The 57,671-nt window shown below is 57.2% G+C and carries 48 protein-coding genes and 1 pseudogene (1 of these 49 running past the window's edge); 11 read left to right on the top strand and 38 right to left on the bottom strand.

Translation table 11 applies throughout. From position 1 onward, the window contains the following. Both B3M52_RS08575 and sohB read right to left on the bottom strand, forming a co-directional pair. Window positions 1-937: the 5' portion of a YhdH/YhfP family quinone oxidoreductase gene (locus B3M52_RS08575; RefSeq protein WP_075195229.1), read on the bottom strand. The gene continues 62 nt to the left of window position 1, outside the view; only the first 937 of its 999 coding nucleotides appear in the window; the start codon lies at window positions 935-937; its stop codon lies off the left edge, out of view. Between the two features lie 24 nt (window positions 938-961). Continuing rightward, a complete protein-coding gene (gene sohB, locus B3M52_RS08570; RefSeq protein ID WP_036207487.1) occupies window positions 962-2,026 on the bottom strand; it encodes a protease SohB in 1,065 nt (354 codons plus the stop codon). A gap of 231 nt (window positions 2,027-2,257) precedes the next feature. Here sohB and B3M52_RS08565 point away from each other — a divergent pair, with 231 nt between their 5' ends. Further along, on the top strand, window positions 2,258-2,572 hold the full coding sequence (locus B3M52_RS08565) for an SCP2 sterol-binding domain-containing protein (RefSeq protein ID WP_007154761.1): 315 nt from the start codon (window positions 2,258-2,260) through the stop codon (window positions 2,570-2,572). Window positions 2,573-2,657: 85 nt separating this feature from the next. On the opposite strand, the gene B3M52_RS08560 is transcribed toward B3M52_RS08565, so the two are convergent. The 4 genes from B3M52_RS08560 to B3M52_RS08545 form a co-directional block, all read right to left on the bottom strand. Continuing rightward, window positions 2,658-4,364 carry a hypothetical protein gene (locus B3M52_RS08560; RefSeq protein WP_036207491.1) on the bottom strand — a complete coding sequence of 569 codons (1,707 nt, stop codon included), beginning with the start codon at window positions 4,362-4,364 and terminating at the stop codon, window positions 2,658-2,660. A gap of 251 nt (window positions 4,365-4,615) precedes the next feature. Next, window positions 4,616-5,326 carry a DNA polymerase III subunit epsilon gene (gene dnaQ, locus B3M52_RS08555; protein WP_041333319.1) on the bottom strand — a complete coding sequence of 237 codons (711 nt, stop codon included), beginning with the start codon at window positions 5,324-5,326 and terminating at the stop codon, window positions 4,616-4,618. 36 nt (window positions 5,327-5,362) lie between these two features. Then, window positions 5,363-5,809 carry a ribonuclease HI gene (gene rnhA, locus B3M52_RS08550; RefSeq protein WP_036207497.1) on the bottom strand — a complete coding sequence of 149 codons (447 nt, stop codon included), beginning with the start codon at window positions 5,807-5,809 and terminating at the stop codon, window positions 5,363-5,365. Beyond that, window positions 5,809-6,630 (bottom strand): class I SAM-dependent methyltransferase, encoded by an 822-nt coding sequence (locus B3M52_RS08545; protein WP_085680564.1) that lies wholly within the window; start codon window positions 6,628-6,630, stop codon window positions 5,809-5,811. The genes rnhA and B3M52_RS08545 overlap by 1 nt, the downstream gene beginning before the upstream one ends. 93 nt (window positions 6,631-6,723) lie before the next feature. On the opposite strand from B3M52_RS08545, the gene gloB reads away from it, so the two are divergent. From gloB to B3M52_RS08510, 7 genes are all read left to right on the top strand, one after another. Beyond that, on the top strand, window positions 6,724-7,518 hold the full coding sequence (gene gloB / locus B3M52_RS08540) for a hydroxyacylglutathione hydrolase (protein WP_041333315.1): 795 nt from the start codon (window positions 6,724-6,726) through the stop codon (window positions 7,516-7,518). Between the two features lie 187 nt (window positions 7,519-7,705). Continuing rightward, entirely contained in the window at window positions 7,706-9,430 is a 1,725-nt protein-coding gene (locus tag B3M52_RS08535) for a lytic transglycosylase (protein ID WP_278366505.1), read from the top strand. 25 nt (window positions 9,431-9,455) lie between these two features. Continuing rightward, window positions 9,456-11,279: an extracellular solute-binding protein gene (locus tag B3M52_RS08530; RefSeq protein WP_286749399.1), complete on the top strand. Its 1,824-nt coding sequence runs from the start codon at window positions 9,456-9,458 to the stop codon at window positions 11,277-11,279. Window positions 11,280-11,317: 38 nt separating this feature from the next. Continuing rightward, window positions 11,318-12,403: a microcin C ABC transporter permease YejB gene (locus tag B3M52_RS08525; protein WP_151982279.1), complete on the top strand. Its 1,086-nt coding sequence runs from the start codon at window positions 11,318-11,320 to the stop codon at window positions 12,401-12,403. A gap of 5 nt (window positions 12,404-12,408) precedes the next feature. Next, on the top strand, window positions 12,409-13,428 hold the full coding sequence (locus B3M52_RS08520; protein WP_227517939.1) for an ABC transporter permease: 1,020 nt from the start codon (window positions 12,409-12,411) through the stop codon (window positions 13,426-13,428). Window position 13,429: 1 nt separating this feature from the next. Further along, a complete protein-coding gene (locus B3M52_RS08515) occupies window positions 13,430-15,019 on the top strand; it encodes an ABC transporter ATP-binding protein (RefSeq protein ID WP_091643887.1) in 1,590 nt (529 codons plus the stop codon). 104 nt (window positions 15,020-15,123) lie between these two features. After that, window positions 15,124-15,909, top strand: coding sequence for an enoyl-ACP reductase FabI (locus B3M52_RS08510; RefSeq protein ID WP_036205512.1), 786 nt, complete (start codon window positions 15,124-15,126; stop codon window positions 15,907-15,909). Window positions 15,910-15,955: 46 nt separating this feature from the next. On the opposite strand, the gene B3M52_RS08505 is transcribed toward B3M52_RS08510, so the two are convergent. Further along, on the bottom strand, window positions 15,956-16,366 hold the full coding sequence (locus B3M52_RS08505; protein WP_036205924.1) for a PilZ domain-containing protein: 411 nt from the start codon (window positions 16,364-16,366) through the stop codon (window positions 15,956-15,958). A gap of 29 nt (window positions 16,367-16,395) precedes the next feature. Further along, window positions 16,396-18,219 (bottom strand): DUF1631 family protein, encoded by a 1,824-nt coding sequence (locus B3M52_RS08500; protein WP_091643884.1) that lies wholly within the window; start codon window positions 18,217-18,219, stop codon window positions 16,396-16,398. Window positions 18,220-18,343: 124 nt separating this feature from the next. Here B3M52_RS08500 and B3M52_RS08495 point away from each other — a divergent pair, with 124 nt between their 5' ends. Further along, on the top strand, window positions 18,344-19,417 hold the full coding sequence (locus B3M52_RS08495) for a 3-deoxy-7-phosphoheptulonate synthase (RefSeq protein ID WP_036205509.1): 1,074 nt from the start codon (window positions 18,344-18,346) through the stop codon (window positions 19,415-19,417). A 2-nt stretch (window positions 19,418-19,419) separates the two neighbouring features. Here B3M52_RS08495 and cobA read toward each other — a convergent pair. From cobA to leuC, 20 genes and pseudogenes are all read right to left on the bottom strand, one after another. After that, window positions 19,420-20,241, bottom strand: a pseudogene (cobA, locus tag B3M52_RS08490) (uroporphyrinogen-III C-methyltransferase); the annotation flags it as partial. Between the two features lie 14 nt (window positions 20,242-20,255). Next, window positions 20,256-21,530 carry a serine--tRNA ligase gene (gene serS / locus B3M52_RS08485; RefSeq protein WP_041333307.1) on the bottom strand — a complete coding sequence of 425 codons (1,275 nt, stop codon included), beginning with the start codon at window positions 21,528-21,530 and terminating at the stop codon, window positions 20,256-20,258. A gap of 90 nt (window positions 21,531-21,620) precedes the next feature. Next, the gene (locus B3M52_RS08480; protein ID WP_091643882.1) at window positions 21,621-22,964 is read right to left on the bottom strand and encodes a replication-associated recombination protein A; all 1,344 of its coding nucleotides are present in this window, start codon (window positions 22,962-22,964) and stop codon (window positions 21,621-21,623) included. Then, window positions 22,964-23,620 (bottom strand): outer membrane lipoprotein chaperone LolA, encoded by a 657-nt coding sequence (gene lolA, locus B3M52_RS08475; protein WP_036205504.1) that lies wholly within the window; start codon window positions 23,618-23,620, stop codon window positions 22,964-22,966. Before lolA ends, B3M52_RS08480 begins: the two co-directional genes overlap by 1 nt. A gap of 12 nt (window positions 23,621-23,632) precedes the next feature. Further along, window positions 23,633-26,212: a DNA translocase FtsK gene (locus B3M52_RS08470; RefSeq protein ID WP_091643879.1), complete on the bottom strand. Its 2,580-nt coding sequence runs from the start codon at window positions 26,210-26,212 to the stop codon at window positions 23,633-23,635. 6 nt (window positions 26,213-26,218) lie between these two features. Further along, window positions 26,219-27,460, bottom strand: a complete 1,242-nt coding sequence (locus B3M52_RS08465; RefSeq protein WP_036205500.1) for an O-succinylhomoserine sulfhydrylase — start codon at window positions 27,458-27,460, stop codon at window positions 26,219-26,221. A gap of 29 nt (window positions 27,461-27,489) precedes the next feature. Continuing rightward, complete coding sequence (gene purF, locus B3M52_RS08460) at window positions 27,490-29,013, bottom strand: amidophosphoribosyltransferase (protein WP_036205498.1); 1,524 nt, start codon at window positions 29,011-29,013, stop codon at window positions 27,490-27,492. A 35-nt stretch (window positions 29,014-29,048) separates the two neighbouring features. Further along, window positions 29,049-29,618, bottom strand: a complete 570-nt coding sequence (locus tag B3M52_RS08455; protein WP_036205497.1) for a CvpA family protein — start codon at window positions 29,616-29,618, stop codon at window positions 29,049-29,051. Window positions 29,619-29,713: 95 nt separating this feature from the next. Then, on the bottom strand, window positions 29,714-30,376 hold the full coding sequence (locus tag B3M52_RS08450) for an SPOR domain-containing protein (RefSeq protein WP_091643877.1): 663 nt from the start codon (window positions 30,374-30,376) through the stop codon (window positions 29,714-29,716). A 112-nt stretch (window positions 30,377-30,488) separates the two neighbouring features. After that, the gene (folC, locus tag B3M52_RS08445; protein ID WP_091643874.1) at window positions 30,489-31,814 is read right to left on the bottom strand and encodes a bifunctional tetrahydrofolate synthase/dihydrofolate synthase; all 1,326 of its coding nucleotides are present in this window, start codon (window positions 31,812-31,814) and stop codon (window positions 30,489-30,491) included. Next, window positions 31,798-32,724: an acetyl-CoA carboxylase, carboxyltransferase subunit beta gene (gene accD / locus B3M52_RS08440; RefSeq protein WP_041333302.1), complete on the bottom strand. Its 927-nt coding sequence runs from the start codon at window positions 32,722-32,724 to the stop codon at window positions 31,798-31,800. The genes folC and accD overlap by 17 nt, the downstream gene beginning before the upstream one ends. A 40-nt stretch (window positions 32,725-32,764) precedes the next feature. Beyond that, window positions 32,765-33,577, bottom strand: a complete 813-nt coding sequence (trpA, locus tag B3M52_RS08435; protein ID WP_036205493.1) for a tryptophan synthase subunit alpha — start codon at window positions 33,575-33,577, stop codon at window positions 32,765-32,767. Between the two features lie 75 nt (window positions 33,578-33,652). Continuing rightward, a complete protein-coding gene (gene trpB, locus B3M52_RS08430; RefSeq protein WP_197061310.1) occupies window positions 33,653-34,861 on the bottom strand; it encodes a tryptophan synthase subunit beta in 1,209 nt (402 codons plus the stop codon). Then, window positions 34,854-35,483 (bottom strand): phosphoribosylanthranilate isomerase, encoded by a 630-nt coding sequence (locus tag B3M52_RS08425; RefSeq protein WP_252971506.1) that lies wholly within the window; start codon window positions 35,481-35,483, stop codon window positions 34,854-34,856. The genes trpB and B3M52_RS08425 overlap by 8 nt, the downstream gene beginning before the upstream one ends. Window positions 35,484-35,490: 7 nt before the next feature. Next, window positions 35,491-36,387, bottom strand: a complete 897-nt coding sequence (gene truA, locus B3M52_RS08420) for a tRNA pseudouridine(38-40) synthase TruA (protein WP_085680544.1) — start codon at window positions 36,385-36,387, stop codon at window positions 35,491-35,493. 107 nt (window positions 36,388-36,494) lie between these two features. Then, complete coding sequence (locus B3M52_RS08415; RefSeq protein ID WP_286749398.1) at window positions 36,495-39,653, bottom strand: FimV/HubP family polar landmark protein; 3,159 nt, start codon at window positions 39,651-39,653, stop codon at window positions 36,495-36,497. A 381-nt stretch (window positions 39,654-40,034) separates the two neighbouring features. After that, window positions 40,035-41,150, bottom strand: coding sequence for an aspartate-semialdehyde dehydrogenase (asd, locus tag B3M52_RS08410; protein WP_091643863.1), 1,116 nt, complete (start codon window positions 41,148-41,150; stop codon window positions 40,035-40,037). A 118-nt stretch (window positions 41,151-41,268) separates the two neighbouring features. Further along, window positions 41,269-42,342, bottom strand: coding sequence for a 3-isopropylmalate dehydrogenase (gene leuB, locus B3M52_RS08405; protein WP_036205484.1), 1,074 nt, complete (start codon window positions 42,340-42,342; stop codon window positions 41,269-41,271). A 44-nt stretch (window positions 42,343-42,386) separates the two neighbouring features. Next, the gene (leuD, locus tag B3M52_RS08400) at window positions 42,387-43,034 is read right to left on the bottom strand and encodes a 3-isopropylmalate dehydratase small subunit (protein ID WP_036205483.1); all 648 of its coding nucleotides are present in this window, start codon (window positions 43,032-43,034) and stop codon (window positions 42,387-42,389) included. Window positions 43,035-43,051: 17 nt separating this feature from the next. Further along, the gene (gene leuC / locus B3M52_RS08395) at window positions 43,052-44,470 is read right to left on the bottom strand and encodes a 3-isopropylmalate dehydratase large subunit (RefSeq protein WP_041333288.1); all 1,419 of its coding nucleotides are present in this window, start codon (window positions 44,468-44,470) and stop codon (window positions 43,052-43,054) included. Between the two features lie 166 nt (window positions 44,471-44,636). Between leuC and B3M52_RS08390 the strand changes: the two genes are divergently transcribed. Then, a complete protein-coding gene (locus B3M52_RS08390) occupies window positions 44,637-45,503 on the top strand; it encodes a LysR family transcriptional regulator (protein WP_091643860.1) in 867 nt (288 codons plus the stop codon). 28 nt (window positions 45,504-45,531) lie between these two features. Here the strand turns inward: B3M52_RS08390 and B3M52_RS08385 are convergent, their stop codons facing one another. The 10 genes from B3M52_RS08385 to B3M52_RS08340 all read right to left on the bottom strand — a co-directional run bounded on the left by B3M52_RS08385 (window position 45,532) and on the right by B3M52_RS08340 (window position 56,706). Beyond that, window positions 45,532-46,695, bottom strand: a complete 1,164-nt coding sequence (locus tag B3M52_RS08385) for an MFS transporter (RefSeq protein WP_227517736.1) — start codon at window positions 46,693-46,695, stop codon at window positions 45,532-45,534. Between the two features lie 210 nt (window positions 46,696-46,905). Then, the gene (gene aroC / locus B3M52_RS08380) at window positions 46,906-48,000 is read right to left on the bottom strand and encodes a chorismate synthase (RefSeq protein WP_036205479.1); all 1,095 of its coding nucleotides are present in this window, start codon (window positions 47,998-48,000) and stop codon (window positions 46,906-46,908) included. 24 nt (window positions 48,001-48,024) lie between these two features. After that, window positions 48,025-48,909 (bottom strand): 50S ribosomal protein L3 N(5)-glutamine methyltransferase, encoded by an 885-nt coding sequence (gene prmB, locus B3M52_RS08375; RefSeq protein ID WP_036205478.1) that lies wholly within the window; start codon window positions 48,907-48,909, stop codon window positions 48,025-48,027. Between the two features lie 94 nt (window positions 48,910-49,003). After that, on the bottom strand, window positions 49,004-50,209 hold the full coding sequence (locus B3M52_RS08370; RefSeq protein WP_036205477.1) for a patatin-like phospholipase family protein: 1,206 nt from the start codon (window positions 50,207-50,209) through the stop codon (window positions 49,004-49,006). Between the two features lie 5 nt (window positions 50,210-50,214). Then, a complete protein-coding gene (locus B3M52_RS08365) occupies window positions 50,215-51,117 on the bottom strand; it encodes a DUF4892 domain-containing protein (RefSeq protein ID WP_226909922.1) in 903 nt (300 codons plus the stop codon). Then, entirely contained in the window at window positions 51,107-52,024 is a 918-nt protein-coding gene (locus B3M52_RS08360) for an alpha/beta fold hydrolase (RefSeq protein ID WP_075195244.1), read from the bottom strand. The genes B3M52_RS08365 and B3M52_RS08360 overlap by 11 nt, the downstream gene beginning before the upstream one ends. An 8-nt stretch (window positions 52,025-52,032) precedes the next feature. After that, complete coding sequence (locus B3M52_RS08355; protein WP_007152597.1) at window positions 52,033-52,383, bottom strand: PilZ domain-containing protein; 351 nt, start codon at window positions 52,381-52,383, stop codon at window positions 52,033-52,035. A 174-nt stretch (window positions 52,384-52,557) separates the two neighbouring features. Next, the gene (gene holB / locus B3M52_RS08350) at window positions 52,558-53,562 is read right to left on the bottom strand and encodes a DNA polymerase III subunit delta' (RefSeq protein ID WP_036205475.1); all 1,005 of its coding nucleotides are present in this window, start codon (window positions 53,560-53,562) and stop codon (window positions 52,558-52,560) included. A gap of 25 nt (window positions 53,563-53,587) precedes the next feature. Then, entirely contained in the window at window positions 53,588-55,666 is a 2,079-nt protein-coding gene (locus B3M52_RS08345; protein WP_085680534.1) for a transglutaminaseTgpA domain-containing protein, read from the bottom strand. Beyond that, window positions 55,663-56,706 (bottom strand): DUF58 domain-containing protein, encoded by a 1,044-nt coding sequence (locus B3M52_RS08340; protein ID WP_136633249.1) that lies wholly within the window; start codon window positions 56,704-56,706, stop codon window positions 55,663-55,665. Before B3M52_RS08340 ends, B3M52_RS08345 begins: the two co-directional genes overlap by 4 nt. A gap of 225 nt (window positions 56,707-56,931) precedes the next feature. On the opposite strand from B3M52_RS08340, the gene B3M52_RS08335 reads away from it, so the two are divergent. Continuing rightward, window positions 56,932-57,564 (top strand): hypothetical protein, encoded by a 633-nt coding sequence (locus B3M52_RS08335; protein ID WP_036205472.1) that lies wholly within the window; start codon window positions 56,932-56,934, stop codon window positions 57,562-57,564. The last annotated feature ends 107 nt before the right edge of the window (window positions 57,565-57,671 follow it).

Below are 57,671 nucleotides of genomic sequence, written 5' to 3'. Positions count from 1 at the left end.
CTCCATCGAGTTCACCACGCCCGATATCGCGGGCAGACGCTTCTGTTTTCCTGCACGCCCAGTCACCGGCAAATTTGTCCCAGACTGACTGTTTGTCCGCCAGCGGAATTTCAACCGAATCCACGCCCAGCAGGTTGTTGCCCCGCAGGATAAACGGCAGAACGGTGGTTTCCAGTTGTGGCCCGGCGACCAGGCCACAGCAGGAGACGGAACCGCCTGGGTGGATCTGCTTCAGCAATTCCGCCAGTGGGCCACCGCCAACGGTATCCACGGCGTTGGCATAGGCCGGTTTCAGCATTGGCTTCCTTTCGGCTGCCAGAGCTTCGCGTCCCAGCACTTCCGTGGCACCAAGGTTTTTGAGTGCGTCGGCATGATCTTGTTTGCCACTGATAGCCACGACTTCGAATCCGAGGCTCGCAAGCAGCTCAACCGCTACGCTGCCGACAGCGCCACTGGCACCACTGACGGCAACTTTGCCTTGCTCTGGCCTGGCACCCATGATCAATAGCTTTTGTACACACAGACCCGCCGTAAGGCCGGCCGTGCCGTATATCATGGCGGTGCGGGCGCTCCAGCCCTTGGGCATTGCCACACACCACTCGGCCGGTACCCGGATGTATTCGCCGAAGCCGCCGTCGGTGTTCATGCCCAGGTCGTAGCCGGTTACCAGTACCTGGTCGCCGGCTGAAAAGGAGCCAGAGGAGGCTTCAACGACTTCCCCGGCAGCATCGATGCCAGGAGTGTGGGGGAAGTTACGTGTAACACCCTTGTTGCCGGAGGCCGACAAGGCATCCTTGTAGTTCAGGGACGAATGACTGACTTTGATCAGGACGTCGTTTTCGGGCAGATCGGATACGTGCAGCGTCTGCTCAGAGCCCTCGTATTCGCCGTCCTGCTCCTGAACGCGCCATGCCTTGAATTCGGTGTCGTTTGTCATGACTCTGTTCCCGTTACTGTAGGTTTACTGGATTTTCTGGTTGCGGAATGCGCCCAGTACCCGCCATACGGTGTGTTCAAGTGCCGCGCTGGTGGCCAGGCCAAGCTTTTCCGGCAACGTGCGTTTGCGCTGGAAACCTACCGAGATTACGTCTGCACTGTCACAGGCCTCAATGAGATATTCGTCGGAGGTCTTGATCTCGTCCACCAGTTTGACCTCCAGCGCGCGGCGGCCAAACCAGATATCGCCGTTTGCAACGGCGGCAATATCCAGTTCCGGACGGCGTTCACCCACGTACTCTTTGAACAACACGTGGGTATCCTCAAGGTCTTCAAGGAATTTGGTTCTGCCTTTATCCGTGTTCTCGCCGAATACGGTCATGGTGCGCTTGTGCTCACCAGCGGTCAGAATTTCGAAGTCGACGTCGTTTTTCTTGAGGAAACGATGGAAGTTGGGCAGTTGGGCAACAACACCAATGGACCCGAGAATCGCAAATGGCGACGCGACAATCCGGTCAGCCACGCACGCCATCATGTAACCGCCGCTGGCGGCGACTTTATCCACGCAGGCCGTAAGCCGAATACCCTTGGCGCGAATACGGTCTAACTGGGCAGCCGCGAGTCCGTAAGAGTGAACCAGGCCGCCGCCACTTTCGAGACGTATCACCACTTCATCGGTTTCGGGCTCCGCAACGCTGAGCACCGCTGTGATCGAGCGGCGCAAAGAGTCCGTATCGCTGGCTTTGATATCGCCGTCAAAGTCCAGCACGTACACCTTGGGACGGGGTTTTTCCTCAGCATCACCGGATTTGCGCTTGGCCTTCTCGGCTTTCTGTTTGGCCTTGTCTTCCTTTTTACGGGCTTTCTCAAAAGCCTTGCGCTCTGAATCGCTGCGCAGTTTGGCCTGAAGTGACTCCCTCAGCTTGCGGTATTTCTCGTTGAGTTTGCGAACCCGCAGCTCACCGTCACTCCCCTGATCGTCCTTGTCTTTATGGGCAGCGGATAAAACCACTGAGACAATGACCAGAAGCGCCACCACGAGGGTGACCGTTTTCGCAATAAACAAACCGAACTCTGTCAGAAATTCCAAGTTGCTTCTCCAGGATTATTCTTGAGCGCTCGATTGTAACCGAGGTGCCCTGAGGTACAAGCCATAGAACCAATAACAAATTAAAACAAGCGTTCGATCGAGCTTGACACCAGTAATGTCTAACCCTAAAGTCGAATGGCTACGTCGGCTCACCCGGGCTTCCATGCAGGCGAAAGGCCAGGAACCAGAAGCCGTCAATACGCCACGACAACCATCAATAAGGGTAAAATAATGTCTGTAGCTCAGATATTCGAGAAACTCGAACAAAATTTTAACGCGGACGCAGCTGAAGGCCTGGATCTGGTATTCCAGTTCGACATCGAGGACGACAAGACCTATCACCTGGTTATCAAGGATGGCACCTGCAAGATGGCTGAAGGCGCCCATGACGATCCTTCCGTCACCCTGATCATGAACTCCGAAACCCTGCAGGGCATCGTTTCCGGCGAAACCGATGGCATGCAAGCCTTTATGGCCGGTCAGCTGCGCGCTGAAGGCGACATGATGCTGGCTACCAAGCTGGGCGAGCTGTTCAACATGGGCTGATCGATAGGCTGATCGCTCTTTGAACGCCATAAAAAAACCTGCCCAAACGGCAGGTTTTTTATGGCCATTGAATAACGCAACAGGACTAAAGCCCCACGTCCTCCAATGAGGATTCCGCCAGCTTCAACAGGTCAGCATTTCGATCTTCGCGCCTGCCTACACTCTCTATATAGTACTCAAGGGACGTTAGTGCGTCCGCCAGTGCTTCCAACACCTGAGCCTGAGGCGCTTCCCTGGCATCCAGCAATCGTTCCTGAATGGACGCCGCCACGCGCTCCAACACCGAAGCCGCGCCGGGATCGTCCAGCATGTGCAGACCACCCCAGATACTGTGCAACGTAGCAGGCAGGTTGGCGAGGTGGAGCTTGTCGTAGTCGGACTCGATGAACGCCGTTATGGCACGTTTTGCGAGGGTCAGCGCACTTTTCGCTTCGTCGGCCACCACGTAGGTGGCTTCCTGAAGGTAAAGAGATTCTTCACGGGTACGCTGCCCACCAGCAAGAGCGTCGGTTTCCGAGGTGATGCCACGAACCACGATTTGCATCACGGCGTCCTCGATACCCAATACGGAATCGGCCAGCTTGTAGAGCTCATCGTCCGCTGGCAGGCGACTCTCTTCCTCCCAGGTCCGCAACTTCACGGCCTCACCCCGGGCCATGGTTCCCAGCTGGTTGAGATCCAGCATCACCAGTGTATTGGCAAGGCGCTCAAGCGCATCTGCAATGGAGGACAACTCCGCCAGGTCCGGCTCGATGCCGCGCTCAACAATGTCCAGCTTGTCCTTGAGCTGATTCAGTTCGTCCTGCAACGCCGTCGACAACGATTTGAGAACATCGGTGCCCGGGCCATAAAGACGACGGGCATGGGCATCAAGCATGGAGTCCGGGAATTCCGCGGGCGTCAGTCGGTAAGCTGACAACACGGAGGTTACCTCGGGATTTGCCGATCCACTTCTATAGAGCAGGTACACCAGATCACGAATGAGAGAATCCGGCGCATCCTTGGCCGTGGCCACCTTGCCGACGTATACGACTTCACGGGAATATTTCTCGATACGCATGAACATGCGCTTGCGGGCTTTGCTGAACCCCATGACCCGATCAAGCATGGTATCCGCCACAATGGCAACCAGACACCACATCTGCCCCATGGACTGCCCCTGGCAAAGCCGAGCAAATCCACGCGCCGCCCGGCCAAACAACTTTTTACTCACCACATCGTTCTTTTCACGAAGCACACCCAACAGCGCGACCTGGAACGTCAAACGCATACGGCGGGCCAGTATCTCGTATTCCGCTTCGTTACCGTCAAACGTCTGAAGAGAAAGCCCCGAGCAGAAGTCCGGCCGTTCCTTGACATCAACATCGAAGAAACAGGATTCCGGGTAGGGTTTTTCCTTGCGGGCTTCGCGCAGATCATTGATAACCGGCAGCAGCAGCTCCGGATGGTCCGCACGTTGCTGATGATAGTATTCAACATAACGGCGCAAAATGAACAATGCGCTGTTGAGAGTCGTCAGGAGGATATTCTTGTCATCGTTGGCGCCAACGGGAACATCATTGGCCATACTGACGGCTTCCTGGCACAACAGAGTGCCGGCACGCAGTTCGACAAGAATGAAAATACCGCGGAGCTGATTCAGAAAATCCACACAGTTCTGCAGATCCTCACCGCTTTCACGGTTTTCCTGAAAGCGTTCAAGGCTGGACTCTGCCTGTCTGATGGTCTGCTCAATCTCACTTTTGACCAGATCAAATGACTGTGATTTCGTCGCCAGAGACGATTGAACCATAAACGCTTCCTGTAAATTATGCGGAAACTACCGCGTCCTGTTCTTGGAATGTGATCTTTTCGGTTGTTTGAAGAATCACTTTATGAGCCAGATTTACCCTTCCCGGCTAAAATAAAAAGTTCGCGAAAACTCGCGAACTTATCATTACTTATAACACAAAACTCAAGTAGCTCAAGAAAGCAGGAATGTAACAAAACGTACAGCGCGACACACAGTTCGCACTGCCAAAAGAATATTCTGCCTAGCTCGGCTTATTCTTCAGCTGTAAGCCTTTCCCATACAGTTGTACCGGCCTGCTTTGCCAGCAATGCCATGAATTCGTCGTGGGCGGAGCGCTCATCGTCACTGGCCCTGGGTACCGGCAATGGATTGCGATTATCCGCCAGGCGACGGATACCGCCCTCACCGCCAGCTTCGTCACCGCCAGCATCCAGGGAGAGTGCTGTCTGCCCGCCAGTAAGCAAAAGATAGACGTCAGCAAGAATTTCCGCATCCAGCAAAGCGCCGTGCAGCTCACGATTACTGTTGTCGATCCCGTAACGCTTGCATAAGGCGTCCAGATTATTTTTCTGGCCGGGATGCTTCTTGCGGGCAATGGCAAGGGAGTCCACCACGCCGCAATGTTCAGTCGTCCTGCGAACAGGCTTCAGACGGGCGAATTCGGAATCCATGAATCCAATATCGAACGCCGCGTTGTGAATAACCAGCTCGGCCCCTTTTATGAACTCAAAGAACTCGTCGGCTATTTCGGCGAATTTTGGCTTGTCCGCCAGGAACTCGTTGGTGATGCCATGAACCGTTATGGCTTCCGCCTCCACTTCCCGCTCCGGGTTAATGTAGACGTGATAGTGCCGACCGGTAATCTGACGTTCCATCAACTCAACGCAGCCAATTTCGATAATCCGGTGACCTTCCGTCGGGTCGATACCGGTGGTTTCCGTATCCAGTACAATCTGTCTCATGGTTTTCCTATGGTTACCCCATTGGTTACGCCGTTGTTATCCGGCGCTCGCCAGTTCTTCCACACCGCGATTGGCCAGCTCGTCTGCCAGCTCGTTGTCAGGATTGCCCGAGTGCCCTTTCACCCAATGCCAATTGACCTTGTGGCGGGCCACCTCATTGTCCAGCTCCCGCCAGAGATCTTCATTCTTGACCGGCTTCTTTGCGGATGTTTTCCAACCGTTTCGCTTCCAGCCCGTCATCCATTCGGTGATGCCCTTACGGACATATTGGGAATCGGTATAAAGCTCCACGTCGCAGGCGCGCCTGAGCGCTTTCAAACCCTGTATCGCAGCCATCAACTCCATGCGATTATTGGTGGTATTCGCTTCACCACCGTGCAACATCTTGTTGGCATCGCCGTACCTCAGAACAACGCCCCAGCCTCCTGGCCCAGGGTTGCCCTTGCAGGCGCCATCGGTATAGAGAACAACCTTACCGGCCATCAATACTCCTCGACATGCTTGTGTTTCAGTATGGCGCACCGACCGTTTTCGGGGCGCGCCGGGTAGTCACGGGAAGCTCCCACTGCGCCCCGTCCTGGCAAGGCAATGACTTTCTGCCCCTGCCAGGCTGGTCTCCGTTGTAACCTGGAGTAAACGCGTTTTTTGGCAAGGATACAGTAATAAGCCCCCACCGGCAGGAAACGGTTGCCGCACACCCTTTCCATCAGGCCCCTGCGCTCTGCGAGTGCCGCCCGCTGAAGCGGAACCTGGAAAAACGAGGAGCCCGAGGACTCCACAGAAAAGTCCAGTAGCCGGAGCCAGTCCTCCATGCGTCCCTTCATCAGAAAACGACCACCCCAGGGGCCTTCATGGTGCCTGGAAACCAGTTTCCTCACGCCCCAAAGGCTAAACGGGTTAAACCCGATCAGCACCATCATGCCCTCCCCCCTAAGCACCCTGGAGGCCTCTCGCAAAGCCTGGTGGGGATGCGGCGAAAAATCCGCCGTGTGGTGGAGAATCACCAGGTCCATGGAGTCACCGGGAAAGGGCAACTCATCGGCATCGCAGACCGCCACACCGTCGGGAATGGAAGACTGCCAGTTCGGCGTCGTCAGAACACGTTGGGCAAAATCCGTCCCACTGGCCAGTGGCAGGCGATGACTGACGGCAACCTGCAACTGTCTCGCACCGGAGAGGGCGCGAACATGGCGCTCAACGCAGGCGCGCTGGTCAGCCAGCAGTGAACGGCCCAGGGGCGTCTGGAACCAGCTCTCGAAGCTGTCATGTCGGGCGGGATAGTCAACGTCACCTGTTGGGCTCATTGCTGCGTTCCCCTGGTTCGTTTCTCCGGTGTTGGGGCACCGGGATTAATACTCTATGATAACAGTCACACTCGTATCGCACATGTGGAGCCTATGCTGACCATTAACGCTATTCCAGCCTTCAATGACAACTACATCTGGTGCCTGTCCAACAGTGAGGACCGTAAGGCATTGATCGTGGACCCCGGGCAGGCGGAGCCGGTCATCGAGTTCCTGGCAGACAACGGACTGGAACTGGACACCATACTGGTGACCCACCACCACCCTGACCATGTTGGCGGCGTGAGCAAACTCGCCGGAACAGTATCCGACTGCAGAATCATCGGCCCGGCGAATTCTCCCTTCAAGGGCGCCACCAGTGAAGTGCACCCCGGGGATGACGTGGTCTGGCAACAGCTCACATTCAGTGTCCTTGGTGTTCCCGGGCACACTCTCGACCACATTGCCTATTATACCGACGTTCATGTCAACGACCGTCCGGTCCTGTTTTGTGGCGATACCCTGTTTGTGTGCGGTTGTGGACGCCTGTTTGAAGGGTCTCCGGAGCAAATGAAACGCTCGCTGGAAAGCCTTAGGGGCCTGCCAGACGACACAGCCGTGTATTGCGCCCACGAATACACACTAGCCAACCTTAAGTTCGCCCGTCATTGGCTACCTGATGACGAGCCGCTCAGGGATTTCGAAGCCCGCTGCCAGAAACGTCGCGACGATGGCATGCCCACCGTTCCATCCATCCTTGGTGAGGAAAAGCAACTTAACCCTTTCCTGCGCTGGGACGACAAGGCGGTAATCGAAGCTGCGCACCAATACGCTCAGAAAGCGGGCCTGGCCGTCGAATCGGACAACGACGTGTTCGCAGCCACAAGGCACGGCAAAGACACATTCTAAAGGACACGTTCTAAAGGATACGCTCAGAGGCGGGTAACAATTTCTATCAATGACGTAACGCGAGTCTTGTTGACCCCCCGAAAAGCCTTCCAATAGAATCCGTGAAACTTTTGTGTCATAACTCATTAAATATGCCGGGTTTTCATACAGTTCACCCCGGCGTCGACCAGCCACCGGAAGTAGTCATATGACGGTCTCGCGATTTTCCACCCTGTTTCTCCTTGGCGCACTTGCCAGTGGCTGCAGCGCTCTTGATCCTTTCTCAGAGTCTCCATCAAGTGACGTACTGGCCTCAGAAAAACTGACCGTGGCCGCCGGTGACGATGAGCTTAAAGAAGCGATTGAGTCCTCGCCTGGTGACGAATCAACCGGCCGCGCGTCCCGGACGAAGCTCGACGACGCCATCGACCCAACGCTCAAGAAAACCGCGGAAGACGCCAGGGAAAAGCTCGACGATCCTGACCAGAAGATCGCGGAAGAGAATGACGCCACACCGGACCTGTGGCACCGCCTGCGGGCAGGCTTCGCGCTGGATCACGATGCCAGCGAACCCAGGGTCCAGGCGCAACTGAACTGGTACAAAAAGCACCCGCGCTACATTGATCGAGTCGTCGATCGTGGCAGCCGCTACCTGCACTATATTGTTTCCGAAGCCGAGAAACGTGGGCTGCCCACGGAACTGGCCCTACTGCCCGTGGTGGAGAGTGCCTTCGATCCGTTTGCGTACTCCCACGGCCGTGCTGCCGGCCTGTGGCAATTCATTCCTTCCACGGGCAAGTATTTTGGCCTGACCCAAAGCTGGTGGCATGACGATCGCCGCGACATCATTGCTGCCACCGACGCGGCGCTGACGTACCTTGACCGACTGGCAACGCGATTTGACGGCGACTACATGCTGGCACTTGCGGCTTATAACAGTGGTGGGGGCACGGTTTCCAGCGCCATGCGCCGCAACCGCAAGCGCAATCAGCCAACGGATTACTGGTCCCTCGACCTGCCTCGGGAGACTCGCCATTACGTCCCAAAACTGATCGCCCTGGCGAAGATCTTTGATGATCCACAGGCCCACGGCATCGAACTGCCCCCGCTGGACGACGAGCCCTACTTTGAAGTCGTCGACACCGGTTCGCAGCTCGATCTGGCCCAGGCAGCGGAACTGGCCGGTGTCGATATCGACGAGATTTACCTGCTCAACCCCTCGTACAATCGCTGGGCGACATCACCGGATGGTCCCCACCGTCTGCTAGTTCCCCGCGACCAAGCTGAAACCTTCGCTACGGCCCTCAAGAGCATGGATCCGGCGAAGCGCGTTTCCTGGCGGAACTACAAGGTGGAATCCGGCGACACCCTGAGCACCATTGCCAAACGCTACTCCACCACACCCTCGGTGATACAGCAGGTCAACAACCTCGACAGTCACATCATTCGCATCGGCCAACGGCTGATGATTCCCTCTGCTGCCGAACAGGCGGGCACCTATTCCCTGAGCGCCAGTGAACGACTCGCCAGAAAGCAGGAACGGAGCGGCAAGAACGCCAATGGCACCCGAGTTGACTACAAAGTTCGCTCCGGGGACACCTTCTGGGATATTGCCCGCGAGCATCGGGTGTCCGTTCGCCAGCTGGCGTCCTGGAATGGCATGGCGCCCGGTGATCCTCTGATGCCCGGCAAGAAACTGGTCATCTGGTCCAAGTCGAAACAACCCGCCATGCTGGCCAGCACCAATCGTGGCAAAGGCATGGTACGCAAGGTGGGCTATCAGGTCCGCAAAGGGGATTCCCTGTCGACCATCGCCAGCCGGTTTGCGGTTAATGTGAGAGACATCGCAAGCTGGAACGACCTCAACACCTCACGTTATCTTCAGCCCGGGCAAAGTCTGGTACTCTATGTCGACATAAGAAACAGCCCCTGAGTCTGAACCGAAACGTGCGAGATCTATGACAAGAACACGGAAAGCCTCATCCCTCATCAGTGTTTTGACCGTTACCGCCATGGTTCTCCTCCCATGGCAATCAGCTTCAGCCGAGCCGGACGCACGTCACGGCATCGCCATGCACGGCGAGCCCCAATACTCCGAAGGCTTCCCGCACTTTGACTACGTTAACCCCGGGGCGCCCAAGGGCGGCGTCCTTCGAATGGCCGTGGTGGCCAATGGATTCGACACCTTTAACCCTTTCGTTATTCGCGGTGTAGCCGCGGCGGGCATTAACACATACCTATACGATACGCTGATGGAACCGTCGGCGGACGAACCCTTTTCCGCGTATGGCCTGATTGCCGAGTCTATTGAAACCCCGGAAGACCGCAGTTACGTGACCTTTCATCTGCGTGATGAAGCCCGGTTCCAGGATGGTGAACCCATTACCGCGAAGGACGTGAAGTTTTCGTTCGATGTTCTGACCACCAAAGGCCATCCTTTCTATCGCAACTATTATGCAGACGTGTCCGAGGTAATCATCGAAGATGAGCGGACTATCCGCTTCGAGTTTGGTGACACCAACAACCGTGAACTGCCACTGATTCTTGGCCAACTGCCCGTTCTTCCAAGTCATTACTGGAAAGATCGTGAATTTGGCGACAACGGTCTGACACCGCCCGTTGGCAGTGGCCCGTATCGCATTAGCGACTTCGAGGCGGGCCGCTCCATCACCTTCAAACGGGTGGAGGATTACTGGGCCAGGAACATCGGAGTGCGAAAGGGGCGGTATAACTTCGATGAAATTCACTATGACTACTACAAGGATGACACCGTCGCCCTGGAGTCCTTCCGTGCCGGTAATTTCGATTTTCGGGTAGAGTCCTCGGCTAAGAACTGGGCCACCGCCTACACCGGTAACCAGTTTGACTCCGGCAAGGTTAAAACTGAAGCCGTAGAACATGGCCGCCCTGCCGGCATGCAGGCGTTCGCGATGAACACCCGCCGCCAGGTATTCAGCGACCCTCGTGTACGGGAAGCGCTGGCTTACGCGTTTGACTTTGAATGGGCCAACAAAAATCTTTTCTTCGGGCAATACACCCGTACCTCAAGCTACTTCGAGAACAGCGAGCTGGCGTCATCAGGACTGCCCGAAGGTCGCGAACTGGAGATCCTTGAGCCTTACCGCGATCAATTGCCCGACGATGTATTCAATGAAGAGTATCAACCCCCTTCGACGGCGGGTAAAGGCGGGCTTCGCGATAACTTCCGTACAGCCCTGACGTTGTTACGGGAGGCCGGCTATGAGGTCAGGGATGGCACCATGGTGAACCGGGAAACCGGTAATCCACTGGCCTTCGAGATCCTGATCTTTCAGAAAACCTTTGAACGGGTGGTGCTGCCCTTCAAGAACAACCTCGAAAGACTCGGCATTGATGTGTCCGTACGCCTGGTGGATACCAACCAGTACATCCAGCGCCTTCGTGAGTTCGACTACGACATGACCGTCCAGGGCATCGGCCAGTCCGACTCTCCTGGCAATGAGCAGCGGGAGTACTGGCATTCCTCCAATGTCGATGTGAAGGGCTCGCGCAACTATATGGGGGTGGGTAGCCCGGTGGTGGATGAATTGGTCAACCTGGTCATCCAGGCGCCTACCCGGGAGGAGCTTGTTCATCGTACGCGGGCGCTGGACCGTGTGCTGCTGCATGGACACTACGTGATTCCAAACTGGTACCTGGCCAAGGATCGGATCGCGTACTGGTCGTTCCTTCAACGGCCGGAGACGGTTCCCAAAAACGGTGTGGACATCAACAACTGGTGGGTAAAAAGCACTGACCAATGACGCAGATCTCTGATACAACTTTGACGGAGTTCCGCTGAATGGGCAGTTATATCCTCAGGCGCCTTGCGCTGATAATCCCCACCCTCCTCGGGATCATGTTGCTCAATTTCGTCATTGTTCAGGCCGCCCCTGGCGGTCCCGTTGAGCAGTTGATTGCGGAAACCGAGGGGCACGGTGGTAGCGCCCTTTCCCGGGCCAGCGGCGGTGGTGCCGGCGGCGAGGTTACCTCCTCAAGTGGCGACAGCCGCGGCTCCCGCGGCCTGCCGGAAGAGCTGCTCAAAGAAATAGAGGTTATGTACGGCTTCGACAAGCCGCCCCACGAGCGATTCCTGAAGATGCTCGGGGATTACGCCACCTTTGATTTTGGCGAGTCCTTTTTTCGGGACCGCTCGGTGATCGAACTGATTCTGGACAAGATGCCGGTGTCCATCTCCCTGGGGTTGTGGTCCACCCTGATTATCTACCTGATCTCGATCCCCCTCGGCATCCGCAAGGCGGTCACCGACGGATCGCGATTCGACGTCTGGAGCAGTTCTGCCATCGTGGTGGGTTACGCCATACCAGGCTTCCTGTTTGCGATACTGTTGATCGTCCTGTTCGCAGGGGGCAGTTATCTGGACTGGTTTCCTCTGCGGGGGCTGACGTCGTCCAATTTCGATGAACTTACCTGGTACCAGAAAATCGGAGATTACTTCTGGCACCTCGCATTGCCTGTAACGGCCAATGTCATCGGCGGCTTTGCCACCCTCACCCTGCTGACCAAGAACTCTTTCCTCGATGAGATCAGCAAGCAGTATGTGGTGACCGCCAGGGCCAAGGGGCTGGAAGAGAAACAGGTGCTTTACGGGCATGTGTTCCGCAACGCCATGCTGATCGTCATTGCCAGCCTTCCCGGCGTGCTTGTGTCGCTATTCTTCACAGGCTCATTGCTGATTGAAGTGATCTTCTCCTTGGATGGCCTCGGATTACTGGGCTTTGAGGCAGCGTTGAACCGGGATTATCCGGTGATATTCGGCACCCTCTATATCTTCACGCTGATGGGATTGGTACTGAAGCTGATCAGCGATATCACTTACGTTCTGGTGGATCCCCGCATCGATTTCGAAAGCCGGGAGGGATCGTAGGTATGGTGACGCTCTCTCCCATCCAGCAACGGCGACTGCGCAACTTCCGCAATAATCGTCGTGGCTTCTGGTCCCTGTGGATATTCCTGGCCCTCTTTGGACTCTCACTCATCGCCGAGGTGATTGCGAATGACGTGCCACTGGTCGCCTACTACAAAGGGGATGTTTACTTTCCGATCGTGGAAAGTGTACCCGAGGAGACGTTCGGCGGGTTTCTGCCCACCGAAGCCGACTACCGCGATTCGTTTATCGCCGATGAAATCGAGGCAAATGGCTGGATGATCTGGCCCCCCATTCGCTTTAGCTACAACACCACGAACTATAACCTTGAGGTACCATCTCCGGCCCCACCCAGCGCTGAAAACTGGATCGGCACCGATGACCAGGGCCGGGATGTGGCTGCGCGGGTGATTTACGGGTTCCGCATTTCCGTCCTGTTCGGGCTTGTGCTGACCATTCTCAGCTGCATCGTGGGCGTGGTTGTGGGTGCTATCCAGGGCTACTACGGTGGTAAGGTTGATCTGCTGGGGCAGCGATTTATCGAAGTCTGGTCAGGGCTTCCGGTGCTCTACCTGCTGATTATTCTGTCAAGCATCGTGCAACCTAATTTCTGGTGGCTGCTGGGCATCATGCTGTTGTTCAGCTGGATGGGGCTGGTGGATGTGGTTCGCGCGGAATTCCTGCGCGCCCGCAATTTCGAATACGTTAAGGCCGCGAGAGCCCTGGGACTGGGCAACCGCAAGATCATGTTCCGCCATATCCTGCCCAACGCGATGGTGGCCACCCTCACCTTTCTACCGTTCATCCTGACCGGTGCCATAACCGGCCTGACGTCACTGGACTTCCTGGGATTTGGCCTACCGTCCGGGTCACCCTCACTGGGTGAGCTGATCGCCCAGGGTAAATCCAACCTCCATGCCCCGTGGCTGGGTATATCGGCGTTTGTGTCCCTGTCCATCATGTTGACGCTGCTGGTGTTTGTCGGTGAAGCCGTCCGTGATGCCTTCGATCCGAGAAAGAACTGATATGTCGCAACTGCTGGAAATCCGGGATCTGTCCATACGTTTTGACGACACCATTCAGGCCGTGGATCGATTGTCGCTGAGTATCGACAATGGTGAAACCGTCGCCCTGGTGGGAGAAAGCGGCTCCGGGAAATCCGTATCCGCCCTGTCCATCCTCCGACTGCTCGACGAACGCCACGCCAGTTATCCCTCAGGTGCGATCCTGTTCCAGGGAGAGGACATGCTGAAGGCCAGCCAGAAACGCCTTCGACAGATCCGCGGACGTCACGTCAGCATGATTTTCCAGGAGCCAATGACCTCGCTCAATCCATTGCACACGGTGGAAAAGCAGATCAGTGAAACCCTGGCACTGCACAAGGGGATGCGTGGCCCACAGGCTCGTGCCCGTTGCGTGGAACTATTGGATTTGGTCGGCATCCCCTCGCCTGAAGAGCGCCTGACGAGCTACCCTCATCAGCTCTCCGGCGGCCAGAAGCAGCGCGTAATGATTGCCATGGCCCTCGCCAACGAGCCGGACCTGCTGATCGCAGACGAGCCGACAACAGCACTCGACGTCACTGTCCAGAAGCAGGTACTGGAATTGTTAAAAGACCTGCAACAAAAGCTGGGCATGGCGATCTTGCTGATCACCCACGACTTGTCCATCGTGCGGCGCTATGCAGACCATGTCGTGGTGATGGAGCAGGGACAACTGATCGAGGAAGCGCCGACAGCGCAGCTGTTTGAAGAGCCACAGCATGCTTATACCCGTCGCTTGCTGGACGCAGAACCACCGGCCTCGCCGTCGGGCACCATGGTCGACAACAAGTCGCTGCTGGACGTGAACAACCTTGATGTGCGCTTCGTTACTCGCAAAAGCCTGTTTGGTCGGCCTCAGTCGTGGTTTCAGGCGGTCGACGACGTCAGTTTCTCGCTCAACGAAGGCGAAACCCTGGGTATCGTTGGTGAAAGCGGAAGTGGCAAGACCACGATCGGCCACGCACTGCTGAAGCTCACTTCCAGTCGCGGCAGTATTCGGCTCAGCGGCGAAGAACTCGGTCCGCTCGACCAGAAGCAGTTCCGGCCATGGCGCAGCCGTATTCAGATTGTGTTCCAGGACCCATTCGGTAGCCTCAGCCCGCGGATGTCAGTCGCCGAGATCGTGCGTGAAGGCCTGGAAATACACGTACCGGCAACACCCGAAGAACAGGACCGAAGGGTCATACAGGCGCTCACCGACGTCGGGCTCGACCCACAGGCCCGTCACCGCTACCCTCATGAGTTCTCCGGCGGTCAGCGCCAACGCATTGCCATCGCCCGGGCGCTGGTGCTGCAGCCAGAACTCATCATTCTGGACGAGCCCACCTCTGCCCTGGACAGGACGGTGCAAAAACAGGTGATTAACCTGCTGCGGGATCTCCAGGACAAATATGGTCTAAGCTATGTGTTTATCAGCCACGATCTGGCCGTGGTCCGGGCACTGAGCCACAAATTGCTGGTACTGAAGAGTGGTCGGGTCGTGGAATACGGCGATGCCGCCGGGATATTCAATACACCAAAGCACGATTACACCCGTGAACTGCTTGGGGCGGCCCTGTTCTACAGCCAATAAAGCGCAATGACAGGCCACGCCCGATTACTACGACCAATTGAGCGTTACCCGCACCGCTGCGGTTCATGGATAATGCCTTAAACTGAAACACAGGGAGAATCGTTATGGGATTACTCAGTGGCAAAAAAGCACTGATTGTCGGCGTTGCAAGCAAACACTCGATCGCTTATGGCATCGCCGAAGCCTTTGCCAAACAAGGCGCCGAGCTGGCATTCACTTACCAGAATGAAAAGCTCAAATCCCGAGTAGAGAAATTCGCCGAAGGCTGGGGCAGTTCGCTGATTTTCCCGTGCGATGTTGCCAGCGATGACGAAATAGAAGCTGTGTTCACCGAACTGGGCAAGCACTGGGACGACATCGACATTATTGTCCACTCTGTCGGTTACGCCCCGGCCAACGAGCTGGATGGCAACTATGTGGACGTCACCACGCGGGAAGGCTTCCGCATCGCCCACGACATCAGCTCCTACAGCTTTGTTGCCCTGGCCCAGGCCGGTCGCAAGATGATGCATGAAAACAGCTCCCTGCTGACCCTCAGCTACCTGGGTGCCGAGAAAGTACTGCAGAACTACAACGTCATGGGACTGGCCAAGGCTTCCCTTGAGGCGAACGTTCGCTATATGGCCGGCAGTCTGGGGCGTGATGGCATCCGGGTCAACGCCATCTCGGCAGGGCCAATCAAGACCCTGGCGGCCTCTGGCATCAAGAGCTTCCGCCGTATGCTGGCCGAGAATGCCAGGCGGGCACCGTTACGCCGCAACGTGACTACCGACGAAGTGGGTAACGCTGCTGCCTTCATGTGTTCTGACATGGCCAGCGGCATTACTGGTGAAATCATGTACGTTGATGCCGGCTTCAACATTACCGGCATGGGCGAGTTGGAAGACTGAAGCTCCCGGTTTTCCCGGCAGGGCTTTCGGGCCTTGCCGGGACGACTTAACCCTCAGACATCGCCTTTGCGACGGCTTCCACCCACTCCAGATAGGACGTGTCATCCGACTCCAGTATCTGAAGTCCCACCAGCCAACTGGTTTCAGTGCTTGCACGACACCAGACAACCTCCACCATCAGACCAAACGGCTTATTGTCATCCTCCAGACTGACCCAGGCAGGTAAGAGCGCACCCTGGGTTACCGGTTCTGCGGTCGTCAACCGGATACCACGGGCAGAGACATCGCTGGTGCGTGATACCAGAGACCGTCCGGACTGATCCCCCTCGACATCCGGAATCGGTGATTCCAGCTCCAGGGTCACACTTGCGCTCGCAGCCAGCCGGTACTCGGAACGGTTATCCCCAGATTCCGGAGCATCCTCGTAGTCGCCAAAACTGTAATCGATATCGCTCATGATCATCTATCCGATAGTGTTTTATCCGGTCAGTTTCGACCGACCCTGATACGGCCAACCACCCGCGACAGAGCGTCATCAAACTCTGCAGAGCTACCAAGTACGCGTACCCGGCCCATCACCACGTGATCCACGAGTTCATCCACCAGGAATTCGCGGCGATTCAGCCCCAGTCGGTCCACAAAAACCAACTTCCGGGAGGCATTGATCCGTACGGCCAGCTTCAGGCGAACGGCATCCTTGTCCTCACCGCTACTTTCCTCGACGATCCAACCACCCAGTTTGATGCCTTCCACCAACTCCCTCGCAGCGGTCTCCCGCTCCTGCAACAGGCGTTGCTGCTCGGCTTCTTCATCAGCGATACGTCGATCTTCTGCCGCTTTCTTCTGCCTTGCGAGTTCAGCCTGCCTGGCGGCTTCCTCCTGTTGGCGCAATTGTTCCGCTTCCGCCTTTTCCCGACGCAAGGTTTCTGCCCGGGCTCTCGCCTCCCTGGCGGCTTCTTCCCGTTGCAACGTCTGGCGTTCAAGCACCACAGATAGCGAGGTAATGGTTTCCGCCAACACCTGACCGAAGGGAGTCAATGGTGGTAATAATCTCAGGGTGCCGCTATCGAGAGCCGTGGAGAACCTTGGCCAGGGCATTAGTCCCAGTTTGACCCCGGCACCATTGGTCCAGAGCGCTTCACAGGTATCCGGTAGCAGAGCAAAGAAATACCGACGTCGCTCCGCGGCGCCCTCACCTTCCACAAACCATTTTCCCAACAACGGCTCAACCTCGGCCTCGGGCGGTGCGGAAAACGACAACCAGGAAGGATCCCAGGAGAATCGGTCGCCTTCCGGCAACGCGGAAACCAGCTCGGGCGTTTCGCCCCTCAGACGATCCACCATAACCGACTGGATTCCTTGCAGGGCCGAGTCATCCAGGGGCTTGCCGTTGACGCGGTTCCAGACGTCGCTGATCCGGTCACCAATTTGCTCCCCCACCGTATAGAGGCGGTTCCTGTCCTTGTCGGAAAGCGCCGGATCACCAATCCAGACAAGCCATTCCAACAGTTTGCTGGCATGCCGCCAGTTGTCGCCCTCGGTGCCTTCCTGCCAGACAATCTGCTTGATCAGGGCAAACCAGTGATCAAAGATAAACCGAACCACGGCTTGCGGCAGCTGACGATTCTGGAGGGCCCGGCCCACCAATGCCCTAGCCGTCTGTTCCGACTTTCTTTGACGGGCGGCGCCCTGCTCGGTTTCCAGCAACCGCTGACGTAAACGCTCATTCTGCTGTTCGCGCTTTCCCGCATCCTCTTCCCACTGACGGCAGAATTCGATAACCGGCCCGACGTCCCCGGAATCGAAACAGCCGGACACCGCTATGGTCAGTGAATCCAACTGATCCAGGAGGGCCCTCCCTGAGCGCCCGCTGGAACCACTCCATCCCCTGCAGTCCTGCAGGCTGTCAAGCCAGTGCACGATGGTATCGTTCAGCGCTCCGGCTCCCTCAAGGTTCATTCGCCAGGCGAGAAAGAACCGAAGGCGGGCAATTCGCAGGGCCAGTTCGGGATGGAGGCCGCTGGTCTTGAGAAACACATCCATGATTCGGTCCGCCACATAGGCGGAATTGATCTGCCTGACCGACCAGGTCAAGGATACCGAGCGGATCACACGGGTCACGGGCTCATCCCGCTGCTCCGTCCAGCAGGACAGCAACAATGGGCGCCAGTCGCTGGCTGCGTCTGCAGCAACCTTTCCCGCGGGATAGGGAAGATCGGGTACACGAATGCCTGAAAGCACGTCCCCAATCCTCTTTACCACCTGTTTCCGGGACAGTACTTTGCGCTTTTTCTGCGTGCTCTGCTGCATCCGTTCCCCGCGCGTCAGAAGCGTTGAAAAGGTTCATCAAATAACGCAGTATAACCAACTCGCCGGGGTTTACCGCAACTAAGCGCCGGCCAGTCATGTTTTATGCGACGGGGATAACAACAGAATGTCGGGCACCAAACTAGAGAATCTGAATGTGGCGAGTCAGGAACCTTTGATTACCCCTGAAGCGCTCAAGCAGGAGATGCCGCTTTCCGGCAAGGCCGCGGAAACCGTGGAAAAAGGCCGCCAGGCCATCTATGACATCATGGACGGCAAGGACCATCGCCTGTTTGTGGTGGTGGGCCCCTGCTCCATTCATGATGTCGAAGCTGCCCGGGAATACGCCGCCAGGCTGAAGAAGCTGGCAGAAGAAGTCAGCGATACCCTGCTGATCGTCATGCGGGTGTATTTCGAGAAGCCTCGCACCACCGTTGGCTGGAAAGGGTTGATTAACGACCCCCACCTCAACGACACCTTCGACATTGAACAGGGCCTGCACATCGGCCGTCGTCTGCTCCTGGATATCTCCGAGTTGGGACTGCCCACGGCGACAGAAGCACTGGATCCTATCTCCCCGCAATACCTGCAGGATACAATCTCCTGGTCCGCTATTGGCGCGCGCACCACAGAATCTCAGACTCACCGGGAAATGAGCAGTGGCCTGTCCATGGCCATTGGCTTCAAGAACGGTACCGATGGCAGCCTGGACGTTGCAGTTAATGCCATGAAGTCGGTCTCTCACCCTCACAGCTTCCTCGGCATTGACCAGCAGGGCAAAGTCGCGGTTATCCGTACCCGGGGTAACAATTACGGCCACGTGGTTCTGCGTGGCGGCGGTGGCAAACCCAACTATGACTCAGTCAACGTTGCCCTGTGTGAACAGGCGCTGGAGAAATCCAAACTCCGTCAGTCGATCATGGTTGACTGCAGCCACGCCAATTCCAGCAAGGACCCGGCCATACAGCCTCTGGTATTGCAGGACATCACCCATCAGATCGTTGAGGGCAACCAGTCCATCCAGGGTTTGATGGTGGAAAGCAACCTGAACTGGGGCAATCAGTCGATTCCTGAAAACCTGGCCGATCTTAAATACGGTGTGTCCGTGACGGACGCCTGTATTGACTGGGAGACCACTGAAAAAGCCCTGCGTGACATGCGGGAGAAGCTGAAGGACGTTCTGCCGAAGCGTCGGGGCTGATTTCAGCCACCGATCCAGTCGAGCCTGCTTCTCAAGGTCACCACGTTGCCGATGATGACCAATGTGGGGGCAGGCACCGCATTCCTCTCCACCCTTTCCACGATGTTTGTCAGGTCCCCGGTCACAACCTGCTGGTGGGGCGTTGTCCCTCTTGAAACGAGCGCCACCGGCATCTCCGGAGACATACCGTGGGCAACCAGTTGCTGGCAGATAATCGGTAGCCCGACCAGGCCCATGTAGAACACCAGGGTCTGGTTGTTCTGGACGAAATCCTTCCAAGGCAGGTCGCAGGTGTCATTCTTCAGGTGGCCGGTGACAAACCGAACTGACTGGGCGTGGTCCCGGTGCGTAAGCGGAATGCCGGCGTAGGCGGCGCAACCGGAAGCAGCGGTAATGCCGGGCACCACCTGGAAGCGCACACCGGCCGCCGCGAGGGTTTCAATCTCCTCGCCGCCACGGCCAAAAATAAAGGGATCACCACCCTTGAGCCGCACCACTTTGCGTCCCTTGCGGGCGAGTTCCACCAGGCGGCTGTTGATCTGATCCTGGGGCAAGGTGTGGTTAGCACGCTGCTTGCCCACATGAATACGCTCGGCGGATTCAGGAATAAGTGACAGGATTTCCGGCGACACCAGGCGGTCGTACAACACCACTTCCGCTGACTGGATCAGGCGCCACGCCTTCAATGTCAGTAACTCCGGATCACCGGGGCCGGCACCCACGAGTGCAACCTCCCCTTCGGAGCTATTCGGATTTTCCGTTACCGGATTCTTGTGGTACCGAACTGGTGCAGGCTTTGCACCAACGCCCTTCCATGGTGCATCGTCGAGTCTGTCACTCATTGTATTCTGTCTACGCCTCCCATATACGGTTTCAGGACCTCGGGAACCAGGATGCTGCCGTCTTCCTGTTGATAATTCTCCATCACCGCAATCAGTGCGCGGCCAACGGCAAGCCCGGATCCGTTCAAGGTATGAACGGGCTCCGGCTTATTGGTTTCCGGGTTACGCCAGCGTGCATGCATGCGCCGTGCCTGAAAATCCCTGGCGTTGGAACAGGAAGATATTTCGCGATATTTGTCCTGGCCCGGTAACCAGACTTCGATGTCATAAGTACGGGCGGCCGCAAAACCCATGTCGCCGCCACAGAGGTCAACCAACCGGTACGGTAGTTCGAGGAGCTGCAGTACCTTTTCGGCGTGCCCGGTCAGCGCCTCGAGCGCCGCTTCGGAGTCCTCCGGGCGAACGACCTGCACCAGCTCCACCTTGTCAAACTGGTGCTGGCGGATCATCCCGCGGGTATCACGGCCGTAAGAGCCGGCTTCACTACGGAAACAGGGAGTGTGGCAGACCAGCTTCAGGGGCAGTTCTGCTGCATCAAGAATGGTGTTGCTAACCAGGTTGGTGGCCGGAACCTCCGCCGTGGGAATCAGGTAAAGAGGCTTCTCCCCGTCCATGCGGAAAAGATCTTCCTCAAATTTGGGAAGCTGGCCCGTCCCAAAGAGCGTGTCTGCGTTGACCAGGTACGGCACGTAGGCTTCCGTATACGCATGCTCGTCGGTGTGGAGGTTGATCATGAACTGGGCAAGCGCCCGATGCAGGCGGGCAACCGGGCCGCGCATCACAGCAAAACGGGAATGAGCCAGACGAGTGGCGGTCTCGAAGTCCAGGCCACCAAGGGCTTCGCCCAGGGCAACGTGGTCCTTTGGTTCAAAATCAAAGTGTTTGGGGGTACCCCAGCGACGCACCTCAACGTTATCGTCTTCGCTTTCTCCGGCCGGCACGGTGTCGTCGGGCAGGTTCGGTATGCTGGCGAGGAAGTCGTTCAATTCCTCCTGTAACACCCGCAACTCGTCTTCCGCTTCTGACTTCTGTTTCTTCAGGTCTTCCACTTCGTCCAGTAATGGCTGGATGTCTTCACCGGCCGCCTTGGCCTTGCCAATGGATTTGGATCGGCGGTTCTGCTCGCCCTGCAGAGTTTCCGTTTTCACCTGGATCGCGCGACGGCGCTCCTCGAGCTGATCGAATGTGGCTTTGTCAAAGGTGTACCCCTTGATAGCAAGGCGACGGGCGATCTCTTCAGTCTGGGTGCGGACACGTTTGGGATCGAGCATGATTATCCTGTTTCTGTTGTTCACGATTGACTGGGCATTATACCTGCGCGGCCGGCTATGACCACAGCGGGCGAAAGCGGCTAGCGGATTTCAGCGTTGCGGGTAACGCTTGCGGTCGCTGTTGCGGTTCCAGTCGTCGAGCCGGTCACGCTTTTCGGCGAGTTTGATTTCCAGGCCCCGATGGACTGGCTCATAGTAACGGCGCTGGTGAATGGCCTCGGGGAGATAGGATTCTCCGGCGGCGAATGCTTCCGGCTCGTCATGGGCATAACGGTATTCGTCACCGTGCCCCATGGACTTCAACAGTTTGGTGGGGGCGTTGCGCAGGTGAACGGGGACCTCATAGTCCGGGTCATTGCGGATATCGGCCATACACTGGTTAAAGGCGGAATAGACCGCGTTACTCTTGGGCGAAAGGGCAAGATAGGTAACTGCCTGAGCGAGCGCCAGTTCGCCCTCAGGGGAACCCAGTCGCTCCTGGGCCTCCCAGGCGTCCATGGCAATCTGCAGCGCCCTCGGGTCGGCATTGCCTATGTCCTCGCTGGCAATTCGCGCCAGACGCCGGGCCACATACAACGGATCACAACCGCCATCCAGCATGCGACATAGCCAGTACAGGGAGCCATCGGGGTCGGAGCCCCGCACAGACTTGTGAAGTGCCGATATCTGGTCGTAGAAGACATCGCCGCCTTTATCGAACCGCCTCAAGCTGGTTTGCAGCACCTGTTCCAGATGATCGGAGGTAATTCTGGCGGCGCCGTCTTCATCAGGCTCTGCAAGATCCGTTGCCACTTCCAGAATATTCAGCGCACGCCTGCCATCGCCGCCCGATGCGGTTGCCATCAGCTCCAGGACGCTCTTTTCCACGGTGAATCGCCCTGCCAGCCCCTCTGGTGAAGACAGTGACCGCCCAAGCAGTTCCAGAATGTCGGTTTCTTCAAGGTTCTTCAGTACATAGACGCGGGTACGGGAGAGCAACGCACTGTTCAGTTCAAAGGAAGGGTTCTCGGTGGTGGCACCGACAAAGATGAAAGTACCGTCTTCAATGTGAGGAAGAAACGCGTCCTGCTGGCTTTTATTGAAACGGTGAACTTCATCGACAAACAGCAGGGTGTCGCGCCCTTCGCTGCGCTTGCGGTCTTTCGCCCGCTCAACAATGAGACGGATATCCTTTACACCGCTGAGAACGGCCGAAACGGTCTCAAAGCTGAGATCACTGAGGTTGGCCAGCAGGCGGGCGAAGGTGGTCTTACCGACACCCGGAGGGCCCCACAGGATCATGGAGTGGAGCTGTCCCTGCTCAACCGCCCTGCGGAGCGGCTTGCCCTCGCCCACCAGATGTGACTGGCCGACGTATTCATCAAGGCTCGCCGGGCGCATTCGCGCAGCCAGCGGGCGGAAACCCTGCTGTTCCGCGAACAGGCTATCCTGCATCAGGCCCCGTCCCGGATCACATCCACGCTGTCAGGGTAATTCAGGGTAAACGCATTGTCCTCCACCGGGGCGTTCAGGCGAATGTCCTCGAAACTGAGAACGCTGAGCTGCGCCAGTGAATCCTGCATGCGCATTTCCTGCAGCTCACCGTTATGGAAGGTCAGCCTCAGGGATACGAACAGGGAATCCTCGCTTCGCGGTTCCAGGGTGAACTCACGGATATTCTCCCCAGGAGAGCGGGAGGACACGCGATAGGTCTCATTGAGGTTATCAACCTCACCACTCAAAAGAAGCGCTGGTGTTGTCTGTACACGCTCGTCCAGGTTGTGGATGGTGACCTGTTCCAGATCCGGATCGTAGACTTCCACGGTTTCACCGTTGCTGACGACGAACTGTGAATGGGGTTTTCGGGTTTCCCAGTAAAACAACCCAGGACGCTTGGCCTTCAGGGAGCCACGGCTCTCCTGAACGCGATTGCCGTTTTCGTTAACCACGATCTGAATAAAATCAGACTGGAAGGATTCGTAATTCTTGAGCAGCGCAGACAGATCCGCTGCGGCCTTTGCACTGGTATCTTCCGCCATGGCCGGCGTGATCACCGATATCAGGGCCGAAAACGCGGTGACCAACCAAAGGGCTTTTGCTGAAACTCTCATGAATCGCTACTCCTAATCTCTCGGTGGCGGTGGTGCCAGAACTTCACGGGCGCCATTATGCCCGGCTGCGCTGACCACACCGGATGCTTCCATGGCGTCGACCAGGTTCGCGGCCCGGTTATAGCCGATCTTGAATTTACGTTGTACGGATGAAATTGACACCCGCCTGCCCTCAGTAACAAAGGCTACTGCCTCGTCGAACAGAGCATCCCCCTCACTGTCACCGCCGCCTTCACTCAGGTTAGGCACGCCAGGCAGGTTCTCGCCTTCGGCCCCGTTCAGTACATCGTCCACATAAACGGGCTCTCCACGAGCCTTCCAGGCACTGACAACCCGGTGGACTTCGTCATCGTCTACGAAGGCACCATGCACCCGTACCGGCAGTCCAGAGCCCGGGGGCAGGTAGAGCATGTCACCATGCCCCAACAACTGTTCCGCCCCACCCTGGTCCAGTACCGTGCGGGAATCGATCTTGGACGATACCTGGAAGGACATCCGCGTCGGAATGTTGGCCTTGATCAGGCCCGTGATAACGTCCACAGACGGCCGTTGTGTAGCCAGGATCAGATGAATGCCGGCGGCACGGGCTTTCTGGGCGATCCGCGCAATGAGCTCCTCGACCTTCTTCCCAACGATCATCATCATGTCAGCAAATTCGTCGATGACCACCACGATGAACGGAAGGGTTTCCAGTTCCGGGCGTTCCTGCTCGTCATCCGCCAGGTACTCATCCGGCTTCCACGTTGGGTCCAGCAGTGGCTCACCCGCGGCGGCTGCATCCTTAACCTTGCGGTTGTAGCCGGCCAGGTTGCGTACACCCAGGCTCGCCAACAGCCGATACCGGCGCTCCATTTCCGCTACACACCAACGCAGCGCGTTGGCCGCGTCTTTCATATCGGTGACCACCGGCGCCAACAGATGCGGAATACCATCATAGATGCTCAATTCAAGCATCTTGGGGTCGACCATGATGAAACGAACTTCTTCGGGAGTGGCTTTCAACAGCATGCTCAGTATCATGGCGTTGACGCCCACCGACTTGCCGGAACCGGTTGTGCCGGCCACCAGCAGATGCGGCATCTTCGCCAGATTGGCCACCATCGGGTTACCGCCGATGTCGTTACCCAACGCCAGGGTCAAGGCAGACGATGAGTCCTGGAACACCCGGGCGTTCAACACCTCACTGAGCCGGACCATTTCCCGCTCTTCGTTCGGTATCTCGATACCCACCACGGACTTGCCCGGAATCACCTCAACCACGCGAACACTAAGGACCGCCAAGGAACGGGCAAGATCCTTCGCCAGGTTGGAAATCTTGCTGACCTTGACGCCTGGCGCGGGTTTAATCTCAAACCGGGTAATAACCGGCCCGGGGTTAACCTCGACCACTTCCACGGAAACGCCGAAATCCGCGAGCTTTTCTTCCAGCAACCGCGACATGTGTTGAAGCGACTCCTCGGAATAACCCCTTTCCTTGTGCTCCTCCGGTGGGTCCAGCAGGGTTATGGGCGGAATGGTGCTTTCAATATCTTCCAGCAACGACGCCTGTTTGCTCTTGGCGCCATTGGTGCTGCCGGCGGACTGATCATCCCGCTTGAACGGGGATATCTTCAGGGATTTCCCGGGCGGCTTGGAATTCCCCTTTGGCGACGGTTTGGCCACCGGTGTCGTGTCATCCTGGGAGCTGAAGCTTTCCAGCCGAGCGGGTTCGGCATCATCAACTGGCAGTACGCCTTCCAGGCCCGGTTCTTTTCGCTCTGGGCGTGATGCAGGTGCCTTGACCTTTTCAGCACGCGGACCCAGGCGCAACAGGCGCCGCCACCAGGAGTTGCCTGCCGCCGGGGTTTTCTGGGTTGCCACCCTGTCCCGCACCGTGGGCGGCTCCGCTGGTTTCTTCGCGGGTTCGGGTGCAGCCGGGGCTTTTGCTGCCGGTTTGGGCTTTTCCTTGTCGGAAGAGGAGAAAAGGTTTTTGATGGCATTACCGATACGGAGCGTCAGATTGCCAACCTGATCCATCAGCCAGAACCAGGACATCCCCGTACTGACCGTCAGTGCAAACAGGAAAATCGCAATGAGCAGCAGCGTCGTGGCCGGCAGGTTGAAGAAGCGCACCATGGCCTCAGACACCGCGGAGCCCAGCACACCGCCCGACGTTACCCCAAGACCGAACACAGAATAGAGCGACAGTAGGCTTGTCGCCGACAGCAAGATCAACAGGAAACCGCCAAAACGTAGCAGAAACAGCGGCATGTGCATGTCGATAGGATCATTCCGGCGGCGAATCAACATCAACGCATAGCCGGCGATCATTACGGGAAACAGAAAGGCGACATGGCCGAAAAAGTCACGTAGTAGACTGGCCAACCAGGCGCCCGTTCGGCCTGCGTAATTCTGCACACTGGTGTCGTGGCCAATGCTGGCCCAACCAGGATCCGAAGGGCTGAAGGTAACCAGCGCCATTCCCAGATAAATGCACAGTGCGATCAGGGCGATCACCGCTCCTTCCCTGGCTCCCTGGGCCAGGAAGCGACGGAACCGCTCCTGTTTTTCGGTCAACTCACCGGATTTTTTCGCTTTTACGCTCTCAGCCATGAATGCTCAGACAGTTCCCTGACGGTAATTTTCAAGAGCCTCAAACCCGCGTTGCAGATCGGTTTTGAGGTCCTCAACAGCTTCGATACCCACCGAGATCCGTACCAGATTTTCGGTAATACCCGCCTGAACCTTGTCTTCCGGAGACAGGCGACCGTGCGTGGTTGTGGCCGGATGGGTAATCGTGGTTTTGACGTCACCAAGATTGGCGGTAATGGAGATCATTCGCGTCGCATCGATGAACGCCCAGGCCTCTTCCCGGCCACCTTTCACGGTAAAGGAAAGGACTCCACCAAACCCGCTTTGCTGACGCTTCGCCAATTCATGCTGTGGATGATCGGGCAAACCGGCATAGAATACATGATCCACCGCGCCCTGCCCTTCAAGCCATGTCGCCAACTCTAACGCATTGTCACAATGGGCGCGCATACGGATTGGTAAGGTTTCCAGACCCTTGAGGAAAACCCACGCGTTGAATGGGCTCAGGGTGGGACCGGCAGAACGAAGGAAGCCGTAGACCTCCTCCATCAGTGTGTTGGGACCAATAACGACACCACCGACACATCGGCCCTGGCCATCCAGATACTTGGTGGCAGAGTGAATGATAACATCGGCGCCATGCTCAAATGGGCGCTGCAGCACAGGTGTACAGAAACAGTTGTCCACGACGAACAAGGCGTCATTCGCCCGGGCCAACCCGGACAGTGCCTCCATGTCGGCGACTTCGCACAACGGGTTCGTTGGCGTTTCGATGAACAGCATCCGGGTTTCAGGGCGCACCGCAGCCTGCCATTGCGACATATCCGTCAGGCCCACAAAGGTGGTGTCCACACCGAACTTCGCCAGGTACTTCTGAAAAAGCACATTGGTGGTGCCAAACACGCCCCGCGAGCAAATCACGTGATCACCCGCTTTCAGCAGCGCCATGCAGGTCGCCAGGATGGCCGCCATGCCGGACGACGTCGCTACAGCACGCTCACCGCCTTCCATCGCCGCAATACGGGATTCAAACGCCTGTACCGTGGGATTGGTAAAACGGGAATAGATATTGCCCGGCTCCTCACCACCAAACCGGGCCGCTGCCTGTGCGGCACTGCCATAAACGAAGCTCGACGTTGGGAAAATTGCGTCGCTATGCTCCAGTTGGCCGGTGCGAATCTGACCGGCACGGACCGCGAGAGTGTCCACCGACATGCCCTCAAGATCCGACTCGGGGATCAGAACATGTTCTTCGCGGCGATAGGTCATGACAAACTCCTGTTTATGGCCATGCTGGGTCAGTCTTCGTCGTTATACAGATCAATAATGCCGTTGTCGGAGGAATCCCCGGCACCGGCTTGGGACATGTTCTCGTCATTGCGGGCCGCCTCCAGTTTATTGAGATAGGCTGCGTCCACATCACCAGTAACGTAATTGCCGGTAAAGACGGAACACTCCCACCCCTCGATCTCCGGATTAACGTCATTCACACAGGTAATGAGATCATCCAGATCCTGGTACAGCAACCAGTCCGCGCCGATGAGCTCGCCAATCTCCTGAACACTTCGGTCGTGGGCGATCAACTCGTTCACCGACGGCATATCAATGCCGTAGACATTGGGGTAACGAACCGGGGGCGCTGCTGACGCGAAGTAAACCTTACGGGCACCGGCATCTCTGGCCATCTGCACGATTTCCTTGCAGGTGGTTCCCCGCACAATGGAATCGTCCACCAGCATGACGTTCTTGCCCCGGAACTCGAGATCGATCGGGTTCAGCTTCTGGCGCACGGACTTCTTCCGCATCTTCTGGCCCGGCATGATAAAGGTACGGCCGATATAGCGATTCTTGATAAAGCCTTCACGGAACTTCACCCCCAGCCGATGCGCCATCTGCATCGCAGAGGTGCGACTGGTATCCGGTATCGGCATCACCACATCGATATCATGGTCCGGACGCTCCCGCAGCACCTTCTCAGCCAGAGTTTCCCCCATCCGCAGCCGCGCCTTGTAGACCGATACCTTGTCGATAATGGAATCTGGCCGCGCAAAATACACGTGCTCGAATATACAGGGGTAAAGGTGGGCTTCCTCAGCGCACTGCTGGGTATAAAGCGTGCCATCGGTTTCAATGTACACCGCCTCACCCGGCGCGATGTCCCGCACCAGTTTGAAGCCCGCGGCACTCAGCGCCACGCTCTCGGAGGCAATCATGTACTCCTCACCCTCTTCGGTCTTGCGCACGCCATAACAGGCCGGGCGAATGCCGTTGGGGTCTCGGAAACCGACGATGCCATATCCGGTGATCATGGCTATGACCGCATAGGCGCCGCGGCAGCGTTTGTGCACGGCCCGAACAGCCGCAAAAATTTCTTCCTTGGTCGGGTCGAGTTTGCCCAGTTTCTGAAGCTCATGGGCAAACACGTTCAACAGGACTTCGGAATCAGAGTTGGTGTTGATGTGGCGGAGATCGGTGCGAAACAGATCACGGCTAAGGTCGTCGGCGTTGGTCAGGTTGCCGTTATGGGCCAGGGTAATGCCGTAGGGGCTGTTGACGTAAAACGGCTGCGCTTCCGCCGAGCTTGAACTGCCCGCCGTGGGATACCGAACATGGCCGATACCAACATTACCCACCAGGCGGCGCATGTGACGGGTACGAAATACATCCCGCACCAGGCCGTTGTCCTTGCGCAGGTAAAAACGCTCATCCTGAAAGGTAACAATTCCCGCCGCATCCTGGCCCCGGTGTTGTAATACGGTCAGCGCATCGTAAAGCGTCTGATTCACGTTGGAAGTACTGACTATGCCGACAATGCCACACATGGATACGGTAATCTCCGAAGCGTTAATACTGAATGTTAGCGGGACGCGGAAGCGGGTTCCACGTTATCTTCCTGCTGAGAACCGGAGGGGTTATCCATTTCCCCGCCTGCCGGCCCGAGAAAGCGGGCAAATTCGTCTCCGAGGGTTCTTCTTGACCAATCTTCCACCACGGCCAGACGGTCTATCATGATGGACGTACGCCACCAGGTGTCCTGTGCCAGCGGCGTATAGCGGGTAAGTGCAATCCCGACAATCACCACCACAACGCCCCGTAACAGGCCGAATCCCATACCGAGCACTCTGTCAGTGGCGGAAAGCCCGGTCGCCCTGACCAGATGGCCGATCATGTTATTGATTATGGCACCAACAATAAGGGTACCAAAGAACAGGATCGCGAAGGCGGCGACAAGCCGCACAAGCGGCGTTTCAACGGTGCTCTCGAGGAGAGATTGCATCTGGGGATGGAATGTCCGGGCAAGGATAAACGCCCCCACCCACGTGATCAGCGAGAGCGCCTCTTTCACAAAGCCACGCTTCAGGCTGATTAGGGTGGAAACAGTTATCAGGGCAATGATGACCCAGTCGATCCAGATCAGCGCATCCATGGAAAACCCGGTGAAAATAAGGAAGCGCGAATTCTATCAGGAAACGTCACCCGACCAAACCGCCCTGTGCGCATAAGTGACCGGAGAAGCACGGGTTATTTGTCGCCGGAGGTCACCAGGCTGTTGAGACCAAAGGCTTTGTCGAGCGCCTGTTTTGCTCTTTCAGCTTCCGCCTTTTCCGCGAAAGGACCACTAAAGACACGGGTCAGCTCGGTGTCACCGCGTGTCACCTGCTGCAGGTGGGAGTTGTAACCCTTGTCACGAACCTTGTCACGCAACCGCCTGGCGTTATCACCACTGCCAAAACTGCCCAACTGGACAACCCACGCGCCTTCCAGCGAGCGGGTATACTCCGCTGAATCCGTCTCAGTGGCCGGATCAGCGGAGCCGGTGGTGGCGGATGACGACGGCTCTTCAGATGGCGCTGGCTCTGGAGGATTCTGAGGTTCTTCGATGGCATTGGCGACAGGTTGAGGCTCTGTACCCGCCATGTCAGCATCGGGTGTTGGTTGGTCGTTTGACGGCTGGGGGGCCGAGTCCGGCTCGCCAGCCGCATCGCTTTCCTCAAGCCGGTACGCCGGGGCATCGGAGAGTTCCGGCTCGGGTGCATCCACTTCGGGGAACGGCGGCTCTTCCGGGATCTTGATTGTGGTGGATTCGCGCTCGGAATGTGGTTCATCGAACATCATCGGCACAAAGATTACGGCAAGTGACACCAGCACGAGAGCCCCGATGATTCTTTGTTTCAGTCCGTCCACGTTAGGTTGTCCCCTGTTTGTTCCTGCCCCGCCATCATTGACGACTTTCTGTGCCCGATACTAACCGCCCAATGCTGAGAACTCAAAGCTTCGACGACGGAATGAAGGATATTTAAGGCGCCGTTCTCCCCAGGGATACCCGGGCCTGCGCTACTGTGTAGAAGGAGCCGAATATCACCACCATATCCTCCGGACCGGCGCCACCCAGAGCTTCCTCCACGGCCGCTGAGACCGAGACGGAAACTGTGGCTGCAGGCAGCGGAAGCAGACCACCTATTCGGTCAACCAGCTCAGGACCGGACAACCCACGATGAACGTCCAGACCAGCCAGGTGCCACTCGTCGACTACCGGAGCCATTGCGCACGCTACCCCTTCCACATCCTTGTCTTCGAGGGCGGCGTAGACAGCAATAACACGACCGGCCCCGGGCTCCCGCCGCCCGATTCGAGCCGCCAGCCAGTTGGCGGCGTGGGGATTATGGCCGACATCAACCACCACCTGAGGTTGCTGCTGCAAGACTTCATAGCGACCCGGCAACGTCAGCCGGGCGATAACCTGCTCAATGGCACTGGGCGCCAATTCCGGCGCCAACTGTCTGACAGCAACGACTGCTGCGGCCAGACTGTGGACGGGAAGCCCGTTGTCTGGAAGCAATACCCGGTCGCCGTAGCGAGGCTGCTCCAGCCAAAGACTGCCAGCTGGTGCTATGCCTGGGTCGCACGGCACCAATTGATACGTCTCTCCAGGCCTTTCCAGCTGGACCTTCTGGGCGGCCGCCTGCTGCAATACCGACTCAGGTGGATCGATATCGGCGTAGACAGCGGGTATGCCGGGGCGAAGAATGCCCGCCTTCTCAAAACCGATGACCTCACGGTTGTCCCCAAGAAAGGCAACGTGATCGATATCAACGGAGGTAATAATGGCCAGATCCGGATCCAGAACGTTGACCGCATCCAGGCGCCCGCCCAGCCCAACTTCAAGAACCCAGTCCTCGACACCCGCTTCCTGGAACAGTACAAAAGCAGCGAGGGTTCCAAACTCGAAATACGTCAGCGTGGTATCACGGCGAGCTTCCTCCACCCGGGAAAACGCACGGACCAACTGGTCATCGCCAACATCCGCCCCGTTGATCCTTACCCGCTCGTTATAGTTCTGGAGGTGGGGAGAGGTATAGGCCCCGGTCGACCGCCCCGATGCCATTAACAGCTTCTCAAGTGCCGCTACCGCACTGCCTTTTCCATTGGTACCTGCGATGGTGATGATTCGCCCGGCCGGATTGCGGCGAAACAGGCGTCGCAACACCAGCAACACTCGGTCGAGGCCAAGGTCGATTTCAGAAGGGTGGATCGATTCGAGGTAACCAAGCCACTGGTCAAGCGTGGCTTTATCGCCCGGGACAGCATTGCCCCGGGCGACAGGGCTATTCTGCGGGGGCATCGGTTTCCGGTCGCTCCGACACTTCGAACTCGATGGGCGCTTCCGTGGCCGGCTTATCCAGATCGGTAAACTTGGCCAACAAGGCAGCAATGCGCTCACGCATCTGATGCCGATGAAGAATCATGTCGATGGCGCCATGCTCCAGCAGGAACTCGCTGCGCTGGAAACCTTCGGGCAGCTTTTCACGAACAGTTTGCTCGATAACACGAGGACCGGCGAAACCGATCAGCGCATAAGGTTCCGCAATGTTCAGATCGCCCAGCATGGCAAGACTTGCGGAAACGCCACCGAATACCGGGTCGGTCATGACCGAGATATAGGGAATGCCCTCCTGCTTCATGCGCTCAAGCACGGCGGCCGTCTTGGACATCTGCATCAGCGACAGGATTGCCTCCTGCATCCGTGCGCCACCGCTGGCAGAGAAACACACCAATGGAATCCGCTCTTCCAGGCACACATTGGCCGCCTGAACGAACTTTTCACCCACGACCTGCCCCATGGAGCCGCCAAGGAAGTTGAATTCAAAGGCCACCGCAACCAGCGGAATATCCAGGCAGGAGCCACGCATGGCAACCAAGGCATCTTTCTCACCAGTGGCTTTCTGGTTCTGGCTCAGGCGATCCTTGTAACGCTTGCTGTCCTTGAACTTCAGGCGGTCCCAAGGTTCCAGATCAGCCGCGATCTCCTGGCGGCCGTCGGCGTCCAGGAAAACATCCAGACGACGGCGGGCAGTTATCCTCAGGTGATGCTGGCACTTGGGGCACACGTCCAGATTCTTATCCAGCTCCGGCTTGTACAAAAACGCCCCGCACTTGGGACATTTCTTCCACAGACCTTCAGGAACACCGGTCCGTTGTTTGGATTCCGAGCGGATCTTGCTCGGCATGATCTTGTCCAGCCAGTTACTCATGATCTCATCCTGTCCTTTGATGCCTGCGGGAACCCGACTGTCACGAAGCCAGGCTGTCCAGTGCTTCTCGCATCGGGTGGAGCAGATCCGACAATGCCCGTTTGAGCTGATCAGGATCCGCCTGATTTCGGGCTATTGTATCGACCAGTACACTGCCGACAATTACACCATCGGATACCCGACCGACCGCTGCCGCTGTTGCAGCGTCACGAATACCAAATCCAACACCCACCGGAAGCGCAGTCAGTTCGTGAATATGGGACACCTTCGAGGCCACTTCATCCACATCGATCTTACCGGCGCCCGTAACACCCTTGAATGAAACATAGTACACATAGCCCGAACTGTGCTCACTGATTGCACGAATTCGGTCGTCCGTCGTGGTTGGTGCCAACAGAAAAATCGCATCAAGGTTCCGGGCCGTGAACAACGGCGCCACTTCGTCCGCCTCTTCCGGCGGCAAATCCACCGTCAGGATACCGTCAACCCCGGCATCAACAGCCGCGTCAGCGAATTTCTCCTGACCCATGGCCTCCATCGGGTTGAGGTAACCCATCAGCACGACCGGTGTGGCATTGTCTTTCTCACGGAACGTTTTCACCATTCCCAGCACCTGACGCAATGACGTCCCGTGCACCAACGCTCTCTCACACGCCTGTTGAATCACCGGGCCGTCCGCCATTGGGTCGGAGAATGGTACGCCCAGTTCGATGATATCAGCACCCGCCGACACCAAAGTGTGCATCAGGTCAACGGTCAGATCCGGATGTGGATCGCCAGCGGTAATGTACGGAATCAGCGCCTTGCGACCCTGCCCTTTCAGGGCTTTCAGCACCCCTTCGATTCGACTCATGCCTGCTCCTGTGATTATTCCTGCACTGCAGTCCGTACCAGCCCGGCGACCTGCCGTCAGATACCGGGCAACTGCTTAAACTTCTATGCCATCCAGTTGAGCGATGGTGTGTATGTCCTTGTCACCGCGACCGGAGACGTTGATCACCACCATCTGGTCCTTATCCATCGTAGCGGCCAGCTTGATAGCGTAGGCCACCGCATGGGCGGTCTCAAGCGCGGGCATAATACCCTCCACCCGTGTCAGCTTCCGGAAGCCATCCAGAGCTTCATCATCGGTCACCGACACGTAGTGGGCCCGGCCAATGTCCTTGAGCCAGCTGTGCTCAGGCCCGACGCCCGGGTAATCAAGGCCGGCACTGACCGAATGGGTGCCCGCGATCTGGCCATTCTCGTCTTCCATCAGGTACGTCCGGTTACCGTGAAGCACACCCGGACGTCCCGCGCTCAGCGGCGCCGCATGTTTTCCGGTCTCAATACCCAGGCCACCGGCTTCCACACCGTACATCTCCACACTCTCGTCGGTCAGGAACGGATAGAACATGCCGATGGCGTTGGAACCACCACCGACACAGGCCACCAGCGCATCCGGCAGTTTACCCGCCTGGGCCAGGGACTGTTCGCGGGTTTCTCGCCCGATGACTGACTGGAAATCACGCACCAGCAGTGGATAAGGGTGAGGCCCGGCAACCGTACCAATGATGTAGAAGGTGTCGTCAACGTTCGCCACCCAGTCACGCATCGCGTCGTTCATGGCGTCCTTGAGTGTGCGCGTTCCGCTCTGAACGGAGTGAACCTCAGCGCCAAGCAGTTTCATCCGGTAAACGTTCAGAGACTGTCGCTTTACATCCTCGGCGCCCATGAACACGTGGCACTCAAGGCCCAGGCGCGCGCACACGGTCGCTGTAGCAACGCCATGCTGCCCGGCACCCGTTTCCGCAATGACCCGTTTTTTACCCAGGAAACTCGCGAGCAGTGCCTGACCGATGGTGTTATTTACCTTGTGCGCGCCCGTGTGGTTAAGATCTTCACGCTTCAGCCAGATTTGTGCACCACCGGTTTCCCGGCTCAGTCTTTCAGCAAAGTACAGCGGGCTGGGCCGGCCAACATAATGCGCCAGATCCCGATCAAACTCCGCCTGGAACTCCGGATCGTCCTTTAGTCTTTTGTACTCACGCTCCAGGGTCATCAGCGAATCAAACAGGGTTTCGGAGACAAATCTTCCGCCGTAAGCACCAAAGTGACCCCGTGCATCCGGAAGCGCCTTGAGCATTTCTTCAGTCAGTTTCATCGACACGGTGAACCTCGTTTATAAAATCAGTGATCTTTTCATCGTCTTTGATGCCTTTGCTGCTTTCCACACCACCACTGACATCGACGGCCCAGGGGCGCACCTGCGCAACAGCGCGGGATACATTATCAGAAGCCAGGCCGCCGGCCAATATGAGAGGCAATGGGCGCGTGGACGGTATCAATGACCAGTTAAAGGACTGTCCGGTACCGCCGTATTTCTTCGGGTCCCATGCGTCCACCAGCAGGCCGCTGGCGTTACGGTAATGCTCAAAGGCATGTTCGATATCATCAGTTTCGCGCACCCGCACGGCTTTGATCCAGCGAACACCGAAACTGTTGCAAAATTCCGGAGATTCATCGCCATGAAACTGGAGAAGCCCCAGCGGCACCTGTGACAGCACCTCCCGGACGTATGACGCTTCGGGGTTAACAAACAGCCCCGTTGCCGCTACAAAGGGAGGAACCGCATCCACCAGCTCCCTGGCGGCATCAGGTGTCACATACCTTGGGCTGGGCTCGTAGAATACAAAGCCCAGGGCATCCGCTCCGGCGTTGGCAGCGGCAATAACGTCCTGCTTTCGGGTGATACCACAGATCTTGACCCGGGTTCTCATAAGCCGTCTATCGCTGTTTTCGATGTATGTGAGTCGGGCTGCGTGGTCGATTTTCATCAGCCTCAAACCAGGGTGCGACGAACGCTGGCCCGCACTGAGCTGCCGGGATAGAGAACCCTTCCGGATACCCTACATCTACCAGATACAGTCCATGGGGCGGTGCTGTTACGCCTGCAACAGTCCGATCTCTGGCCTCAAGTATCTCACGAATCCAGGCCGGCCGCTGCTTCCCTGTACCCACCGACATTAGTGCACCGGCGATATTGCGAACCATATGATGCAGGAACGCATTTGCCTGCACATCTATTACGACGAAGTTCCCTTTTCGGGTTACCTCGATGGCTTCAAGAAACCGAATGGGTGACCTCGACTGGCAGCCAGCCGCACGAAATGAGGAGAAGTCGTGCTCACCGCAAAGAAACTGGGCAGCCTGATGCATCAGCGCTGCATCCAGGGGGCGAAACGTCCAGCTAACCTGGCCATGAAGGATGCCCGGCCTTACCGCATGGTTATAGATCACATAACGGTATCGGCGATACGTCGCGGAAAAACGGGCGTGGAAGTCATCCACCCCATTACCGGCCCAATGAACCGCAACATCCTGCGGCAATGAAGTGTTGATTCCCATAACCCAGGACCGGGGATTACGCACCGAGGGCGTCTCGAAATGGGCAATCTGGTAACTGGCGTGCACGCCCGCATCTGTGCGGCCCGCGCATACGAGTTCAACAGGATGGTCAGCAACCTTTGAAACTGCCTGGGTCAGTTCTCCCTGAACCGACCGCACGCCTGATTTCTGATATTGCCAGCCGTGGAAGCCCCGGCCATCGTATTCAAAGGCAAGCGCGACCCTCCCCGCCCCGATGGCGCCGTCAGTGGTCAGTGGTTGTGGCGTAACAAACAATGAAGTGTCCGGATTGGCAAGCTGATAATAAAAAACAAAACGCCGGCTTTAATCCGGGACGGGCCCGGTAACCGGCGTTTCGCATTCGCTGTACTGATTATATCGAATCAGGACAGATTTTTAAGGAGATCCTGCGCTTCCGCTTTCTGCTCCTCATTTCCTTCCAGAGCCACTTCCTCAAGGATATCCCTGGCTCCATCGACGTCGCCCATTTCCACGTAGGCTCTGGCAAGGTCAAGCTTGGTTGACGCTTCGTCGGTGCCTGTCAGGAAATCGAAGTCATCGTCGTCGCCAAGATCGGCTTCTTCGATGTCATCCGCGCTGGACGCAGTCTTTGAGGACGCGGGATCAGATGCCACGGGAGGCTCACCTGGCTCTTCCTCCCCGGACTCGGCAGCCGCGAGATCATCATCGCTAAGTTCTGGAAGATCTTCTTCCACTTCCTCGACGCCTGCAACGGTCTCTTCCGGATCTGCGGGCTCCTCACCCGTCAGGGTATCCTCAAGGCCGAGCTCTTCATCCAGAGGAGTAGAATCCTCCTGCTGATCGTTATTCGCATCTATACCGGCGGAATCGCCGGAATCGGCAAACTCTTCCATAAGCGCAAGGTCCTCGTCGGAAACGTCAAGCTCAAGGTCGTCAAGTTCGCTTTGTTCGTCGTCGGAAGACGTCTCATCTTCGCCGGCAACTTTATCCAGCTCAGCATCCAGTTCGTCCAGGAAGGATTCGTCCAGGGAATCCAGATCGCTTTCTTCCAGGTCGCCTTCTTCCAGGCTGTCAACTTCCGGCTCTTGACCTTCAGAGTCGTCAGCGCCGGCTGTTTCCAGATCGTCCTCATCAAGTTCCAGTGAGTCGAATTCATCCGAGTCGTCCGTTGTTTCGCTGGATTCCTGTTCATCCTCCGCGAAATCGAGGCTCAGATCATCGTCTTCCTCGGATGTTTTCGGCTCCTCGGCTGAATCGTCCTCTAGTGAAAAGTCGAAGGCGTCGTCAGCCAGATCATCGGATTTTTCTGTGGTCGCCTCTTCTTTACCACTCGAGGTATCGATACCAGAGAGGTCATACTCGATCAGATCATCCGGGCCCGGTTCCTTTTCGGATTCCTCGGCGTAGGTGTCGTCAGTTTCGTCCAGATCGGAAAAATCCGTCTCCAGGCTACTAAACTCATCTTCAGCCTCATCTTCCGATGTGCTGTCCAAAGCCGGCTCATCAAATACGGTATCCTCGTCACGTGAGCTGGTGTCGAAAGAATCCGATCTCAGCTGAGATTCCAGATCGTCAATGCTAGGCATTGACTCAGCCTCTTCGAGGCGAGCGCGCATTTCGTGAGCTTCGGCGATAGCCTGTTCGTCGTCCAGGGTCTCAACCTCACCGAGCTGCTTCTCAAAGGATTGTCTGTCCTGGGTATCCGCGTACACCCCAAGCAGTTTCAAGCGCAGATCTGTACGACTGGGTTCACGGGAAATTGCGGTTTCCAGAGACTGTGCCGCCTGATCCATGCGCCCATACGCAATGTAGGCGTCGGCTTCCGCCAGAGGGTCACTCTCCGGTGCATCTGCACCGTCTTCGTCATCCAGGGTGAGATCGAAGGTATCGGTCTCCGCGTCGGTTTCACTATTCAGCTGGTCGTAAAACGCTTTTTCACGATTGGCATTGCGCCGCGCCAGCAACAGCAGAAGCAACAACAGAACAACCAGACCACCGCCAAGCGCTATCTGATACATCGGGTTGTTGGTAATCGCGCTGATGATGTTATCCGGAAAGCCCTTGTCAGACTCCGCCGGTGATGTTGACACTTCGCTGGCAGGCTGCTCGGATGCCGGTGATGCTACATCGGCTTCCTGCTGACCGGCCTCTTCCTCAGGCGCGGTACCGGCACCCATCTCATCGGACGCAACGTCGGCCTCTGGCATATCGGCATCATCACCCATCGCCGGTGCGTCAGCACCTTCTTCGGCGCCCGCTGCGGTGGTTTCATCCATGTCGGTTGCCGCAGGATCAGCCGCATCTTCGTCGGTGGCCATACCGTCCGCGGCATCCATGTCTTCTGCGGCCATATCAGTAGCGTCGCCATCGGGGGACGTTTCCATCTCCTCTTCAGCGACTTGCTCAGACAATGTCTCCGCCTGAGGTGCATCTGCGGGTTGGCCGCTGTCACCTTGAGCCTGCTGCATTTCGGCAAGCTGTGTATTCTTCAGTTCCAGCAGACGCTGAAGGGTTTCCACCTGATTTTGAAGATCATCAACCCGACCACCCAGCTCTTCATTTTCTCGCCGGGCGCTTTCGAGCTCTTCCATGGCGACGGCGGAGCCGGCGTCTACACCACCGGCGGTATCACCGTCACCGCCGGCAGAACCGCCCTCTTCGGCATCACGAGTGCTGCTGTCTTCACTTGCAAGCAATCGAAGCTCATCACCGCCAGTCTGTTCACCACCCGCTTGCCCTGAAGCAACTTCGGTATCTGTGGCATCCACCGTGCGCTGCGGCGTCGAGAACGCTTCGTTCTGTGCGGCCACCTGTCGATTAGCCTCGGTACGGGAACGACTGCGAATCTGTTCCATATCCGGCACCCGCAGCACTTCACCACGCTTGAGCCGGTTGATATTGCCCGCAATAAACGCGTCAGGGTTCAGGTCCTGGAGCGCAAGCATGACCTGTTGCATGGACACACTGCTGTCGGGGCGAACACTCTCAGCAATATTCCAGAGGGTATCAGAAGGCCCGGTGGGCCCGAGAGTCCTCGCACGCTGAGTGGTTGTGCGCCGGGGCTCCTGGGATGTCGATCTGGCCTGCTGTTGACGGGCTGGCTCGGAAACCTGGCGAGTGGTTGGAGCGGCAACCTCTTCCCGCACACCGGACTCCTCCGCATACACCGGGGGGTCAACCAGAACCGCGTATTCCCGCATCAGCCGCCCATTGGGCCAGGTCACTTCAAGCAGGAAATTGAGGTAGGGTTCCCGTAATGGCTCACGGGACGACACGTTCACCACCAGACTGCCATCGCTGGCTGTGGTGACGCTGAAATCAAGTTTGGTAAGGAAATAGTTCCGGTCGATACCAACCCGTTCATAAGCCGAATCGGGAGCGATGTTTACAAATACATCACCAGGGTCGACGCCCTCGCTTTTACGCAGACTGATATCCGCGTCCAGAGGCTCATTCAGATAGGACTGTAATTCAATCTCACCCAGACCCAGGGCCTGTGCGACGCCAGAACCAAGCCCTCCCGCCAGAGCCAGAGCAACCGCAAGCTTGCGTACCTTCATGCTTTTTCCTTACCAGTCTCCGTTATTCGTTACTGTTTTCACAAACAGAATCGGACGAGGTTGGATGACTTCCGTCTTGATTACTATCGTTATTATGTAAAGTTTTTAATATTCAGCCCGGCAAGTATTGTTGATAAAACCTCTTTTATCAATCAATCAGCCGCAGTCCTTGCACCATTTTTTCATAAATGGTCGGGAACATATTGTTACCGAACGATGATCCGGTGCCCCCGAATAGCCAAAGTCTAGCCCACAAGAACCCAAACATGTACAAAACGCTTCCGAAAATAACAGGGGCGGAGGCGTATTTCAGCCTCCGCCCCCAGCCGGTTCTCTGAAACCGGACACAGTTGGCATAATATTGCCCGCTGCGGGACTGCGTTACTGCTCCTGCAGTATGCGAAGCATCCGCCTGAGCGGTTCCGCCGCACCCCACAGCAACTGATCACCAACCGTGAACGCTGAGATGTACTCAGGCCCCATGGTCAGCTTGCGGATACGGCCAATGGGAACATTCAACGTACCCGTAACCTTCGCCGGGGTGAGCTCCCGAAGGGTGGCATCCCGCTCATTGGGAATCACCTTCACCCAGTCGTTGGCTTTGGCCAGGATGGACTCAATCTCGGAAACCGGAAGGTCCTTCTTCAATTTGATGGTCAAGGCCTGACTGTGGGAACGCATGGCACCGATGCGAACGCAGATGCCGTCGATCGGAATCGGATTGCTGCTGCGACCAAGAATCTTGTTGGTCTCGACGCCCGCTTTCCATTCTTCCTTGCTCATGCCGTTATCAAGCTGCTTGTCGATAAACGGAATCAGGCTGCCTGCCAGAGGCACTTCAAAGTGCTCGGTGGGAAAGCCGTCCGAACGCATGGTTTCGGTTACCTTGCGATCGATATCGAGGATAGCCGAGGATGGATCCGCCAGCTCGCCACTCACGCTGCCCTTCAGCTCGCCCATCTGGTTGAGCAGTTCCCGCATGTTCTGGGCACCGGAACCAGACGCCGCCTGATAGGTCATAGGCGATACCCATTCAATCAGGTCCTGCTCCAGCAGCCCGCCAAGCGCCAGCATCATCAGGCTGACAGTACAGTTCCCACCAACGTAGTCCTTCACGCCCTTCGCCAGGGCATCGTCAATCACGTTGCGGTTGACCGGATCAAGAACGATGACGGAATGATCGACCATCCGCAGCGTGGAAGCGGCGTCAATCCAGTACCCCTGCCATCCGGCATCACGGAGTTTCTGGTACACGGCACCGGTGTAATCCCCGCCCTGGCAGGTAACCACCACATCCAGCGTTTTCAGGGTATCGATATCGAAGGCATCCTGCAGCGCAGGCACACCCTCTTTGCCTACGTCCGGTGCCGGCTTTCCGGCCTGGGAAGTGGTAAAGAAGATCGGTTCGATATCTGCAAAATCGTTTTCTTCGCGCATGCGCTGCATGAGGACAGAGCCCACCATACCGCGCCAGCCAATAAGTCCAACTCGCTTCATGTGCGACCTTTGAACCTCGTTTTATGCCCGCCCTCTACCTGTATCGCTGGCAGGGACAGGATGGATGATCCCGCGACAACCGCATCGCGTTGTCGTCGGGTCTCAAAACTTGCCGGCCTCAGAGTGCCGCCAGAACGGCATCGCCCATCTCTCGGGTCGATACCTTCCGGCCCTCAGAAGACATGATATCCGCTGTCCTCAGGCCCTGATCCAGCACTTTGCTGACCGCCGCCTCTATCGCCTCGGCGGCTTTCTCCTCGCCAAGACTGTACCGCAACATCATTGCGCCACTGAGGATCGTAGCCAGCGGGTTGGCTATGCCCTTGCCTGCAATATCGGGTGCAGACCCGTGACAGGGCTCGTACATACCCTGCTTCTCAGAGTTCAGAGACGCAGAGGGCAACATCCCGATCGACCCCGTCAGCATAGCCGCTTCGTCAGAAAGAATATCACCAAACATGTTGCCAGTCACAATCACATCAAACTGTTTGGGTGCCCTGACCAGCTGCATGGCGGCGTTATCCACGTACATATGGGAGAGCTCGACATCCGGGTACTCCCGGCGCAGATCTTCCATGATTTCCCGCCATAAAACAGTCACTTCCAGCACATTCGCCTTGTCGACAGAGCAGAGCTTCTTGCCACGCTGCTGGGCCGCTTCAAAGGCGACACGGCCAATACGACGAATTTCCGATTCCGTATAGGCGTACGTGTTGTAGCCCTGACGCTCCCCACTTTCCAGTTCGCGGACGCCCCGTGGCTGGCCAAAATAGATGCCGCCGGTTAACTCCCTAACAATCATGATATCAAGGCCGGAGACCACCTCTGGCTTCAGTGAGGATGCAGAAGCAAGCTGGGGATACAGAATGGCCGGGCGCAGATTGGCGAACAACTCAAGGTTGGAGCGCAGCCCAAGCAGTCCTTTTTCAGGACGACTGGCCATCGGGCGTTTGTCCCACTTGGGGCCGCCCACGGCGCCCAGCAGGATTGCGTCCGCCTTACGCGCCTTGTCCAGGGTATCCTCCGGAAGTGGCGTATCCGTTTCGTCGATGGCGGCACCGCCAACCAGGGCGGACTCGAAGTGCAGCTCCAGACCGAATTGCTCGTTTATCTTACGCAGAACCTTTTCCGCTTCGGCAACAATTTCCGGGCCAATGCCATCGCCAGGAAGCATCAGGATAGAACGGGACATAGTGATTCCTTGAAGGTCGATTCGTTGTGGTAATTCAGGGCGGATCAGCGACCGGCATCAAATAACCAGGGTGCCGTTTCGCGCCTCGACGCTTCGTAGGCCTTTATGACCTCCGCGTCTTCAAGCGTAACACCGATATCGTCCAGGCCGTTCAGCAGGCAATGTCGACGAAAATCATCAACTTCAAAGTTGAACGATTCGCCGGACGGCGTGGTAACGGTTTTGGCTTCGAGATCTATCGCCAACTGATAGCCCTCTTCCGCCTCGGTTTCATGAAACAGCCGATCTACAATTTCTTCATCTAAAACAATTGGCAACAAGCCATTCTTAAAGCAGTTGTTATAGAAAATGTCGGCGAAACTGGGCGCAATGATAACGTGGAACCCAAAATCCTCAAGCGCCCAGGGGGCGTGCTCGCGGCTGGAGCCACAACCAAAGTTGCGCCGCGCCAGGAGCACGCTGGCATTTTTGTAGCGATCCTGATTAAGCATGAAATCAGGATTGATGGGCCGCTGTGAGCAGTCCTGGTCCGGCTTGCCTTCATCAAGGTAACGCAGTTCGTCAAACAGGTTCGGCCCGAAGCCGGTACGTTTGATGGATTTCAGAAACTGCTTGGGAATGATCATGTCCGTATCCACATTGGACCGGTCCATGGGGGCAACAATGCCCTGGTGTTGCTTTAAGGCTCGCATGGTGTCTCTCCTGTGGATCAGTTCATCATCTCGCGGACATCAACGAAGTGGCCGTTGATCGCCGCCGCCGCTGCCATGGCCGGGCTAACCAGATGGGTACGCCCGCCGAAGCCCTGGCGGCCCTCGAAGTTACGATTGGAAGTGGAGGCGCAATGCTCTCCCTGCCCCAATTTGTCGGCGTTCATGGCCAGACACATGGAGCAGCCCGGATCACGCCACTCAAGACCGGCTTCAATAAATATCTTGTCCAGCCCTTCCTGTTCCGCCTGAACTTTCACCAGACCGGAACCAGGCACCACCATCGCCTGCTTGAGTGATGACGACACCTTCCGCCCCTTCACGACCGCCGCTGCTTCACGAAGATCCTCTATACGGCTGTTGGTACAGGAGCCAATAAACACACGATCCAGCTTGATCTCGGTAATCGGCATGTTCGGCCTCAAGCCCATGTACTTCAAGGCACGGACAATTCCCTCGCGCTTGATGGGATCGGCTTCCGCTTCCGGGTCCGGCACATTACCGCCAACGCCTGCGACCATCTCGGGAGACGTCCCCCAGCTCACCTGCGGCATAATTTCGGAACCGTCGAGCTCAACAACCTTGTCGAACACTGCATCGTCATCGCTGTGCAACGTCTTCCAGTATTCAATGGCTTGCTCGCGCATCTCGCCCTTGGGGGCAAATGGGCGACCCTTGACATAATCAATGGTGGTCTGGTCGACCGCGACCATGCCCACCCGCGCACCGGCCTCGATGGACATGTTGCAGATGGTCATTCGGGCTTCCATCGAGAGGCCACGAATCGCCTCGCCGCCAAACTCAATGGCACAGCCCGTACCGCCAGCAGTGCCAATCTTACCGATGATGGCGAGGACAACGTCTTTTCCGGTCACCCCGGGCCCAAGCTTGCCATTCACCTTCACCAGCATGTTTTTCATTTTCTGCTGAACCAGGCACTGGGTGGCGAGCACATGTTCCACCTCTGACGTGCCGATACCATGAGCCAGGCAGCCGAATGCACCGTGGGTGGAGGTATGGGAATCGCCACAAACAATGCTCATGCCAGGCAGTGTCGCGCCCTGCTCTGGCCCGATCACATGCACGATGCCCTGGCGTTGGTCCTTGATCTTGAATTCCAGGATGCCGAACTCGTCGCAGTTCTTGTCCAGGGTTTCCACCTGAATCCGGGATACCGGGTCAACAATGCCTTCAATGCCTCTGGCGCGGTCGGTGGTGGGTACGTTGTGGTCCGGCGTCGCCAGGTTGGCATCCAGCCGCCAGGGCTTACGCCCGGCCAGCCGCAGGCCTTCAAAGGCCTGCGGCGAGGTGACTTCGTGCAGCAGATGCCGGTCGATGTAGATCAACGCGGAGCCGTCATCCCGCTGTTTAACGAGATGGTCGTCCCACAATTTGTCGTATAAGGTCTTGCCCGCCATGGTTCTCTCTCACTCTCTGGGGGTTTCTGTTTTTTCAGTATGGTTCTATTTTAACGCCTAGCCTTGAATAACCTCAATTCATGTTTTTTATGTTGCGCATTCCCATCTGGCATATTAGGATTTGGTGGGACCTCCACCAAAAGCTGCAGTTACGGATTCAACCACAATGGATGCAAATTCCCTGAAAGCGTTCCTCACCATCGTCGACCAGGAGTCGTTCTCCGAGGCGGCAGAACTGCTACACCTAACGCAGCCCGCAATCAGCAAGCGGCTGGCTGCTTTGGAGAACCAACTGGGAACGAAGCTGATCGACCGGAGCAATAGACAGGTCCGATTGACGGACGCAGGGGCACGCCTTCTACCCCATGCCCGGCGAATTCTGGATGAAGTGCACAATGCCCGACAGGCGCTGTCAGATCGTGAGGGATCGGTTTCAGGACAGCTGTCGGTGATTGCCAGCCACCACATCGGACTGCATCATCTCCCTGCCTGGTTACGGCGGCTGAACCGGGATTATCCGGAGGTGTCTCTGGAACTGCAGTTCATGGATTCTGAAAGCGCCTTCGGGCAGATGCGTAAACGTACAGCAGAGCTCGCGTTCGTGACCCTGAGCGAGAGCATGGACCAGGTATTCGATGTGCACGTGCGCTGGGAAGATGCCATGGCATTCGTGGTGTCGCCGGAACATCCACTGGCCTCGCTGGACAACCCGGGGCTCGGGGATCTGTCCCGGTATGACGCCCTGCTCCCCGAAGCTGGCACCGCCACCTACCGATCCATCAGCCGACTGTTTCTCGATGCGAGCCTGCCCCTGAAAATCCAGATGCCCACCAACTACCTGGAAACCATCAAGATGATGGCCAGCGTCGGGCTTGGGTGGAGCGTTTTGCCGGTGAGCATGGTCGACGACTCACTTACGGTGCTTTCTGTGCCCCACTCCGTAAGCCGCATTCTCGGCGGTGTGGGACTGAAGGGCCGATCGCTGAGCCCCCAGGCACAGGCACTGCTGGATATCGCAGCAGATCTTCAATAAAACCCGCTAAACACCACAGCAACACCAATCAATGCTCGGGCGGCGGCCTCAGGCCCCGCCAAGTGATGACAATGGCAATGGCCATGGCCGCCGCCCCGCCCCAGAACGCGGCGGAGGTACTGAACCCGTCCACCAGAAAGCCCGACAACCAGGCGCCCAGTGCGCCACCGGCACCAAAGGTCAGCCCACTGTAGAGCGCCTGCCCCTGGCCGTGATGATGCTGCCCGAAGAAACCCTGAATATACTGCACCGAAATAGCGTGCAGGGCGCCGTAAGAGGCCGCATGCAGCAACTGCGCGAAAATCAGCACCGCCACCACATCCGTCACTTCCGCGATCAACACCCAGCGAATCATCGTCAGCGCCAGTGCCGCAATCGCAATCTGCCGCACGGTGAAATTGCGGGTCAGCCGATGCATCACCAGGAACAACCCAATCTCCGCCAGCACCCCTAGCGACCACAACAACCCAATCGCCAACTTACCGTACCCGTGCTGCTCCAGGTGAATACTGAAAAACGTGTAGTACGCCCCGTGGGATACCTGCAGCAGAAAGTTCATCAAAAAGAACGTCACCACCGCCGGGTGGGTCACAATCGCCTTCAAACTGCCCTTGGGCGCCGGTGGCTTACGTTCTCCCCGCTCCGACGGCACCAGAAACGCCGACACCGCAATCCCCGCAAACACCGGCAACAACAGCCACGGCAACAGAGTGATCGGGATAAGTTCAAGAATCCCTCCCACCAGCGCCACCGCGCCAATAAACCCTACCGACCCCCATAACCGCACCTTGCCGTATTTCTCACGTTGCGTTCCCAGCGACCGCAACGTGATCACTTCATAAAGCGGCAAAATCGCATTCCAGAAAAACGTAAACGCCAGCATGACCAGCAACAGCCCATAAAACCCCGGCTCCATGAACACACCAGCAAAAAACAGCGACCCCGTAATGGCACCAAACCGAACCAACCGCACCCGCTGCCCAGTCCGATCTCCGAGCCATCCCCACACACTGGGCGCCACAATCTTGGTCAATTGAATCGTCGCCATCAGCGTGGCGATCTCAAGGTAGGAAAAGCCCCGGCCTTCCAGATACAGGGACCAATACGGCAGCAAACCGCCGAGGAGAGCGAAAAACCAGAAGTAGAGGTTTGAAAGGCGCCAGTAGATAGGAATGCTCCAATGAGATATCACAGAAGACCGACCGCCACAGAAAGCAGGGCCTCTCAAAACCGTGGAGGGCCAGGGATGGCCCGACCGAGCCTACATGGACGTACTTGCGGCGAGTTTTGAGAGGCCCTGCTTGCTGTGGTGTGCACCGTACTATCAGTCGAGTTGATACGATCTGATAAATGTCGGATTACGGCTTCGCCTAATCCGACTTACCGGTGTATGCGGCTGGGGTCAGAGTTGGCCTATGTTCGGGGTAGAGACCGAGACATCCCCATTCTGACCACGATGACGCAGATAATGATCCATCAACACAATGGCCATCATCGCCTCCGCAATCGGCGTCGCACGAATGCCCACACAGGGATCATGCCGCCCCGTGGTAATCACCTCCACGGGATCACCGTGAACATCAATACTCCGCCCCGGCAACCGCAAACTGGACGTCGGTTTCAACGCAATACTGGCCAGGATCGGCTGCCCCGACGAAATTCCGCCCAGAACACCACCGGCATGGTTCGACAGGAACCCTTCAGGGGTTAACTCATCCCGGTGCTCCGTGCCTTTCTGGTCAACACACCCAAAGCCCGCTCCAATCTCAACACCCTTCACCGCGTTAATGCTCATCAACGCATGAGCCAGGTCCGCGTCCAGCCGGTCGAAAATCGGCTCACCCAGGCCGGGAGGAACGCCCTCAGCGACCACATTGATACGCGCACCGATGGAATTGCCCTCTTTGCGCAGGGCATCCATATAGGCTTCCATCTCCGGCACCTTATCGGCATCCGGGCAGAAAAACGGATTCTGGTGAACCTGATCCCAATCGATCTTCTCAATGCGGATCGGTCCCAACTGGGAGAGATAACCCCGGATCGTGATACCAAGGCGCTGCTCCAGAAATTTCCGTGCAACGGCACCGGCGGCGACCCGCATCGCTGTCTCGCGTGCAGAAGACCGACCTCCACCCCGATAATCCCGAACACCGTACTTGTGCATGTAGGTATAGTCGGCGTGGGCAGGACGGAACTGCTCCGCGATCTTCGAATAATCCTTTGAGCGCTGATCGGTATTCTCGATCACCAACCCAATGGGGGTGCCAGTGGTCTTACCCTCGAACACCCCCGAGAGGATCTTCACTTCGTCCGCTTCCCGGCGCTGGGTGGTATGACGCGAAGTGCCGGGCTTGCGGCGGTCCAGATCCCGCTGCATATCAGCCTCGGACAGCTCAAGCCCCGGAGGGCAACCATCAATTATGCATCCGAGCGCAGCCCCGTGGCTCTCACCAAAGCTGGTCACCGTAAACAATTTTCCGAAGCTATTTCCCGACATGATTCAGTATCTTATCCAGGGTATTTAATGTAAGTCTTCAGCAGTCAACAGAAACACACCGTCGCCGCCATTCTCAAATTCCAGCCAGGTAAAGGGCATATCCGGATAGGCTTCCTGCAACGCCACCCAGCTATTCCCGACCTCAACAATCAAGAGGCCACCCGGGTTCAGGTAATCGGCCGCCCTCGCGAGTATCCGATGAGCGATGTCCAGCCCATCTCCCCCGGCAGCAAGGCCAAGTTCCGGTTCGTGGCCATACTCCGCCGGCATATCCGCAATATCGTCAGCGTCCACATAGGGAGGGTTGCTGAGGATGACATCGTATCGACCTTCAAGCCCATCGAACACATCGGACCGTACGGTGCTTACCCGGTCACCGACCTCGTGATAGTCGATGTTGACTGCGGCCACGTCGAGGGCGTCGGTAGAGATATCCGCAAGGTCCACCTCGGCATCCTCGAATACACTCGCAGCTGCAATGCCAATACAGCCACTGCCAGTGCACAAGTCCAGGATCCTGCCCACGGGTTTGTTACCCAACCAGGGTTGCAACCCGCCTTGAATCAGCTCTCCCAACGGTGAACGCGGCACCAGCACGCGTTCATCCACATGAAATGGCAGCCCCATAAACCAGGCTTCACCCAACAGATAAGCCAAGGGGACCCTGTCGTCAATACGGCGTTGCATGCGATCAAGGATCAACGCTCGTTCTTCCCGGGTCAGCCGGGCATCCAGGAACAGTGTATTGTTTTCCAGAGGCAAATGGAGGCTACGCATAACCAGTTGCACAGACTCATCCCACACGTTGTCCGTGCCGTGGCCAAAATAAAGCGGCGAATCGGCAAAGCGAGAAGAAACGTACCTCAGGTAGTCTCTGACGGTATGCAGGTCATCAATGGGGTTACTCACGCACGCTCGTCCTGTTCGGAAATGATCAAGGCGCTGAATTATACGCTCTTTCCGGCACAGGCTGCAGCCCACCGCCGCAATTGCGGTTTCAGGGTCATATCGCCATCGGGCCAGAGCTGTTCTGGTTCTCTTCGTACCGGTCCAACGCGGCGGCCATACGTTCCCGTCCAAGCTGAATCAATTCGGGCGCCTTGTGGTAGTCATAGCTGCGGCTGGCGTTCTTGGGAATGTTCACCAGCAAATCGGGTGGATACCCAGCGATCTTGTATTGTACCAAGGCGCTTTGCATGGTTTCGACGGTCAGGTTCATGACATCGAACTTACCAATACCCAGCTTATCCCAGTCAATAGTCTCGTGATCATCCTGATGTTTCTTCGGTTCCGATTTTATCGCGGGCGTCTTTTTATTGTGCTCGTTCTTCGCCACCGCCTTGCTGATTTTCTCTTCCGGTGAAGCCGACGAACCACCCTCTTTCTTGGTACTGAAGGTCTTCAGGGCATCCCAGTCAAACCAGCGGGAGGCCTTATCACGGATTTTTTCGACCCATTCCTCGGTATCATCGTCGTCAGGGTTTGCAAACGCCGCATCCGGCAATCGCCGCCCGCGGTCATCTTCGCCACTGAGGTTTACGGCCACAATCATATCGGCATGGGAGGAAATGGTCGGAATGATCGGCAGTGGATTGAGCAAGGCGCCGTCCACCAGCACGCGGCCATTCAACACCAGAGGCGTCACCACACTGGGTATGGCAACCGACGCCCGGATGGCCTGATCCAGCGGCCCTTCCTGAAACCAGATTTCCTTATGGGCAAGGAGATCCGTCGCCACAGCCGTATAGGCGATCGGAAGGTCTTCAATTCGGGTATTTCCAATCATTTCCCGCACCACGGAGAATATCTTTTCTCCACGAATGGCGCCGACGGAGCTAAAAGTCACATCCAGCAGTTTCAGCACATCGAACTGGCCCAGGCCAGTTACCCAGTCCTTGTAATCCTTCATCTTGCCGGCTGCAAACACGCCCCCGATCAAGGCTCCCATGGAACAGCCGGAAATGGCGACAATGTCGTAGCCTCTTTCCACCAGTATCTCGATCGCACCTATATGGGCATAGCCCCTGGCCCCGCCACTGCCAAGAGTCAGCGCTACGGTCTTGCCCTTGCCGGGAGCCGTCGGCCGGGGATCGCCTTTCTCGGACGCCGACTGAGCAGCGGATATTCCGGTGCTCGTGACAATCTGGGAGATATCGTCTGCCGGCTTCTGATCTTCGTCCTGAAGCTCTGTCCCGGATGGCCTGTTCATTCCCTTCACCTCGTAATCACCATCACTTCAACCCGGTCACCTTGCCGATCGGGATTTGGTATCACAACCGTGGGGCCAACCGTAATGATCATCTGGCGGCTTTCGGAAACGCCACTTTTGGCCAACACCTGGGAAAGTGACTGCGCTGCAGCCTCTGCCCGCTCCATAGACGCTTCCAGGGTTTCATTATCCTTGAGCTGGGAATAGGCCGTCAGTACTACCCGGGCTTCAGCGTCGCCGGCCCAGTCATTGATGATGCGCCGGTCGGCACCGCTCCACTCAAAGCGGTAGGTGATGCCACCCTGCCAGGGCACAATCACCGGCCCCTTGATTCTGGCGCTTTCGTTGCCCATTCCCGGAATATCAGTTCCCTGAGGCGCGACCAAATGTTCAACCCAGACAAACTGGCGCTGGTTGGCGCGGGTAACCGTATACACCAGCGTCAGCCACGGCTGGCCATTCTCATCGACCGAACCGGCAACAAGATAGTCCTGATTGTTGTCCCGCCCATAGAGACTGGATTGATCAAAAATCTGGTTGGCCCACACGTTACTGCGCCCGCAATTCCTTCCGGAACATTCAAACAGTATCTGGGCGCCACGGGCCTGCAGTTCCCTTAGATAGTGATCGCGAGCCTCTTCCCGGTTGGCACCGCCCTGGACTTCATATAACTGCCCGACGCCCTTGACCGGGAGCCGGGCCATGGACGCGGAGCGGATCTCGTTGTTCACCTCACGAACCGGGCTGAACAACACCAGGTGCCCCGGCGACTTGATGCTGATTTCCTGATCAAGGCGCGCCTCCGGAAACGGTTCCGGCGGTGGCATTTGCGCCGACACCATGGTCGAAAACCCCATGAACATGGCGGCGACCCACACTACTGACTGCGACAAGCGCTTATTCTGCATCGTCTAAAAAGCCTCTGACTGCATCAATGACGGGTTCAACATTCCCGTCCAGGTGGCAATGGTGGCCTCCGGGCACGGCCACCACATCCAGGTTCGCGATCGCATCCAAACGTGAATCAAGTTCCGGGCGACTGGCCAGGAGCCCCTGCGTCGCACGCAGGAAACGTGTTGGCGTGACTACTTTCTTCAGGCAAGCGGTCACTTGCGCTTCGTCCATCATTATCATCGATGGATGGCGCAAACGCGGATCGGTTTGCCACACGAAACCATCACCGGAAGACTTCATGCTCCGCGTTACCAGCATTCTCGCGGCTTCTGGCGACAGGGGGATCATGCCACCCTCCCGAGCCTTGGCTGCCAACTCTATGTCAGGGTATACGACCGCTTTCCCTGAACCCGTCATTCGTTTGATGATCGACTTGCGCATCTGATCGATCACCTCATCCGGTTTACGACTGATCGGTCCAATGCTGTCGATCATGACCAACCGACGCACCCGTTCCGGAAACGCCGCCGCGTAGAGCACGCTGACAATCCCGCCGAGTGAATGACCCACCAGATCAATCTGCCCTTTCGGCGAGTCTTTGAAATGGGTCTCAACCAGTTCTGCCAGGTCCGCCACATAATCCATCAACTGGTACCCCTGGCCTTCAGGCCGGTGCCCGGAACGCCCGTGCCCAGCCATATCGAGGGAGTACACATCGCGATTTCCCGCCAACGCCGGGGCCAATCTGGCGAATGACAGGGCGTTATCCAGCCAGCCGTGGATCATCAGCACCGGCCAGGTTTCAGAGGCCGTGGCAGCGGGCCAGTGCAGGCCTGCCAGGTCGATGTGTTTAAGAGACCAGTTGATTTCCCGACACGTCATTGTTGTATCAGGTGGGGTTTCCAGAATGGTGTCGTTCATTGAAGCGCTTACATAGTGTGGGTGGGTCGATCCGAGCTCAATGAACCCGCCAGGTAGGACTCGATTTTGGTACGCGCGGTTTCGTCTTCACCATCGAACTGCACACCAATGCCCGCTGCACGGTTGCCCTGGGCACCCTTCGGGGTAATCCAGATCACCTTGCCCGCCACGGGGATTTTTTCCGGCTCATCCATCAGGTTGAGCAACAGGAACACTTCATCGCCCAATTGATACTGTTTTTGCGTGGGAATAAACAACCCGCCCTGCCGGATATAAGGCATGTAGGCGGCGTAGAGTACCGCCTTGTCCTTGATGGTCAGCGTGAGAATGCCACTGCGTGCGCCAAAACCAGGCCCCATAGTAAACACCTTTCTCTGTATTGATAGCTCTGTATTGATAGCTCTGTATTGATAGCTCTGTATCGAAAGCAACCGGATTGGTAGCAGCCGAAGTCAATAAACTCCTGATATTCCGCAATCATAGCAGTAGTTGTTAATCACTGCCCTATCCTGCCGCGCCATTGGTCACTCCGTTTATCCCGCAGCTGGCCTGCGGCGCGGCATGAGTTTCTGCCATGCGATCAGCAATCGGCCCGCTTCCAACTCAGGGTTCACGTTGTAAACGCCGGCAGACCTGGACTCGTGGATCGCATCCAGGAGTTCATGGGCCCGCCAGGAAGGATTGTTTCTGGCAAGGAACGTTAACATGTCCGCCGCTTCCGCATCCCGGGGCTGCCCCCCGGCACTGATGCGGGCCAGGTCACCAGCCCAGCCTTCAAATAGCCATAGAGCACTTTCAAGCCCCATTGCCTTGAACGGCTTTGCAGCCTCGGAAAGAGTGAGCTGACCCTTCATGAAATGGCGGAAGTTGTCCAACGCCTCATCCCGCAGGCTAATAAACTCTCCGGTAGCATATTCCAGGGCCAGCCGCGGCGCATTGGCTGCCAGTACCAGCGCCTTGGCGCATTGCTCCGGCGTTGGTCTGTTGTCGCCATCCATCGCTTTGACCGCCGTCGCCAGCCAGCCAGCAGCCTGATCTCTGTCCGGCGTAGCAATCAGCAAACTCTGGCAGCGGGAACGGATCGTCGGCAATACCGGCCTGCCACTCTCCTGCAGCAGCAGAAGCACCACATCTTCGGCGGGTTCTTCCAGGGTTTTCAGCAACGCGTTGGCGGAATTGATGTTCAACTGGTCCGCCCGATCAATAATGGCCACCTTGCGGGAGGCCACCTGGGGAGAGCCGACCGCGAATGCGGACAACGCACGAATCTGATCAATCTTGATCATCCGTGATTTTTCCGGTGCGTAAATTCGGATATCCGGATGGGTGCCCGCGGCAACCAGCTCGCACTGCTTACAGATGCCACAAGGGGACCCTGCGTCCATATCCGCCTTTTCACAGACCAGCAACCCGGCCAGCGCGTTGGCAAACAGACGCTTTCCCACGCCGTTCTCGCCCGTCACCATCAGGGCATGGGGCATCCTGTTGCCGGCGATGCGTTGGAGCAGTCGGCTCCAGGCGTCTTCAAGCCATGCCATGGTTGCTATGGATGCGTTCACGTATTCACCCCTTTGATGAACTGGTTGACGGTCGATCCGCCTGTCGTTTCATCGTGGCCAGCAATCGCTTCATTTTCGCCAGTTCGCCATGATGACCGGTTTCGGAACCCCGGCCATAGTAATGTTTGTTGATCAATCGGGCAAAAGCCGTTGCTGTGCCGGCCGCCGCGGGTTTTGCCCGGGCAAGCCTTGAGGCCAGTTGGGAGGGTGTTTCACCGTGACGTACAGGCACTCCCGAACGGTCACACAACCGATACCAGCGGCTGACGAGACGACCAAGCGGGTCCCGGCTTTCCACGCGACGGTACTGCCAGGCGGTAACCAAACCCGCCAGTAACAGCGCCATACCGACAATGCCCGCGGTAATATAGCCAAGCTCCCGCATTCCTATCCCTCCAGGCAAACGCGACATCAGGTCCATCTGTGACTGCCCCTGATATCCGACAACCCAGCGCTGCCAGTGGTAATTAATCTTATCGAGCTGCAGGGAAGCCCACTGCAGCATCGCCAAATCGCCGTAGCGCTGTGGCGATGTCCAATCGTTCTCAAGGAACGAGCCTTCCTCAGCCACCGCCTCCCGTAGACCAAACTCAATACGCTCGGGAGCAATGGCAGCTGTCGGGTCCACCCGCACCCAACCCTGGCCGGGGAACCACGCTTCCACCCAGGCATGGGCATCGTACTGCCGCACAATCAGATATTCGTCATCTGCGCCGGGTGACCCACCCTGATATCCGACCACCACTCGGGCCGGAATACCCGCTGCGCGCAACACAAACGTGGTAGCCCCGGCGTAGTGGGCACAGAAACCCCGCTTTTCATCGAATAACAGGCTGTCGATGCCATCCACGGGCATAGCGGGTGGGCGCAGGGTGTAGAAATAGGCCTGCTCCCGGAAACGGGTCAGAAGCTGCTGCACCACTGCCTGAGGGTTGTCGTGTTGGCCAGCCAGTTGTTGCCCGAACGCCCTTGCCCTCGGGTTGCCGCTTTGTGGTAACTGTAGATAACGCTGAAGGTTATCGGGCTCCGCACTGGCATCCTCCGTTGTTTGGTTCCCGACCAACTCCATCCGGTAACGGACCGCGCTGTCAGCCGGCCGGTCAAACCGGAACAGATTCTCATCCGTTTGCTTTACATTATTGGAGACCGCCCTGGAGTTCTCCAGAGCAAAGGCCCAGGTCTGGTCCGTGGGTTCCAATAACACCTCGTACTGGTTGGGCCCGAGCGGCCCTACGCCACCATCAACGTCAACACGGCCAAGCCGGCGAAACGGCTTTCCAAGGCCCTGTTGCCAAGTGTCTCCGTCAAGGCGATCCAGGATAAGCCCGCGCCAATATCGGTCCCGGTAGGCCGGTAACTCACCGCCAAAGGTGACGCGAAAGGCTCGCTCACTGCTCTGGGCGAGACTCGAGATATCACCGGGAGTCATGGTGTCGCTGATTCCAGTTCGGGCTTCGCCGGAAACCAGCGGCACACTCCAGAGCGGCGACATGCGCGGGAAGAACACGAACAGGAGCACTACAATCGGCAAGGTCTTAACCAGCATCAGCCCCAAGCGCCGCCATCCCTTCTTCATGGCACCGGGAATTTCCGGCGCATTCACCACCTGCAGGCCGATTAACAATAAGGCAACGCCCGCAATGTTAATGACACTCCAGTGAATCTCCTGATGAAACAGAAAGTTGACTGTCGCCAGGTACACCAGGATAAAAAACAGCACATAGAAATCCCGGGTGGATCGGGTCTCAAGCCATTTAAGCCCCACCGCCAGCACAAAAAACGACGCCGCAGTATCAACGGTGAAACGCCCCTGCACAGTTGCGATATAAACGGCCACCAGTACCAGCATGATCCCGGTACGCATCCACCTTCCCGGTAACCTGACCTGCCCGGATTGCGCCAGCCACCGCCAGCCAGCAAGTACAGCGCAACTGGCCACCAGCCAGATCGGCAATCGGTCCCACTGGGGAATCAGTAACAACCCAAAGCCTGCGATCAGCCATATCAACGCGCGGCCCGATACCAATTCCGCAGCCTGTAAGGAGCGTGAACTCGGCGAATTACTCAGGAACCTGCGAATCATGCCCGTCCCTCCCCGAAACCAGACGACGCAGAGGTCCGATTCCCAACCTCTTCGGAGCGGGTACCATGGGGCAGAGGACCACCTTCCCTTGGTTGTTCAAGGCCAAAGATGGCCAGCGCCTTAAGGCACCGGTTGGCGTGAGCAGCACCGGTGTCAGGTTCAATCACCTGCCCCGGCAGATTCAACCCGAAACGGCTGTTCTTGCGGGCCCGTTCCATCACCTGATGAGCCAGGTAACCCAGGCGCAGCTCACGGTCCACGCCCCTGAAAGCGTCGTAATCAAGCCAGTGGGGGCTGCCCTGTTCACCTTCCCAATCGGTAATCACCATCTCACCGGTACGGGCGTATCGTTTCCACTGAACCCTCTGGCTCAGATCCCCCTCCCGCCAGGGCCGAATGTCGGCATGGTCATTCCCATCCGTCGAGCGGGCCTTCGATTGCTCCTCTCCGTCCTGAACCGTGCTGGTCACATCCGGGGCGGCCAGAGGGTTTGGATAGACAATGCCGGACGTGACCGGCCGCAGCCAGGACCAGGCCTTGAAAAGGCCAAAAGGAAAGCGGGTTTCCACGCGGATACGTTCCGGCTGCAGGTAGCCACGTTGATAGGACGGTATCGCCAGGGTCATATCCTCCTGCTGCCCGGCTGGCACGTGCTGGTTTTCGAGTTGACTGTCATCGCAGAACAGGGATATCGCCAGCGAATCATGACGGGGCGACACAGCCCTTAAACGGAAGGGTATCGTATCGCCGGCAAAGCCATCACCGGCCTGTATGAGTGTCAGTTCCAGCCCCGACAGGTTGCGGTGGGTCTGGTGCATGGCCGCAACAACTACTGCGCCCAACAGAAATGTGAGCATGTATATCAGGCTGTTCTGGTAGTTAATTCCGGTAATCAGCATGATCAACAGTAAACCGGCAAACACCACCCCGGCACCCGTGGGCAGGATAAAAACATTGCGCTGTCCGAATATTCGCTGATCGGCTCGCGGAATCCGCTGGTTGACCCAGCGCTGCCATCGCGAACGAAATGCCTTCAACATAAGAGTCCTGTTACAAAAACTGGATGGTTACGCCTGTTATATAAACACGTTTGCGCGGTTTTACAGAAGAATACTGACAATAGTCCGATTCTGATCACAAACACCACAAAATCGCCTTGAAATCCGAATCTCTGAGAAGAATACTGCAACCAAGGAGCATACTGACTGCAGTTTAGTGTCGGAAGCGCCTCCATTTCGCGTTTGGACACGGCAAGAGGCTACGCCATGAACCGCCGAACACCCTTGTACATCGCTCTGGCTGGTACGGCCAGCCTGGCTGTTTCGTTTAGCTCCCCGCTGATGGCCGGGGTGCAGACCCTGACCTCTGACGAAATGGTTGAAACCTACGTGAAGGATTCCGCCGTCATCGTGGTGCCTAAAGAACGGCAGAAAACCGACGCGGACCGGCAGCAGATTATCCGCTCCCTGACCATTTCTCCGGGTGAGCCGGTGCTAACGGAAGCGGAAGAGGAAGCCTATCGCGAAGCCCTTGAACGCTTCGAACGGGAAGGCAAGAAAGGTGCCCTTGAGAGCGCGGAAGAGGAGTTCCTCCGGCGCGCTCTGCTGCTGCCCCAGGAAGAACTCGCCCGGGTGCAGCCCCCAGCGGAGTTCACCCCAACCATTCCGCCCATTATTTTCGGACAGCAGGCCCAAATACCCGACGAGCCATTCAGCCAGACCTTTCTGAACGATCAACTGGGCGTTGGGTTTGACGGCCAGAACCTGAACTTCACCATTGGCAACCCGCCGGGTATTGATACGATCCAGGTGCCCCATGGCATTAACGAAGGCCCGATCACATTAACACCCCGTCCTGGCGGTGGGTTTGATCTGTCTATAGCGGTGCCGGATCGCTAAGACTATCTCTACAGGTCCGAAACATAAAAAGCGGTGACTCCTTGCGAGTCACCGCTTTTTTTTTACCAGTACTTTTTTGACCGGATCGAGTAGGAGGGGGAGTCACC

It is taken from the genome of Marinobacter sp. UBA2688, from assembly GCF_002352785.1.
Taxonomy (GTDB): domain Bacteria; phylum Pseudomonadota; class Gammaproteobacteria; order Pseudomonadales; family Oleiphilaceae; genus Marinobacter; species Marinobacter salarius.
This window is presented reverse-complemented; position numbering and strand designations above follow the sequence as displayed.

What these genes read in the sequence shown, in the direction of transcription:
- B3M52_RS08565 (WP_007154761.1), top strand. Translation starts at nt 2,258, where the DNA reads ATGTCTGTAGCTCAGATATTCGAGAAACTCGAACAAAATTTTAACGCG.
- B3M52_RS08560 (WP_036207491.1), bottom strand. Translation starts at nt 4,364, where the DNA reads ATGGTTCAATCGTCTCTGGCGACGAAATCACAGTCATTTGATCTGGTC.
- dnaQ (WP_041333319.1), bottom strand. Translation starts at nt 5,326, where the DNA reads ATGAGACAGATTGTACTGGATACGGAAACCACCGGTATCGACCCGACG.
- rnhA (WP_036207497.1), bottom strand. Translation starts at nt 5,809, where the DNA reads ATGGCCGGTAAGGTTGTTCTCTATACCGATGGCGCCTGCAAGGGCAAC.
- B3M52_RS08545 (WP_085680564.1), bottom strand. Translation starts at nt 6,630, where the DNA reads ATGAGCCCAACAGGTGACGTTGACTATCCCGCCCGACATGACAGCTTC.
- gloB (WP_041333315.1), top strand. Translation starts at nt 6,724, where the DNA reads ATGCTGACCATTAACGCTATTCCAGCCTTCAATGACAACTACATCTGG.
- B3M52_RS08535 (WP_278366505.1), top strand. Translation starts at nt 7,706, where the DNA reads ATGACGGTCTCGCGATTTTCCACCCTGTTTCTCCTTGGCGCACTTGCC.
- B3M52_RS08530 (WP_286749399.1), top strand. Translation starts at nt 9,456, where the DNA reads ATGACAAGAACACGGAAAGCCTCATCCCTCATCAGTGTTTTGACCGTT.
- B3M52_RS08525 (WP_151982279.1), top strand. Translation starts at nt 11,318, where the DNA reads ATGGGCAGTTATATCCTCAGGCGCCTTGCGCTGATAATCCCCACCCTC.
- B3M52_RS08515 (WP_091643887.1), top strand. Translation starts at nt 13,430, where the DNA reads ATGTCGCAACTGCTGGAAATCCGGGATCTGTCCATACGTTTTGACGAC.
- B3M52_RS08510 (WP_036205512.1), top strand. Translation starts at nt 15,124, where the DNA reads ATGGGATTACTCAGTGGCAAAAAAGCACTGATTGTCGGCGTTGCAAGC.
- B3M52_RS08505 (WP_036205924.1), bottom strand. Translation starts at nt 16,366, where the DNA reads ATGAGCGATATCGATTACAGTTTTGGCGACTACGAGGATGCTCCGGAA.
- B3M52_RS08500 (WP_091643884.1), bottom strand. Translation starts at nt 18,219, where the DNA reads ATGCAGCAGAGCACGCAGAAAAAGCGCAAAGTACTGTCCCGGAAACAG.
- B3M52_RS08495 (WP_036205509.1), top strand. Translation starts at nt 18,344, where the DNA reads ATGTCGGGCACCAAACTAGAGAATCTGAATGTGGCGAGTCAGGAACCT.
- serS (WP_041333307.1), bottom strand. Translation starts at nt 21,530, where the DNA reads ATGCTCGATCCCAAACGTGTCCGCACCCAGACTGAAGAGATCGCCCGT.
- B3M52_RS08480 (WP_091643882.1), bottom strand. Translation starts at nt 22,964, where the DNA reads ATGCAGGATAGCCTGTTCGCGGAACAGCAGGGTTTCCGCCCGCTGGCT.
- lolA (WP_036205504.1), bottom strand. Translation starts at nt 23,620, where the DNA reads ATGAGAGTTTCAGCAAAAGCCCTTTGGTTGGTCACCGCGTTTTCGGCC.
- B3M52_RS08470 (WP_091643879.1), bottom strand. Translation starts at nt 26,212, where the DNA reads ATGGCTGAGAGCGTAAAAGCGAAAAAATCCGGTGAGTTGACCGAAAAA.
- B3M52_RS08465 (WP_036205500.1), bottom strand. Translation starts at nt 27,460, where the DNA reads ATGACCTATCGCCGCGAAGAACATGTTCTGATCCCCGAGTCGGATCTT.
- purF (WP_036205498.1), bottom strand. Translation starts at nt 29,013, where the DNA reads ATGTGTGGCATTGTCGGCATAGTCAGTACTTCCAACGTGAATCAGACG.
- B3M52_RS08455 (WP_036205497.1), bottom strand. Translation starts at nt 29,618, where the DNA reads ATGGATGCGCTGATCTGGATCGACTGGGTCATCATTGCCCTGATAACT.
- folC (WP_091643874.1), bottom strand. Translation starts at nt 31,814, where the DNA reads ATGCCCCCGCAGAATAGCCCTGTCGCCCGGGGCAATGCTGTCCCGGGC.
- accD (WP_041333302.1), bottom strand. Translation starts at nt 32,724, where the DNA reads ATGAGTAACTGGCTGGACAAGATCATGCCGAGCAAGATCCGCTCGGAA.
- trpA (WP_036205493.1), bottom strand. Translation starts at nt 33,577, where the DNA reads ATGAGTCGAATCGAAGGGGTGCTGAAAGCCCTGAAAGGGCAGGGTCGC.
- B3M52_RS08425 (WP_252971506.1), bottom strand. Translation starts at nt 35,483, where the DNA reads ATGAGAACCCGGGTCAAGATCTGTGGTATCACCCGAAAGCAGGACGTT.
- B3M52_RS08415 (WP_286749398.1), bottom strand. Translation starts at nt 39,653, where the DNA reads ATGAAGGTACGCAAGCTTGCGGTTGCTCTGGCTCTGGCGGGAGGGCTT.
- asd (WP_091643863.1), bottom strand. Translation starts at nt 41,150, where the DNA reads ATGAAGCGAGTTGGACTTATTGGCTGGCGCGGTATGGTGGGCTCTGTC.
- leuB (WP_036205484.1), bottom strand. Translation starts at nt 42,342, where the DNA reads ATGTCCCGTTCTATCCTGATGCTTCCTGGCGATGGCATTGGCCCGGAA.
- leuD (WP_036205483.1), bottom strand. Translation starts at nt 43,034, where the DNA reads ATGCGAGCCTTAAAGCAACACCAGGGCATTGTTGCCCCCATGGACCGG.
- leuC (WP_041333288.1), bottom strand. Translation starts at nt 44,470, where the DNA reads ATGGCGGGCAAGACCTTATACGACAAATTGTGGGACGACCATCTCGTT.
- B3M52_RS08390 (WP_091643860.1), top strand. Translation starts at nt 44,637, where the DNA reads ATGGATGCAAATTCCCTGAAAGCGTTCCTCACCATCGTCGACCAGGAG.
- aroC (WP_036205479.1), bottom strand. Translation starts at nt 48,000, where the DNA reads ATGTCGGGAAATAGCTTCGGAAAATTGTTTACGGTGACCAGCTTTGGT.
- B3M52_RS08370 (WP_036205477.1), bottom strand. Translation starts at nt 50,209, where the DNA reads ATGAACAGGCCATCCGGGACAGAGCTTCAGGACGAAGATCAGAAGCCG.
- B3M52_RS08365 (WP_226909922.1), bottom strand. Translation starts at nt 51,117, where the DNA reads ATGCAGAATAAGCGCTTGTCGCAGTCAGTAGTGTGGGTCGCCGCCATG.
- B3M52_RS08360 (WP_075195244.1), bottom strand. Translation starts at nt 52,024, where the DNA reads ATGAACGACACCATTCTGGAAACCCCACCTGATACAACAATGACGTGT.
- B3M52_RS08355 (WP_007152597.1), bottom strand. Translation starts at nt 52,383, where the DNA reads ATGGGGCCTGGTTTTGGCGCACGCAGTGGCATTCTCACGCTGACCATC.
- holB (WP_036205475.1), bottom strand. Translation starts at nt 53,562, where the DNA reads ATGGCATGGCTTGAAGACGCCTGGAGCCGACTGCTCCAACGCATCGCC.
- B3M52_RS08345 (WP_085680534.1), bottom strand. Translation starts at nt 55,666, where the DNA reads ATGATTCGCAGGTTCCTGAGTAATTCGCCGAGTTCACGCTCCTTACAG.
- B3M52_RS08340 (WP_136633249.1), bottom strand. Translation starts at nt 56,706, where the DNA reads ATGTTGAAGGCATTTCGTTCGCGATGGCAGCGCTGGGTCAACCAGCGG.
- B3M52_RS08335 (WP_036205472.1), top strand. Translation starts at nt 56,932, where the DNA reads ATGAACCGCCGAACACCCTTGTACATCGCTCTGGCTGGTACGGCCAGC.